Annotated in this window: 51 protein-coding genes, 1 tRNA gene and 1 pseudogene; 30 read left to right on the forward strand and 23 right to left on the reverse strand. The window is 56.1% G+C overall.

The features are described 5' to 3' along the window. Nucleotides 1–565: 565 nt before the first annotated feature. From tssB (C0U40_RS13970) to tssA, 12 genes and pseudogenes are all read right to left on the reverse strand, one after another. Nucleotides 566–995, reverse strand: a pseudogene (tssB, locus tag C0U40_RS13970) (type VI secretion system contractile sheath small subunit); the annotation flags it as partial. Then, nucleotides 985–1788, reverse strand: a complete 804-nt coding sequence (locus C0U40_RS13975; RefSeq protein WP_353616042.1) for an ion transporter — start codon at nucleotides 1786–1788, stop codon at nucleotides 985–987. The pseudogene tssB (C0U40_RS13970) and the gene C0U40_RS13975, both read right to left, overlap by 11 nt. 133 nt (nucleotides 1789–1921) lie before the next feature. Next, a complete protein-coding gene (locus C0U40_RS13980; protein WP_101656435.1) occupies nucleotides 1922–3157 on the reverse strand; it encodes a hypothetical protein in 1236 nt (411 codons plus the stop codon). A gap of 29 nt (nucleotides 3158–3186) precedes the next feature. Continuing rightward, nucleotides 3187–5898 carry a type VI secretion system ATPase TssH gene (gene tssH, locus C0U40_RS13985; protein ID WP_101656436.1) on the reverse strand — a complete coding sequence of 904 codons (2712 nt, stop codon included), beginning with the start codon at nucleotides 5896–5898 and terminating at the stop codon, nucleotides 3187–3189. A 46-nt stretch (nucleotides 5899–5944) separates the two neighbouring features. Then, the gene (gene tssG, locus C0U40_RS13990) at nucleotides 5945–6973 is read right to left on the reverse strand and encodes a type VI secretion system baseplate subunit TssG (protein ID WP_101656437.1); all 1029 of its coding nucleotides are present in this window, start codon (nucleotides 6971–6973) and stop codon (nucleotides 5945–5947) included. Beyond that, the gene (gene tssF / locus C0U40_RS13995; RefSeq protein ID WP_101656438.1) at nucleotides 6937–8811 is read right to left on the reverse strand and encodes a type VI secretion system baseplate subunit TssF; all 1875 of its coding nucleotides are present in this window, start codon (nucleotides 8809–8811) and stop codon (nucleotides 6937–6939) included. Before tssF ends, tssG begins: the two co-directional genes overlap by 37 nt. Nucleotides 8812–8815: 4 nt before the next feature. After that, nucleotides 8816–9322: a type VI secretion system baseplate subunit TssE gene (gene tssE, locus C0U40_RS14000; protein WP_101656439.1), complete on the reverse strand. Its 507-nt coding sequence runs from the start codon at nucleotides 9320–9322 to the stop codon at nucleotides 8816–8818. Next, nucleotides 9309–10124 carry a type VI secretion system accessory protein TagJ gene (locus tag C0U40_RS14005; RefSeq protein WP_101656440.1) on the reverse strand — a complete coding sequence of 272 codons (816 nt, stop codon included), beginning with the start codon at nucleotides 10122–10124 and terminating at the stop codon, nucleotides 9309–9311. Before C0U40_RS14005 ends, tssE begins: the two co-directional genes overlap by 14 nt. A gap of 105 nt (nucleotides 10125–10229) precedes the next feature. Further along, nucleotides 10230–10763, reverse strand: a complete 534-nt coding sequence (locus tag C0U40_RS14010; protein ID WP_101656441.1) for a type VI secretion system tube protein Hcp — start codon at nucleotides 10761–10763, stop codon at nucleotides 10230–10232. Between the two features lie 96 nt (nucleotides 10764–10859). Further along, complete coding sequence (gene tssC / locus C0U40_RS14015; protein WP_101656442.1) at nucleotides 10860–12353, reverse strand: type VI secretion system contractile sheath large subunit; 1494 nt, start codon at nucleotides 12351–12353, stop codon at nucleotides 10860–10862. A gap of 2 nt (nucleotides 12354–12355) precedes the next feature. Continuing rightward, on the reverse strand, nucleotides 12356–12865 hold the full coding sequence (gene tssB / locus C0U40_RS14020; protein ID WP_101656443.1) for a type VI secretion system contractile sheath small subunit: 510 nt from the start codon (nucleotides 12863–12865) through the stop codon (nucleotides 12356–12358). Nucleotides 12866–12954: 89 nt separating this feature from the next. Beyond that, on the reverse strand, nucleotides 12955–13998 hold the full coding sequence (tssA, locus tag C0U40_RS14025) for a type VI secretion system protein TssA (protein WP_180957709.1): 1044 nt from the start codon (nucleotides 13996–13998) through the stop codon (nucleotides 12955–12957). A gap of 313 nt (nucleotides 13999–14311) precedes the next feature. Here tssA and C0U40_RS14030 point away from each other — a divergent pair, with 313 nt between their 5' ends. The 8 genes from C0U40_RS14030 (at nucleotide 14312) to aroQ (ending at nucleotide 23139) form a co-directional block, all read left to right on the forward strand. Next, nucleotides 14312–15142 carry a M15 family metallopeptidase gene (locus C0U40_RS14030; RefSeq protein ID WP_101656445.1) on the forward strand — a complete coding sequence of 277 codons (831 nt, stop codon included), beginning with the start codon at nucleotides 14312–14314 and terminating at the stop codon, nucleotides 15140–15142. Nucleotides 15143–15250: 108 nt separating this feature from the next. Further along, nucleotides 15251–16462, forward strand: coding sequence for a hypothetical protein (locus C0U40_RS14035; protein ID WP_101656446.1), 1212 nt, complete (start codon nucleotides 15251–15253; stop codon nucleotides 16460–16462). Between the two features lie 9 nt (nucleotides 16463–16471). Beyond that, a complete protein-coding gene (locus C0U40_RS14040) occupies nucleotides 16472–18082 on the forward strand; it encodes a caspase family protein (protein WP_180957710.1) in 1611 nt (536 codons plus the stop codon). Beyond that, on the forward strand, nucleotides 18052–18762 hold the full coding sequence (locus tag C0U40_RS14045; protein ID WP_101656448.1) for a hypothetical protein: 711 nt from the start codon (nucleotides 18052–18054) through the stop codon (nucleotides 18760–18762). Before C0U40_RS14040 ends, C0U40_RS14045 begins: the two co-directional genes overlap by 31 nt. 1 nt (nucleotide 18763) lies before the next feature. Next, on the forward strand, nucleotides 18764–19243 hold the full coding sequence (locus C0U40_RS14050; RefSeq protein ID WP_101656449.1) for a hypothetical protein: 480 nt from the start codon (nucleotides 18764–18766) through the stop codon (nucleotides 19241–19243). A gap of 72 nt (nucleotides 19244–19315) precedes the next feature. After that, entirely contained in the window at nucleotides 19316–21643 is a 2328-nt protein-coding gene (locus C0U40_RS14055) for a serine/threonine-protein kinase (protein ID WP_101656450.1), read from the forward strand. A gap of 128 nt (nucleotides 21644–21771) precedes the next feature. Continuing rightward, nucleotides 21772–22518, forward strand: a complete 747-nt coding sequence (locus tag C0U40_RS14060) for an OmpA family protein (protein ID WP_101656451.1) — start codon at nucleotides 21772–21774, stop codon at nucleotides 22516–22518. 180 nt (nucleotides 22519–22698) lie between these two features. Next, the gene (aroQ, locus tag C0U40_RS14065) at nucleotides 22699–23139 is read left to right on the forward strand and encodes a type II 3-dehydroquinate dehydratase (protein ID WP_101656452.1); all 441 of its coding nucleotides are present in this window, start codon (nucleotides 22699–22701) and stop codon (nucleotides 23137–23139) included. Nucleotides 23140–23228: 89 nt separating this feature from the next. On the opposite strand, the gene C0U40_RS14070 is transcribed toward aroQ, so the two are convergent. Together C0U40_RS14070 and C0U40_RS14075 are read right to left on the reverse strand one after the other, a co-directional pair. Beyond that, nucleotides 23229–23315, reverse strand: a tRNA-Leu gene (locus C0U40_RS14070). 67 nt (nucleotides 23316–23382) lie between these two features. Then, nucleotides 23383–23871, reverse strand: coding sequence for a DUF2306 domain-containing protein (locus C0U40_RS14075; RefSeq protein ID WP_101656652.1), 489 nt, complete (start codon nucleotides 23869–23871; stop codon nucleotides 23383–23385). A 162-nt stretch (nucleotides 23872–24033) separates the two neighbouring features. Between C0U40_RS14075 and C0U40_RS14080 the strand changes: the two genes are divergently transcribed. The 5 genes from C0U40_RS14080 to C0U40_RS14100 all read left to right on the forward strand — a co-directional run bounded on the left by C0U40_RS14080 (nucleotide 24034) and on the right by C0U40_RS14100 (nucleotide 29011). Beyond that, a complete protein-coding gene (locus C0U40_RS14080; protein WP_180957711.1) occupies nucleotides 24034–24798 on the forward strand; it encodes a LytTR family DNA-binding domain-containing protein in 765 nt (254 codons plus the stop codon). 32 nt (nucleotides 24799–24830) lie between these two features. Further along, complete coding sequence (gene lipB / locus C0U40_RS14085; protein ID WP_101656454.1) at nucleotides 24831–25481, forward strand: lipoyl(octanoyl) transferase LipB; 651 nt, start codon at nucleotides 24831–24833, stop codon at nucleotides 25479–25481. A 224-nt stretch (nucleotides 25482–25705) separates the two neighbouring features. After that, a complete protein-coding gene (locus tag C0U40_RS14090; RefSeq protein WP_101656455.1) occupies nucleotides 25706–27376 on the forward strand; it encodes a cytochrome c oxidase subunit I in 1671 nt (556 codons plus the stop codon). A 138-nt stretch (nucleotides 27377–27514) separates the two neighbouring features. Beyond that, nucleotides 27515–28420 carry a bestrophin family protein gene (locus C0U40_RS14095; protein ID WP_101656456.1) on the forward strand — a complete coding sequence of 302 codons (906 nt, stop codon included), beginning with the start codon at nucleotides 27515–27517 and terminating at the stop codon, nucleotides 28418–28420. An 81-nt stretch (nucleotides 28421–28501) separates the two neighbouring features. Beyond that, nucleotides 28502–29011 carry a DUF2244 domain-containing protein gene (locus C0U40_RS14100; RefSeq protein ID WP_101656457.1) on the forward strand — a complete coding sequence of 170 codons (510 nt, stop codon included), beginning with the start codon at nucleotides 28502–28504 and terminating at the stop codon, nucleotides 29009–29011. A 134-nt stretch (nucleotides 29012–29145) separates the two neighbouring features. Here the strand turns inward: C0U40_RS14100 and C0U40_RS14105 are convergent, their stop codons facing one another. Further along, nucleotides 29146–29601, reverse strand: coding sequence for a GatB/YqeY domain-containing protein (locus tag C0U40_RS14105; protein ID WP_435673797.1), 456 nt, complete (start codon nucleotides 29599–29601; stop codon nucleotides 29146–29148). Nucleotides 29602–29784: 183 nt separating this feature from the next. Here C0U40_RS14105 and carA point away from each other — a divergent pair, with 183 nt between their 5' ends. Continuing rightward, entirely contained in the window at nucleotides 29785–30954 is a 1170-nt protein-coding gene (carA, locus tag C0U40_RS14110) for a glutamine-hydrolyzing carbamoyl-phosphate synthase small subunit (protein ID WP_435673798.1), read from the forward strand. Nucleotides 30955–31090: 136 nt separating this feature from the next. Beyond that, complete coding sequence (locus C0U40_RS14115) at nucleotides 31091–33061, forward strand: glycosyltransferase family 2 protein (protein WP_101656459.1); 1971 nt, start codon at nucleotides 31091–31093, stop codon at nucleotides 33059–33061. Here C0U40_RS14115 and C0U40_RS14120 read toward each other — a convergent pair. Next, nucleotides 32992–33645: a GntR family transcriptional regulator gene (locus tag C0U40_RS14120; RefSeq protein WP_101656460.1), complete on the reverse strand. Its 654-nt coding sequence runs from the start codon at nucleotides 33643–33645 to the stop codon at nucleotides 32992–32994. The genes C0U40_RS14115 and C0U40_RS14120 overlap by 70 nt on opposite strands. After that, nucleotides 33642–34427, reverse strand: coding sequence for an FkbM family methyltransferase (locus tag C0U40_RS14125; RefSeq protein WP_101656461.1), 786 nt, complete (start codon nucleotides 34425–34427; stop codon nucleotides 33642–33644). The genes C0U40_RS14120 and C0U40_RS14125 overlap by 4 nt, the downstream gene beginning before the upstream one ends. Before the next feature lie 153 nt (nucleotides 34428–34580). Here C0U40_RS14125 and C0U40_RS14130 point away from each other — a divergent pair, with 153 nt between their 5' ends. Together C0U40_RS14130 and C0U40_RS14135 are read left to right on the forward strand one after the other, a co-directional pair. After that, nucleotides 34581–35222, forward strand: a complete 642-nt coding sequence (locus C0U40_RS14130) for a pyrimidine 5'-nucleotidase (protein WP_101656462.1) — start codon at nucleotides 34581–34583, stop codon at nucleotides 35220–35222. A gap of 38 nt (nucleotides 35223–35260) precedes the next feature. After that, on the forward strand, nucleotides 35261–36454 hold the full coding sequence (locus C0U40_RS14135) for a UbiH/UbiF family hydroxylase (RefSeq protein ID WP_101656463.1): 1194 nt from the start codon (nucleotides 35261–35263) through the stop codon (nucleotides 36452–36454). Nucleotides 36455–36462: 8 nt separating this feature from the next. On the opposite strand, the gene C0U40_RS14140 is transcribed toward C0U40_RS14135, so the two are convergent. Further along, nucleotides 36463–39882 carry an indolepyruvate ferredoxin oxidoreductase family protein gene (locus C0U40_RS14140; protein ID WP_101656464.1) on the reverse strand — a complete coding sequence of 1140 codons (3420 nt, stop codon included), beginning with the start codon at nucleotides 39880–39882 and terminating at the stop codon, nucleotides 36463–36465. A gap of 144 nt (nucleotides 39883–40026) precedes the next feature. Here C0U40_RS14140 and C0U40_RS14145 point away from each other — a divergent pair, with 144 nt between their 5' ends. Beyond that, a complete protein-coding gene (locus tag C0U40_RS14145; protein ID WP_101656465.1) occupies nucleotides 40027–40920 on the forward strand; it encodes a LysR family transcriptional regulator in 894 nt (297 codons plus the stop codon). Between the two features lie 185 nt (nucleotides 40921–41105). Here the strand turns inward: C0U40_RS14145 and C0U40_RS20475 are convergent, their stop codons facing one another. The 3 genes from C0U40_RS20475 to C0U40_RS14160 all read right to left on the reverse strand — a co-directional run bounded on the left by C0U40_RS20475 (nucleotide 41106) and on the right by C0U40_RS14160 (nucleotide 43195). Then, nucleotides 41106–42422, reverse strand: a complete 1317-nt coding sequence (locus C0U40_RS20475; protein WP_101656466.1) for an RNA polymerase sigma factor — start codon at nucleotides 42420–42422, stop codon at nucleotides 41106–41108. Next, nucleotides 42382–42732: a YciI family protein gene (locus tag C0U40_RS14155; RefSeq protein ID WP_101656467.1), complete on the reverse strand. Its 351-nt coding sequence runs from the start codon at nucleotides 42730–42732 to the stop codon at nucleotides 42382–42384. Before C0U40_RS14155 ends, C0U40_RS20475 begins: the two co-directional genes overlap by 41 nt. A 70-nt stretch (nucleotides 42733–42802) precedes the next feature. Then, a complete protein-coding gene (locus C0U40_RS14160; protein ID WP_101656468.1) occupies nucleotides 42803–43195 on the reverse strand; it encodes an MAPEG family protein in 393 nt (130 codons plus the stop codon). A 174-nt stretch (nucleotides 43196–43369) separates the two neighbouring features. Here C0U40_RS14160 and purL point away from each other — a divergent pair, with 174 nt between their 5' ends. From purL to grxD, 3 genes are all read left to right on the forward strand, one after another. Continuing rightward, nucleotides 43370–45529 (forward strand): phosphoribosylformylglycinamidine synthase subunit PurL, encoded by a 2160-nt coding sequence (gene purL / locus C0U40_RS14165; protein ID WP_101656654.1) that lies wholly within the window; start codon nucleotides 43370–43372, stop codon nucleotides 45527–45529. Nucleotides 45530–45584: 55 nt separating this feature from the next. Then, entirely contained in the window at nucleotides 45585–45821 is a 237-nt protein-coding gene (locus tag C0U40_RS14170; protein WP_101656469.1) for a BolA/IbaG family iron-sulfur metabolism protein, read from the forward strand. Nucleotides 45822–45933: 112 nt separating this feature from the next. Then, nucleotides 45934–46296, forward strand: coding sequence for a Grx4 family monothiol glutaredoxin (gene grxD, locus C0U40_RS14175; RefSeq protein WP_101656470.1), 363 nt, complete (start codon nucleotides 45934–45936; stop codon nucleotides 46294–46296). A 104-nt stretch (nucleotides 46297–46400) separates the two neighbouring features. Here grxD and zapA read toward each other — a convergent pair whose 3' ends face one another. Together zapA and C0U40_RS14185 are read right to left on the reverse strand one after the other, a co-directional pair. Beyond that, a complete protein-coding gene (gene zapA / locus C0U40_RS20415) occupies nucleotides 46401–47024 on the reverse strand; it encodes a cell division protein ZapA (protein ID WP_101656471.1) in 624 nt (207 codons plus the stop codon). Between the two features lies 1 nt (nucleotide 47025). Beyond that, nucleotides 47026–47523, reverse strand: a complete 498-nt coding sequence (locus tag C0U40_RS14185) for a hypothetical protein (RefSeq protein ID WP_145991942.1) — start codon at nucleotides 47521–47523, stop codon at nucleotides 47026–47028. 207 nt (nucleotides 47524–47730) lie between these two features. Between C0U40_RS14185 and tkt the strand changes: the two genes are divergently transcribed. From tkt to C0U40_RS14225, 9 genes are all read left to right on the forward strand, one after another. Next, nucleotides 47731–49749 (forward strand): transketolase, encoded by a 2019-nt coding sequence (tkt, locus tag C0U40_RS14190; protein WP_101656473.1) that lies wholly within the window; start codon nucleotides 47731–47733, stop codon nucleotides 49747–49749. A gap of 144 nt (nucleotides 49750–49893) precedes the next feature. Beyond that, nucleotides 49894–50895, forward strand: coding sequence for a type I glyceraldehyde-3-phosphate dehydrogenase (gene gap, locus C0U40_RS14195; protein ID WP_101656474.1), 1002 nt, complete (start codon nucleotides 49894–49896; stop codon nucleotides 50893–50895). 40 nt (nucleotides 50896–50935) lie between these two features. Then, on the forward strand, nucleotides 50936–51079 hold the full coding sequence (locus tag C0U40_RS20215) for a hypothetical protein (protein ID WP_180957712.1): 144 nt from the start codon (nucleotides 50936–50938) through the stop codon (nucleotides 51077–51079). An 8-nt stretch (nucleotides 51080–51087) separates the two neighbouring features. Then, a complete protein-coding gene (locus C0U40_RS14200) occupies nucleotides 51088–52287 on the forward strand; it encodes a phosphoglycerate kinase (protein WP_101656475.1) in 1200 nt (399 codons plus the stop codon). 38 nt (nucleotides 52288–52325) lie between these two features. Beyond that, the gene (locus tag C0U40_RS14205) at nucleotides 52326–53219 is read left to right on the forward strand and encodes a fructose bisphosphate aldolase (RefSeq protein WP_101656476.1); all 894 of its coding nucleotides are present in this window, start codon (nucleotides 52326–52328) and stop codon (nucleotides 53217–53219) included. A gap of 202 nt (nucleotides 53220–53421) precedes the next feature. Beyond that, on the forward strand, nucleotides 53422–53685 hold the full coding sequence (locus C0U40_RS14210) for an FtsB family cell division protein (protein ID WP_069299238.1): 264 nt from the start codon (nucleotides 53422–53424) through the stop codon (nucleotides 53683–53685). A 190-nt stretch (nucleotides 53686–53875) separates the two neighbouring features. After that, nucleotides 53876–54865, forward strand: coding sequence for a pyruvate dehydrogenase (acetyl-transferring) E1 component subunit alpha (gene pdhA / locus C0U40_RS14215; protein ID WP_101656477.1), 990 nt, complete (start codon nucleotides 53876–53878; stop codon nucleotides 54863–54865). Between the two features lie 11 nt (nucleotides 54866–54876). Then, the gene (locus tag C0U40_RS14220) at nucleotides 54877–56274 is read left to right on the forward strand and encodes a pyruvate dehydrogenase complex E1 component subunit beta (protein WP_101656478.1); all 1398 of its coding nucleotides are present in this window, start codon (nucleotides 54877–54879) and stop codon (nucleotides 56272–56274) included. 12 nt (nucleotides 56275–56286) lie between these two features. Beyond that, on the forward strand, nucleotides 56287–57600 hold the full coding sequence (locus C0U40_RS14225) for a pyruvate dehydrogenase complex dihydrolipoamide acetyltransferase (RefSeq protein WP_101656479.1): 1314 nt from the start codon (nucleotides 56287–56289) through the stop codon (nucleotides 57598–57600). The last annotated feature ends 71 nt before the right edge of the window (nucleotides 57601–57671 follow it).

The following is a 57671-nucleotide window of genomic DNA, read 5'->3' on the forward strand; positions in this document are numbered from 1 at the left end:
TCCTCCTCAAGATCAGCCGCACTCTCCGCAACATCAGCGAGCAGACCGTCGACATCGTCTGCCTCTTCGTCTACAGGAGCTTCAGACGCCAGACCTGCGAGCAGAGCATCGGTGCCGTTGTCAATCCCGTTGTTCTCCGGCGCATTTGCTGCCAGATCTGACAGGAGGCTGTCCGTATCATCCGGCGCTTCTACTTCCTGCGGCGCAGCCGCGGCCAGACTGGCGAGCACGTCCGAGGTTTGATCTTCCTCCGGCACATCCTCTGGAACGGATCCTGCAAGACCGGACAGAACCTCTGCCGTATTATCCTCTTCCAGCCTATCGTCTGGCGCACCGGCGGCCATCGCCGCGAGAATGTCTGAACTGGTATCGAGCGGACCCTCATCCTGTGGGGCGGTGGCTGCCAGTCCGGCAAGAACCGCATCAGTTCGGTCTGCGCCGTCTTCCGGCAGCGGGGCTGCCGCCTTCATCGCGGACAGGATGCCATCCACTTCCGCAGAGCCGCTTTCCACGGCCTCGCCAGCCAGCAGCGCACGAAACGCGGTCGGATTTTGCAAAAGGGACAGGATCATGTCCTCGGCACCGGTCTTTCCGTCCATATAGGTCATCAGGTTGGACAACTGCGTGCGCGCATCGAGCAGCTTTTTCAGAGGCTCGATCTTGCTGGCAATGGCAGCGGGCGAGAAATCCTCCATCCGCTCGAACGTCAGATCGACCGGCAGGTTTCCTTCACCGCTCAGCGTATTCGGGACCGAAAACACTGCACGGGGTTTCATCGCTTTCATGCGGCTGTCAAAATTGTCTACGTCCACTTCAAGGAACTTACGGTCTTCAACACTCCCCTGCGAGACCTCGGAGGCACCGGAAAGATCCGCCATGACCCCCATCACAAAGGGCAACTGAACCTTTTTCTCGGCGCCGTAAACTTCCACGTCGTATTCGATCTGGACGCGGGGGGCGCGGTTCCGGGCGATGAATTTCTGACTATCCGCCATTTTTTTCCTCCGCCTGCGCCTTTAAAGCTGCGAGCTGTTGCTGGATTTCCACGAGTTGTTCCTGAACGCGGGCGTTGCCTTCGGACACCACCCCCATGATCCGCTCCAGTTCCGCATCCTGTTCCTCTTCCACGGCAGCCTGCATCGTGTTGACCAGCAAACCGATAAACAGGTTCAAAACGGCAAAGGCGGTGCAGATGATGAAAGGGACAAAGAAAGCCCACGCATAAGGGTGCGCTGCCATAACAGGGCGCACGATCCCCATGGACCAGCTTTCCAGCGTCATGATCTGGAACAGCGAATAAAGCGATGCTCCGACCGATCCGAACCACTGGGGGAAAGTCTCGCCATAAAGCATCGTCGCCATAACCGCGAAGATGTAGAACACGATCGACAGAAGGATCACCACCGCGCCCATTCCGGGCATTGCATCAAGCAAAGCCTTGATCACATCGCGCATCTGGGGCACGGCCGAAAGCACCCGCATGGCACGGATCACCCGCAAGCCGCGCAAAACCCGGAGACTGTCAGAGGCCGGCACCAGCGAGATCGTCACAATGGCCAGATCAAAAATATTCCACGCCGACAGGAAAAAACGCCAGCCATAGGCGTAGAGCTTCAACAGCATTTCAACGACGAAAATGACGATCACCACATCGTCAAACAGGGCGAGCAATCCGCCGGTCGCCGCCACAATCCGCTCTGATGTGGCGAGGCCAAGGGTAATGGCGTTTACGATGATAATAATAAGGATCGTATTACGCACCAAAGGCGTTTCGATCCACGCAATCATGCGGGCGCGATGTCCTCTTATGTGTCCCCTGGAATTAAGCTGCGAAGCGTCTGTCATTATTGGTCCGTCGATTTAACAGTCTCTTGAAAACAAATTGGCCTGCGCCCCAGTCCGGGCGCAGGCCGGTCGTAGGTTAAGCCACAGCATCCACTACGTTATCTACCATACCCTTGACCTCTTTGATCGCGTCCCAAAGGCCTTGGCCCTCGCTCAGTATGGTGGAAGGATCAAGCTGCTTGAGCTTTTGCAGGGTGGTTTTGTCGTCGATCTCCAACCCGCCGGATTTCATGATTTCCTGCATTTCGTCGAGAAACTTCTCCCGTTCCTCCAGTTTGGCTGCCATAGCCGAAACACGCCGTTTTACCGCCATCATTTTGGCCCCTATGGCGACCCCGTCCTTCAGGCCTTTAGCTGCCTTCATGGCTTTGGTCAGTTTGTCTGCACTTCCCGACAGACTGTCGGTCTTGTGACGGGTTTTGGTGTTGTGGTTTCGATAGGCCACGCGGGCTTTTTCAACATCCGCCAGCTTTGACTTGATCTTTGCTTGGGTGAATTTCACCACAGCGCCCAAAACTTCCTTTGGGCTTTTCCCCCCCAACACTTCAGCAGACGTCGCCTTCAATTTCGCAGTCAGGGTCGCCAGTGCCTTTTTCGGGTTCTTAACGTCTATGCCGTTTGTATCGGTCAAGCCGCTGCGCTGGATCGCCTGGTCAATCGCAGTGCCGCGTTCGTCGAGCATTGCCTTCACGCCAGCAAGCAAGTCCTTGCGCAGTTTGGCCTCGTTTTTGAGTTGCTGCTGCAACTCCTTGCCAAGCCCGTACAGCTCGGTCACGATGGTTTTGTAAGAACTTGCATCCGCGCCGGAAGTCGCCACCAGCTTGGCAACAGACCCTGCGATCTTCACAAAACCCATGGTCACCTTGAAGCCCGTCTTGACCCGCGCTTCTTTAAGAAGCTTGTCCCGCTGGCCTTCCTTCTTCAATGCATCTGCTATCGCCTTGTCAGCTGCACCTTGTGCGCCGGCGATGGCCTGTTTGATCATTGTATTGGTTGTCTTGGTCATCTCCTGAGCTTGCTTCAGCCCTTTGCCCGAAGGCTGCTGCATCAGAAGATCAATTTTTTTGTCGAGCTTGGCCGCTTCCGCTGTGATGATCTTTTCGTAGTCATCAAAAACAGCGCGCCCAACCTTTTCAAGCCGGTCAAAAACCGACGTTGGCGCCTCTTTCGGTTTCTTGAGCAATCCCGTCGTCGTGATTTCAATTTCCACGTCCACGCGGGATTTCGGGATTTCAATGTACTTTAAACCCGATCGATCCCTTATCAGGTCTACTACATAAAACTTTTCTTTACGCGTCGTTTTCTTGGCCATTAATTTTCTCCCGTTGAAGTTAAAATTCGCTACCCAAATTCGTATGTAAATTCGTCTCCGTCTGTGCTGACGCTCACTGTTTTGACGTCTTCTCCCGCCATCATCTTGCGCAGGAACTCTCCTGATACGGCGGGAAGCAGGCTGTTGGTCAGGATCGCATCAATCATGCGTCCGCCGCTCTCCACTTCCTGACAGCGGGACACGATCAGATCGACCACCTTGTCGTCATAGGTAAACGGCACGCCGTGAGTGTCTCTTATCCGTTTGACCACGCGGTTCAGTTGCAGTTTGGTGATCTCGCCGATCATATCGGGGCTGAGCGGGAAGTAGGGAATGGTGACAATCCGCCCGAGCAAGGCCGCCGGAAACACCTTCAACAACGGTTCGCGCAGCGCTTTGGCGATGCCTTCGGGTTCGGGCATCAGATCGGGGTCTTTGCACATATCCATAATCAGATCGCTGCCCGCATTAGAGGTCAGCAGGATCAGCGTGTTTTTGAAGTCGATCATCCGGCCCTCGCCGTCTTCCATCACGCCCTTGTCAAACACTTGAAAGAAGATCTCGTGCACGTCAGAATGGGCTTTCTCCACTTCGTCCAGCAGCACCACGGAATAGGGTTTGCGCCGCACCGCTTCTGTCAGGATACCGCCCTCGCCATAGCCCACATAACCCGGAGGCGCGCCTTTCAGGGTGCTGACCGTATGGCTCTCCTGAAACTCCGACATGTTGATGGTGATCATATTCGCCTCACCGCCATAAAGCGTTTCGGCTATGGCAATGGCGGTTTCTGTTTTGCCGACACCGCTGGTGCCTGCCAGCATGAACACCCCGATCGGCTTGCTGGGATTGTCCAGCCCGGCCCGCGCGGTTTGCACCCGTTTGGCGATCATCTCCATCGCGTGATCCTGTCCGATCACCCGTTTTTTCAGCGCATCCGCAAGGTTTAGAACGGTGTTGATCTCGTCCTTGACCATGCGCCCCACAGGAATACCCGTCCAGTCCCCGACCACGCTGGCCACTGCCTGTTCGTCAACGATGGGCAGGATCAGCGGGCTTTCGCCCTGAACCTCTTTCAATTCTGCGTCCTTGGCTTTCAGATCGGCCAGCAAGACGGCGCGTTCTTCCTCGCTCATCTCGCTGCCTTCCGGCACCTCTGCGGCCGCCTCGCCCTCTACCGCGCCGCCGTCCCCGCGCAGGGTGGCCCGCAGGTAGAGGATGTCGTCCACGATTTTCTTCTCCGCCTGCCAACGCTCTGTCAGCCCTTGGAGTCTGTCGGTTTCAGCGTTCAGTTTTTCTTGCGCCTCGGTCTCGCGATCCCCGACATCATATCCGGCGGATTTTTCCCGCCCGATGATGCCCAGTTCGGTTTCAAGGGCTGCGATCCGCTTTTGGGAATCCTCCACCTCTGCCGGCGTAGCATGTTGTGAAATCCCGACCCGCGCGCAGGCGGTGTCAATCAGGCTGACGGATTTATCCGGCAACTGGCGTGCCGGAATATAACGCGCCGAAAGCTGCACCGCCGCCTCGATCCCCTCATCGAGCACCTGAACGCGGTGGTGTTTTTCCAGCATCCCAACGATACCCCGCATCATCAGGATTGCCTTTTCCACACTGGGTTCGTCCACTTTCACCACCTGAAAGCGCCGTGTCAGGGCGGGGTCTTTTTCGATGTGTTTCTTGTATTCCGCCCAAGTCGTAGCCCCGATGGTGCGCAGCTCTCCCCGCGCAAGGGCAGGTTTCAGTAGGTTCGCCGCATCCCCTGTGCCAGCTGCCCCGCCTGCCCCAACCAAAGTGTGGGTTTCGTCGATGAACATGATGATCGGCGTGGTAGAGGACTGCACCTCTTCGATCACCTGCTTCAGACGGTTTTCAAATTCGCCTTTCATGCTGGCCCCCGCTTGCAGCGCGGCCACGTCCAGTTCCAACAGACGCGCGCCTTGCAACATTGGCGGCACGTCTCCTTTGGCAATGCGCAGGGCGAAACCTTCGACCACGGCGGTTTTGCCCACGCCCGCCTCGCCTGTCAGGATCGGGTTGTTCTGGCGACGGCGCATCAGGATGTCGATCAATTGGCGGATTTCCTCGTCCCGCCCGACGATCTGGTCGATCTCTCCGCTGGCGGCAAGTTCGGTCAGGTCCTTGCAATACTGCTGCAAGGCTTCCTCTTTGCCCATCGCCGCCGGAGCCATCGCACCCGAAGACTCGCCCGGTTGCGCCCCGGCCCCTGCCCCGATTCCGGTCCCGTCCTGCGGTGAAAGCCCGTCTTCGGGGGAACCGTCAGTAACTTCGCGGAAGTTATCGAGCAGATCATCCGGCTTTACCTTTTTGAACTCCTCGCTCATGCCGTTCAACACACTGCGCAAAGACGAGGTTTTCACCATACCAAGGATCAGATGCCCCGTGCGCACCTGCGGGCTTTTATGCGCAAGAGAGGCGTAAACCCATGCCCGCTCCACCGCGTTTTCAAGATGTTCGGAGAGGTCGGAAATCGAGGATGCCCCGCGGGGCAAGGCATCAAGCGCGGCGGTCATATCTTTTGCCACTTTAGCCGGTTCCAGATCGTAATGCTGGATGATCCTGTGCAGGTCGCTGTCCTGACCCTGTAAAATCTGGTGCATCCAGTGGACCAGTTCCACATAAGGATTGCCGCGCATCTTACAGAAAACCGAGGCGCTCTCGATTGCCTGATACCCGAGCTTGTTCAACTTGCCGAAAAGGGCAACGCGGCTGATCTCTGACATAATTCAATTCCTTCCCTGATGCGGGTCTTGTTCGCCCGCGTATGTTCTATCTTCTTGAAACAGTTACATATAAATCATCCAATGGCCGGTCCTGCGGCGGGGTTCCGGCCCATGTGGTCCAACCCAGTTCCCCCTGTTGACCCAGCTTCACTTCCGGCGCTTGTCCTGCCGCCAGCACAAGATTCACGTCCCAGTCGAGCATCTCGCCAATGTAATTGCGCACCACCGCGGCCAGCCGGTAGAGGCTGATCCCGCCGGGCAACAGGCGTTTGTATTCCTCAAGGTCGAGCGGGCCGATACGAATGCGAAACTTGGCCTGACGGGACCAAACCCGATTGCCAAGCGAAGTGCCCTGCCCCAACCCGCCCGCAGGGGTTTCGACCCCCAGTTGCCACTGGTCATCCGGTTCCAGTTCCAGCCAGCTACCAACAAAGCTTTCGATCGTGACCGGCACACGGAAAAAGATCGAGATCATGGACAGCAGGCCTTCCTCGTTCTTGGCCCCGTTGGACAGGCGCCCCGCAAAGCGCAGTTTGGCCAGATCGGGCATGGCATCGCGGTCGGCAAAAGCCTCGCCCATCATTCCCGACAGTGCGGAAATACGATTGGCGAAGGGATCGTCCTCGGGGCGGTCAAAACTCGCCGCCGGTTCCGCACTGGCCCACGCGCGGTAGAACAGGCTGATCAGGCGGTGGTGGAACATATCCGCGAAGCCCGCAAAGGTGTGATCCCGCGCATTGTGTTCCCGCTCGCGCACATATTCAGTGATATGAAGCGGCAAAGGACCGTTTGGCCCGAATACGCCGAACAGATAGCTTGACAGTTCCGCAGGCCCGCCCCCCTTGCCGGTGGTGCGGAAACTTTCCACGGTGGAGGGCGCAAAGGCCATATCCACCTTCTGCTTCAACCGCACCTTATCCTGACGGGGGCGTTTGGAATTACCCAGACGCGGCGCGCTGCGATAGCTTGCCTCTATCAGACGCAGGGCCTGAAAAAAATTGAATTTTCTGGGATCGTCGGACAGGGCCGCAAGGCGGCTCAGATCATCCGACGCCTCCCGCTCTTGGCGCTCCATCGGGCGATCTCTCCTCTTTCCGTGCCGCTGATCACCGTTTCGGTGAAACTGTTCAGCGACACATAACTTGCAAAAAACTGTTCCAGCACCGCGCCCAGCAGATAGACGCCGGTGCCTTCAAAATAACTCTCGTCAAAAGTGACTTTCACCTCTAGCCCGCGCACGGCCGTAGACAGAACTTCGTCCGCCATGCGCCGCACGATGGGACGGGATTCCATACCTGCAATCCCTTCAAGCTGTTTGGCGAGGTTACGGTCCCCTTTGGGCGTGTAAATCCCCAGAAGTTCCCGCAGACCTGCCGCAGCCGAACCACGATCCGCGTCATCCATAGAAAGGTAGTTCAGGCTCAGGTGGCTGATCAGCCGCCATGCCGCACTGCCATCCACCGCAGGTGAGGATTTCGGCGCAGAAATCGGTGACACCGCCCTGATCCCGTCCACAGGACCACCGTCTGTCATATCAAAATCCGTACTCCCGCCCCCTGTCTGCAACAACATGGGCAGATCGCGATTGGTGCACAAAGCGCGGATCGCCAGTTGTTCCAGCTTGCCGGAATACGGCGCCTCGCTGCGGTCAACGAGGCTCAGGAACACATCCGTCCCAAGGTAAGAGGTGCGCGTGCCTTTCAGCTTCTGGCTTTCTGAACGTTGCCGGAACCGTCTGCGCATGGCGTAATAGGCTTCGTGGTTCTCCCCCGCTGCGGTATAATCGTCCGCGCTGTAAAACGGTCTGAAATCAATATCATCGCTTTCGTCGCTGGTTATCCCGTCCACGTCCAGGATGGTGTGAATTTCAAAATCCATCGGTGCAGTTCGATCCACAACGACAAAGTGATCCGCATCCTTGCGCTGGACATGGACACGGTCACAACGCAGCTCCAGAAGGTTGATCGCAGGCGTGCAATAGAGCGCGAAATTCTCCGGCGTCAGCGTCTGTTGCAGCGCAGGTCGAGTGTCTTTCAGCAGGATATAAAGATCGATCTCATTCTCGTCGCAATTCGCCATGATCTCTGACAGACCGGCAAGGCGGGAAAAGAAAAAGCGTTGTGGCAGCGAGAAATATTCCTGCAACAGACGGTAGCCGTCAAAGGACTGACCGGGAAACGGCAGCAGGGACTCTTCGCGGGTGAACCCGATTGGTTCGATTTTGGCCTTACGTGGTGCAATGCTCCAATCGTCCCGCCGGTTTACCGACCGTCCCATGATCCCAAGACTGTCGCGCATCAGATGTTCGTACAATGCCCAAGGCGTGCGATCCTGACCCGGAAGATGCAGGTCAAGATGTTCTACCCCCAACTCTTTCAGCTTCGTGCCCGAAGGTGCCTTCAATCGCAGCCGGATCGCCCCCCGTGCAGAATTGCCTTCGCCGAACCCCGCCGCGACGACCTCTCCGCGGCTGGCAAAATACTGCACCTCGGTGATTTTCAGCGGCCAGAGGTCCACATCATGGGCTGTGCGAAATTCACAGGCAGTCTGGTCCCCTTCCCGCAACGGCGCACGCATCTTCGTGCCCCGTTTCATGGTGTATTTCTCACTCAGCCCCGCTTCGGGCTGGAATTGCGCGATAAACATCGCTGGTACGGGCGACAGATAGTGCGGATAGATGATCTCTAGCAGGTGCTGGGTGAACTGCGGGTAGCGCATATCCAGTTCCAACTGGATACGGGAGGTCAGAAAGGCGAAGCTTTCGATCAGACGCTCCACATAGGGATCGTTTATTTCGATCCCGTCCATTCCCAGACGCCCTGCAATTTTAGGATAGGCCTGCGCGAATTCCGCCCCCATCTCTCGCACAAAGGCCAGTTCGGTTTCATAGTGTTTGAGAAGCCGTGTATCCATGCCGCTACATCACCTTGTCGATAACAAGATCACCGTCGGCCACATCCAGACGGGTGCGCAGATAAAGTTCCAGAGGAACCGGCGTGGCCCAAAGCTCCCCGCGGATGTCCATTGTGATCTGGCTGTCCGCCGCATCCGGCGTAGCCTTGGCCGCTGTGACTTCCAGCGTGCCGGGAATAATGCGGGGTTCCAGTGCGTAGATCGCCTCCTTGATGGAGGATTCCAGCGTTTTGGCATCGGTCTGCAAAACCTTGCGCCCGGCAATATCGCTGATGCCAAAATTCAGCGTAGATCGCGCCGCATGTGGATAGAGAGCGGGGTCAATAATCTCTTCGTTATTGGCGGTGTTCAACAACCAGCCAAGATCCCGCAAGATGATTTCACGCAGGCGGCGCACGTCGATATACCGTTCGCCAGCGGTGTCTTTCGTGTCGGTCGGGGATTTGTCGGTCAACCTGTCCAGCAAGGAGGGTTGCAGCCGTTCCCTGTCGGAAAGTTCAGTCCGCGCCATCACCGCCCCCGACCGCCGAGAGGGAGATACTGCGCAGGTCCATCAGCGCCAGATCTTCGTTGTTAGTCGCAAACAGGCGCTGCCCGATGCCAAGATAGGTTTCATCCCCCGCTTCAATCCAGTCGGTTTCCCGTGCCAGCATGATCCCTGCCCGTTTTGATTGGGCAGACCCCGGATAACGGGTCGGAATAAAGCCCACCACGTCCCCCCCGTTGGCCCATGTGATTTCAACAGGGGTCCAGACCTTGTCGCGCAGATCGCTCGGATCATCAAAGGTCATACGTTTGATGTTGGAAAACGGTGCCCAGTAGTAGCGCCCGTTCATCACCAGTTCCAGCATCGGACCAAGGCGCATATCCGCGTCTGCAATCCACTCGAACGCTGTACCATCGGCCTCGCCACTCTGGCTCGGGGCTGCTTCGAAGGCTTCGTTCCGCAAGCTCGCGGCCTGCGCTGTGTCGCCTTTGGCGAGCAGTCCCAGTGACTGGATCATCAGAGCCACCCACTGCGCCGGTTCGCCAAAGATCAACGGTGCGGTTTCACCGGCAAAGACTTTCTCGCGCACCATTTCGCAGGCGATTGCCTCGCGGTAGGACTGGACCATCGGCATGGTGTCCGGCGCCATCTCGCCACAGACTTTCAGCTGGGTCAGCGCCCGATCCCATTCGCCGCGGATACACAGCATCTGGAACAGGAAAACCCGAAGTTTGCTGTCGGCTGGGTCCTTACGGATACTGGCGGTCAGGGCGTCATAGGCTGCATCCAGATTGCCCGCCTTCAAATGGTCGATCGCGTCGCTCATGAAAATTCCCGGTTCTAATAAATTCAGGGAGTGGAAAGGCCACGAAAGCCGCCTTTCCAAATGCTGTTCCGGTGCGCGAAAAATGCGCCACCGGTGGCAAAAAGCTTACTTGCCGGGTTTGCCCATGACGGCTTCGTTTGTGGTCTGGTTCCATTCCACAGCACCACCGGCTTCCAGCTTGCCTGTCATATCCTGCTTCATGTAGTCGATCTTGATGCCGGCAAAGGCCACGACAACGTTGTCCACAAAGGCCTCGTCCCCGTCGGAGCCGGACCATTTCACGCTTTCGATCACCACGTTGATCATCTGGACGTGCACAAACTCGCCCCCGGAATCCGAGGCACCGCCGCCACCGCCCTTGCGCAAGGAAAGGTGCAGTTCGGGGATGTGGTCGCCGGTACAGGCGGCCAGAACCATATCACAGGATGCTGTATCCATGTTCTTTGAAAATTCGAACCGGTCCAGTTGCACACGGCCGGAGCCGAGACCACCAGAAGACGACCCGACATTCACCTGGTTTTCGACACCGAAAGAAAAGTCGATCAGGTCAAATCCGTTCTTTGCCTTAACGGTTTTGTCGTTTGTTTCACCCTTGATGGCCTTTTTGCCGCCAACAAACCATGCATATGCGTCAATCATATTGAATTCCTCCTAGGAATTAAAAGTTAAGTTTCGTTAATATTCTGGGTGGCAGCACAGGGCCCCGTGAATGATCCCTGTGCTACCGGTGGTTAATCAGCCCTTTTCAGAGGGCAGTTTGGAAACCAGACGCAAGGACACGGAAAGACCTTCCAGCTGGTAATGGGGCCGCAGGAAAAACTTGGAGGAGTAATAGCCGGGATTGCCCTCGACCTCTTCCACCACCACTTGTGCTGCTGCCAACGGACGCTCGGCTTTGGTTGCTTCGGATGAAATTTCCGGAGTCATATCAACGTAATTGCTGATCCATTTTTGCAGCCAGGCCTCCATATCTCCACGTTCCTTGAAGGAACCGACCTTATCGCGCACGATACATTTAAGATAATGCGCAAAGCGGCAGGTGGAGAAGAGATAGGGCAAACGCGCACCAAGGTTTGCGTTGGCCGTTGCATCCGGATCGTCGTATTCCGCCGGTTTGTGCAGGGACTGGGCGCCAATAAAGGCAGCCATATCACTGTTCTTGCGGTGGATCAGGGGCATCAGACCGTTCTTGGCCAGCTCTGATTCACGACGGTCCGAAATTGCAATTTCCGTCGGGCATTTCATATCAACGCCGCCATCATCGGACGGGAAGGTATGGGTGGGCAGGTTTTCCACCGCACCGCCGGATTCAATACCACGGATACGGGTGCACCAGCCGTAATGCTTGAACGAGCGTGTGATATTGGTTGCCATACCATAGGCCGCGTTGACCCATGAATAATGGCCGCTGTCCGCGCCTTCCGTGTCTTCTTCAAAGGCGAATTCTTCGACCGGATCGGTCTTTTCCCCGTAAGGGTGCCGGCCAAGGAAACGGGGCATGGCGAGAGCAAGATACTGGCTGTCTTCGCTTTCGCGCAGGGACCGCCACGCCGCATATTCCGGTGTCGAGAAAATCTTGGTCAGATCGCGGGGGTTGGCCAGTTCGCTCCAGCTGTCCATCTGCATCAGGGAAGGTTCCGCACCGGTAATAAAGGGTGCGTGGCTGGCCGCAGCAATTTTGGCCATTTCCGAAAGCAGCTGCACATCCGGCGGGGAATGGTCAAAGTGATAATCCCCGACCAGACAACCGTAAGGCTCGCCACCGAACTGTCCGTATTCCTCTTCGTAGAGTTTCTTGAAGATGGGGGATTGGTCCCATGCCGCGCCCTTGAACTTCTTCAGCGTCTTGCCGAGATCCTTCTTGGACACGTTCAGCACGCGGATTTTCAACATCTCGTCGGTTTCGGTGTTGTTCACCAGATAATGCAGGCCGCGCCAGCTGCTTTCCAGCTTCTGGAATTCCTCGTTGTGCAGGATTTCGTTTACTTGCGCTGTCAGGGTTTTATCAAGTTCCGCGATAATCGCCTCGATCGAGCGCAGCGCATCGTCCGACACCAGCCCCGTATTGGCAAGCGCCTGTTCTGCAAGGGTTTTAACCGCTTCTTCCACCGCCGTTTTGGCCGTGTCGGATTTGGGTCGGAACTCTTTTTGCAGCAGGGATGCAAATTCGTCATTGGCAAAGACCGTACTGCCGGCTTGGCCTTCGACTTGTGCTTCAGCTTCAGCCATCGTTATTCCTCCCCTGCGTCATCTTTTTGTTTGGGTGCAGCACTCAGCGCTTTCATCAGCGCGGGGTCCTGTATGATTTTGGCCATAAGATCCTCGGCGCCGGTTTTTCCGTCCATATATGTCATCAGGTTGGAAAGCTGGGTGCGCGCATCGAGCAGTTTCTTCAGCGGCTCGACCTTGCTGGCAATCGCTGCCGGACTGAAATCATCCATGCTTTCGAAAGTGATATCCACTGCCATATTGCCTTCGCCGGTCAGCGTGTTGGGCACAGTAAAGGCTGCACGGGGCTTCATGGATTTCATGCGGTCGTCGAAATTGTCCACATCCACTTCAAGAAACTTGCGGTCGGCCACAGCGGGCAGTGGCTCTTCCGATTTACCGGACAGATCGGCCATGACACCCATCACGAACGGCAGTTGCACCTTCTTTTCAGCGCCGTAGACTTCGACATCATATTCGATCTGAACGCGGGGGGCCCGGTTGCGGGCGATAAATTTCTGGCTGTCAGCCATAAGAGCCGTCTCCTCTGTTATTAACTTTCCGGTGCCGTTTGAACCGGCATCTGATTTCACTTGGGGTCTTAAAAAATTTAGTCGTATTCTTATTCGTATTCTTCAGAAGAGAGGCCACCAATGGTTGCCACCTCTGCTATACCGCTCGACGCCATATCTTTCATAATCGTGATAAAATCCGCCGAAACCAATCGCTTGGCCCGTCTAAGGAAGATCGGAACCGGACTGGATGGTTCGTTACGCGCGTAATATTCAAGCATCAGATCAATCGCGCGCAGAACATCATTTGTTGAATTGATACCGCTGACACCGGCTGCAGCCGGTGCACCACCTGCTTGCGATGCCTGATCGTCTTCGATCCCGTCAGCCACGCCTTCGACAGCTTGCGGTGCAGCCTCACCGAGACATTCGGCAATGACCGCCTGCCCTGTTTTCAGCAACACCTGCAAGGGCGCGAAATCCGGCCCCTGTCCGGGCACATGTTCCGCAAGGATCGCATCGATGGCTGCCGTATGCGCCAGCGCAGCAGCGATACCCTCGCGGATTGCCGTCATTTCCTCTTCCGGCGTGTCCTTTAATGCCGCGCCGACCGCTGCCATGTCGGGCGGGTTGTCCATATCCGCCGGCGCGACGATCTCTCCCTTGGCGACAGAAACATGGCGCAAGGAAAACCGCCCCATCATCTTGCTCTCGCTCAACGGAGCGCGACGCAACTGGCGCAACACTGTGGCATCGTCCACCAGTCCGACCAGTGCGTTCACCCGTTCCGTGGGGTCGTTGTCGTCATCTGCGTCAAGCTGCGGATGAACCGTGTCCCAATACTCCTCTAATGCACGTCGTATGTAATCAAGAACCTGCGCGAAATAGGGGTAACCCTTGCGGGCCAAACCGGCTTCGGCCAGATAAACCGCAATCCGCAAGTCCATCGTCTGTTCCAGCAGAGACTCGCCCAGCTTCAGGACTTCGGCGTAATCTGCTTCTTCAGCATCAATGACCTTGTCACCGACCTGCTGTTCGCCTTTTGCAGTGGCAGCGATCGCAAGATCCGAGAAGGCAGCGTCGTATTCCAGATCAGGGCCCGAGGGCTCTTCCCCGTCAAATCCCGCCAACAGTGTGTCCAAATTCAAACTCACGTTATCAACCTTCAAAAATAGAGAAAGCCACGTTTAGAGAGCCGCATTAAATGGCTAATATTAAAGAAAACTTGGCTTATTAGGTACTTATTGGATACTTAGTAAATTAACAAAAACCGTAGTTGCCTTTGGGGAACCACGCAAGAATTAATCGCCAAAACAGTGATTTTCGCGACTCTTTCTTTTACTTTTCAATTGAAAGGCAGTTTATCAACTTGACAACTTGGCAAGTAAATTATGCCGCCTTATAAATGAATCAGATGGGGATTACCCTGACAGGGATTAAGCCGGATTCCGGCGCTAGGATCATTAGATGAAATGGGCGATATTAATTACGCTGCTGGTTCTTGCCGTGCTGACTGCACCGGTGGGCTGGTACTTTGCCCAAACACATTCGCGCACGGATGACGCGCTCAAGATTGCCGCGCTTGAAGAACAACTTGCCGTGCAGGCGCAGAAGGCCAAAGATCTTACTATAGACCTGAACGCGCTTGTCTCTCGCGTCACACTGCTGGAAGAAACCGGTGTATCGGAACCCGTCATCCAGTCCTTTGCAGATCCCGCAGAAGAACGAACTGACTCCCTTGCCGACAGTTTCGCGCAAGTGGTGCTGATTGCCGACCGGCGCGAGGTGAATAAGGGGCTCTCGAATTCCGGGTCTTCCTACCTGAAAAACCTTTTCGGCCTGCCCCGCCCCGACCTGAGCGAGGCCTGCCAGTCGATGACCAATCCACTGCTGAAGGATCTGGTCAAAACCGAGAGCGTTGGACCGATCCGTGTCACAATGATTGAACCGGCAATCCTGTCCCTACGACAGGTGTTTCGCAACGTGAAGATATTCGAACCGGAACTTTACGAACGAATTAACACTGCCGGCTCTCTTTGCGTGCGGCACATCCGTGGACGTCCGGGTTCAGTGTCAACACACGCTTACGGGTTGTCGGTAGATCTGAACATAGACGGCAAGCTTGATACGCTTGGCGATGGCAAAACCCAGCTTGGCCTTATCCTGCTGGCAGATTTCTTCAACAAGGAAGGCTGGTATTGGGGGGCGAGCTTTGGACGAGAGGACTCCATGCATTTTCAAGTGTCCAAAGAGAAAATCAATCAATGGCTCCGTCAGGGGTTGATCCGTACCAAATAGTCGTGAAAGGTTAAGAGGTTCGTCGGCATTCATTGCCTTCATTTATTACTGAACGCATCGTTGCTGACAGACTTTGTAGAATAAATTTTATTTAGTGGAAGTTGCCAGATGTTTCTGTGTCGGAAATCTATAGCTGTCCTGTGTCTGCTGATTGCCAGCGGATCCGGTGCTGTTGCGCAAGGAACATCCGCGCCCGGACCGGGCCTCAGTTCCACCGAGTTCAATACAATCGAAGAGGCTATCAGTGCGCTTGGCACAGACACCTACAAGACCATTCGCTCCAGCTACACTGAAACTGCTGGCGCGACCTTTACTTTTACGGCTCCAAGCGAAACGCTGACACTGCGCTATCTGAAAGATAGAACCGGCGTGGCACTGCGCGATGATACAGGTGCGCTGATCTCACGGTTTAACGGGGGCACCCGAAGCGAAAGCGAGGCGCTTCTGGCCGCTTTCCTCAGAGAACGATATGCCACTGATCCCGATGCCCTGAAACTGACTGTAGCCAATACGCCCGAAGATCCGGTTGCAGGTAATCCGGCCTCGCTGATGGCAAGAATGGCGGATGCGAGCTTTACCTCTGGTACCGATGTCGGCCCTTCTCCGCTGACAGGGGGCAGTCGTGCAAGGGGTACGGCAAGTTACAACCACTTGGGAATCTCCCTGCAAACCGGACGGTATTCCGGTCCGGGATTCTCGGCCAATGTCACGTCCCTGCCGCTCAGTTTTGCAATGCCGCTTGATGATCCGCGCTGGGCCATCAAGATCCACGCGCCGCTCGGCTTTTCTACAATCAACGGACAGGACTATGTCTCCGGATCGGTTGGTGTCGGTTTGCGGATGCCTGTAACGGACAACTGGACCCTGACACCTGAACTGCGCGTCGGGGCACTGCGCGACAGCAGCCGCGGATTGACCACCCGACTGGCCAATGCCTCGATCATCTCCAATTACCGTATGGATCTGCGCAACGGCTATGGGTTGGTGTTTGGCAATGCATTGACCTATTCCAAATCGCTTGGCTCCGGCAACAGCGGCTATGATCTGGCCAATACGATCAACAAGAACGGTGTAGAATTCTCCGGCCCCTTCCAGCGCAGCCTTTATGGTCTGCCCACCAACTGGCAGCTCTCTCTGGTTCACACTAAAGTTGCAGGCAGCCCGACCTATATCGACGAATGGACCGATGTGTCCCTGTCCCTTGGAACGATTGGTTCCAAGAACGGGGTAACATGGGACAGTGTGCGGATCGGCTTGACCTATACCCACGCCAATCGGGGTGTGCGCGGGCTCAACATCAACTTCGGCTACGAGTTTTAGGAGATGGTCATGACCCTTCGCACAGTCAGAAATTCCGCTCCGGCCTTCCCGGTTGTTGCGCTGGTCCTGACTTTGCTGTTGCTTCTCGCCGGTCCGGTGCTCGCCAAAGAACGTGTCGCCCTTCTGATTGGCAACAGTCGGTACGACAATTCAGCCCTGTCCCTGAAGAATCCGGCCAACGATGTCGCTGCCATGGCGCAAAAGCTTGCCGCGCTCGGCTTTGTCGTGATCTCGGCGCAGGATGCGTCCCGTACCGATATGGACCGCGCCTTGGGCGCCTTTGAACGGCAGTTGAAGGGCGCAGAGCTCGGGCTGTTCTTTTATGCCGGTCACGGCAGTCAGGCGGGGGGTGAAAACTTCTTACTGGCAACTGATTTTCAGGGGACAACCTCCGCCGCCGTCAAACAATATTCCCTGACACTTGGTCGGGTGCGCGACGCCTTTGCCAAGGCCAAACCCGATGCGGGAATTGTGATCCTTGACGCCTGTCGCGACAATCCGCTGGCCATCACTCTGGAGCAAACGGGCAAGCCGGTTGGGCTGGCACGGGCGAAATCCGCGACCGGACTACTGGTGGCCTATGCGACAGATCCGGGTAATGTGGCGTTTGAGGGGACAGGCAATAACTCCATCTTCACCACGGCCTTGCTGAAACACATCAACGAGCCCGGACTGGACGTGCGACTGATGTTCGGGCGGGTGCGTCAGGATGTTGTGCTGCGCACACGCGGGGCACAGGTTCCATGGGTCGAGGAAAGCCTGATTGGTGAGTATTCCATGAACCCGTCGATGGCGTCGGGCGGGCGTGAAGCGATGATCGCGCGGGACATCGAAATGTGGCGTAGCGTCAGCGGCGAGACCACACCACAAGCCTATCAAGCCTATCTTGACGCTTTCCCAAGCGGCATGTTCCGGGACTTTGCGGCCCAACGGATTGCAAGGCTCAGCTATTCGGCCAATCTGACGCAAGAAGATAAACCTTTGAAGGTGGCAGAACTAGATGTGACCAGCGACACCAGCAAAATTGCCGCCGCACTCGGCATTCTCGGGTTCGCCCCGCAAAGCCGAAGTGCACCGGATATCGAGGAACTGGAACTGGCTGCTGCCGCCTATCGTGCCTCGCTCGGAAAAGATGCAGCACTGACACAGGACAATCTCTTTGCCGATGCCTCGCGGCTGCTGCTTTATCTTGGCGGCAATGTAGGCAAGCAGATACAGGTGGATATCGCCGCCTTGTCCAGCATCGACCAGACGCTGATCGTAGCGCGGGATGCCTATGAAGAACTGGAACAGGTTGCCGCCGGAGACGAAAGCGCAAAGCCCATACTTGAACAGGCCCGCGCAGATATCGCCGCAATAGAGCGCGCCCAGACCGAAGTGCTGGCCCAACTGGATCAGGAACGGGCCTATTACGAAGAACTGATGGAACAGGCCAATGCGAATTTCCCCGATTATATGGTGGAACGTACAATCGGGATCGCGGTGACGCGCTCTGCCCCTGTGGACGACGAAAAACTCGCCAGTCGCGCCAAACTGTTCCTCAAACATGTCAATCAGGCAGCCGATGCCGAAACCCAAGGATCCTATCAATGGCTTTCCGATTTCCTGCCTCAAAGCTGATCGCAGGCGCCCTGACACCACTTTTGCTGGTAGGCCTCTCCGCCTGTGCGGTCTCGCCGAACGACCCGATGGGCGGGCAGCGGGCCTTTAGCTGGCAACCGGAAACCGCCGAGGAAAAGGCCCTGCGCCATAAGGCCGAGGCACTGCAAGCCACGGTCGGCGAAGGCGGTATGGCAGGGTTTGCCGTGGGTGCCTTGCTTGGCGGGTTGACCGGCGGGATGCAGGGTGCCTTTGCCGGTGCGCGTCTGGGCCGGTTTATCGGCGCGGCCTCCGGTGTTTATGTACGCGGCCTGCAAGAGGATTTTGCAAATCGCGAGGCACAGCTTAACCAGCTGGCCGCCGATCTGGAAGCCAACAACCGCGATCTGGAAAGCGCAATCGCCACCATGCGCGCCGTACTTGTCCAGCAGCGGGCAAGACTGGCGGCAGCGCGGGCTACAGGCAACGGCATAGCCATACGTCAGGCACAAGAACAGGCTTCCGGCAATCTGGCCGTGATGAACAAAGCGATTGAAGCAGCCGTCCAGCGACAGGATGTTTTTGGCGAGGCCCGCTCCCTTCTCGCAGTGGACAGTGCGCCAAGCGCCGCCACAGCCCCCGCCGCAGAACGCTATTCCGCGCTGGCGGACCGCATTTCAGCCATGCGCTCCATCGCAACAACGCTGGTTTCGGAGATCTGATATGCCCCATCACGCCCAACGCCAACGTTCTTTATTTTCGCGCAGCCTGACCCTTTGCGCAGCCCTGCTGCTGACCAGCGCCTGCACCCAGAGGGGCAATCTCGATGATCCGGCCTACGGCGGCTTTTTTAACGGGATCGAGAATATCTCGGACGGCACCTATGACGCGCGGATCGCAACCCGCGAAGAACGGGTTTCAGCCCTGCAACAGCGACAGCAACGCCTGCTGGTAGAGCGCAACTCCCTGTCCCGTCAGGTCTCTGCCCACCAGAACGCACTGGCGCGCTTGCAGCAGGACATTATCGTGTCAAAAATCCGGATCGGAGAGCAGAACATCACGCCGCAAACGCAAGCCCGCATTTCAAAAGCACTCAGCCCGCCCCCCTCGGGGCAGACTGATGCAGAGCGGCTGGCAAACCTGCAAAAGACCATCGCGGACACCCGCAAATTGGCAGAAACACTGGCAAAACTTGCAGGATGACGAAAAGCTGCGCTACTCTCTTGCTGAAGGACACGGTATTCACCGTGTCGCCCCCATGAAAAGGACCACCCATTGAGCGATCCTTCTGAAACCGGCATCCTGTCCACGGGCGATGTGCTGAACAATACATATGTGATCGCGGAACTTGTGGCCTCGGGCGGCACAGGAGAAGTCTACCGCGCCACCAACCGGGTTTCCGGGCGCGAGATTGCTGTCAAAATCCTGAAAGCGGAATATGCGCAGGATGAACAGTTCATCAACCTGATGAAGCGGGAAGCCTCGGTCTTGCATGAAGTCATCGACCCTTCTGTGGTGCGTTACTACGACCTGCTGGAAAGCGACAGCCACGGCGGATTTCTGTTCATCGTCATGGAGTTTATCGAGGGTCGTTCGCTTGCAGACGAGATGAAGGACAAAGGCCCGCTTGACGAAACCACGCTCCTTGAAGTGGCAGAAAGGGTGCTTTGCGGGTTGAAGGCAGCCCACGAAAAGAACGCGTTTCACCGCGATCTTTCGCCGGACAACATCCTGCTGCGCGGCGGCGAACCCAAACAGGCCACGCTGATCGATTTCGGCATTGCCAAGGATGTGAATGAAGGGGCAAAAACCGTTGTAGGCGGGGGGTTTGCGGGAAAATATCAATACGCCTCCCCCGAACAGATGGAAGGGCGCAGTGATGCGCGCTCCGACTTGTATTCCCTTGGCATGACCCTGATGGGGGCCTATCGCGGGCAATCGCCCAATGCGGGGTCTTCCCTGATGCAGATCATCAGTGCCAAAGCGGTTAAACCGGATATTTCGGATATGACCGGCCCCTTGGCTGCACTGGTTTCGCGACTGGTTGAACCTGATCCCGCCGACCGTTTGCAAACGGCACAAGACGCACTGGAATTTCTGCATCTTCTGGGTGAAGACGACGAGAAAACGGTAATCCTTCCAGCCGGCGGCCCACCGCCACGGACAACGCCACCGGAAGCGTCACCGCAAACCGCCGCTACGGGCACCCACGGCGGCCCTGCCGCTGGTGTTGAAACATCACCCCAAAAAAAATCCTCCCGCACCGGACTATACGCCGGTACCGCTGTTGCCGTAATTCTCGCGCTGGGAGCTGCTGGCTGGTTCAGCGGACAGTTCGGCCCTGCCCCGACCGAACCTGTACCTGCCCCTGTGTCTGCCAGTGTAGCTTCGGAAACGGGCGACAGCACGCCAACAACCACCTCCGCCACGGTCACACCGGAGCCGGAGACCGAAAATCTCGCCCAGACCACGCCCGAACCGGAGCCGCTTCCCCTTGCCGACCCGTTTGTGCTGACCATCGAGCGCAGCTCACCTGATGATCCCTTGCGCCTGATCGGCAACCTACCGTCAGAAGATGCCGTGCCCGCAGTAACAACACAGCTTGAACAGAAGCTGAACGCTTTTGCGGTTCTTTCGGATGTAACACCCGCACGAGGCGAACCCTTCGCGGGATGGAGCGAACGGGTTATCAAAATCGCACTTTTGTTTGAGACAATCGAAAGCTGGACGGTCTCTGCCAACGATATGGACGTGATCCTGATCGCAAAAGCACAGAACGAGCTGGAGAAAACCGCGCTCCTTAACGGGGCGAAAGCGGCGATCGAGGGTACCAAACTGGCGCTGGTGGACAGGATCGAAGTTGAGATACCGCCCGTTGCGCTCGACGATCTGGAGTTCGGCCTGCAGGACATGGCCAGTTGCGGACCACTGAGCCTGACGGGAGGCCGGGATGGTGCGCTCGGGCCGGACGATGCTCTGGACGTTTCAGGCAACATAGCAGTGGCAGCGGATATGTCCCGCGTTCAGGCTTACCTGTCCCAGATGGCACCGGGACGAGACATCTCGTCCGATCTGAATATCCTCAACCCAAGTGTTTGTTCCTTGCTGCGTCTGCTGCCCGAAGAACTGTCAGACGCTTTGGAGATCGACTACAGCTATGGCACTAAATCCGAAACGGTAGAGGGGGACATCTTTCGTATCGGGGAAAATCCGGTAATTGACATTCGCCTTCCCAAAGATCGCAGCGGCTTTCTCAATGTGGTGTTTGTGGATCTGGCGGAACAGGTGTTCCACCTTCTGCCCCATCAGGCGCGCACACAAAACACGCTTCAGGACATCGGAACTGTTGCCGGAGAAACCCGCACGGTACGTGTCGCTTATCCGGTTGCCGAAGCTTCAATCGAAAAGCTGGGGTTTAAAGTTGTCGAACCTGTGGGCGCAAATATCCTGCTGGCGATTGTCAGCGACACGCCCCTGTTTGATGAAATCCGCCCCCGTGCCGAAAGCAGCGGCGCTTTCATCGAAGCGCTGAACGACAGGCTGGAAGATTTGCCCGACGAAGGTGCCCTTGTGAACTACCGCTTCATGATGACATTGGAATAACCGCAGGGCATTCCGCCAAAGAGTGACTTTTTCAACATTGTGTTTTCCCAAAAGCTGTTAGATCAACTAAAATAGTGGAAACACCCCCTAAATTTATTTTCCATTCACCCCTTTGCAGGAGCCGTGTAATGACTTTTCTTAGAATAACCGCCACCGGATTGACCCTTTTTGCACTTCTAACCCCATCTGTGCAGGCTGAAGAAATGACCGCGGAGGATATCCTTCAGAGATTGCAGGCCCAACGCAGCCGTACGCTGGGATTTGTCGAAGCCTCCAAGCCGGAAGGAGGCTCTGCCGAGGAAACAGCAGTGACAATGGCACCGGTTGATGCAGGGGAAGGCAGTTCGGCACCATCAGTAAATTCGACTGGTCTGACCCTGCAGGCAAGTGATCAGGGCAGCGGCACATCAGGCCTGCAACTTAGCGCGACGCAAGATCAAACCGGCACACAAGCGGCCCCTTCTGTTGTTTCGGGCAATGGCGCTGAAGCCATGCCAACACTGGCAACCGCGTCAGCAACGCCACCTGAAAAAGAGGCGATGACGATTGATCTGACGATCTATTTCGACTTTGACAGTGCCCTGTTGCAGCCGAAGTCCAAAACACAACTGACCGCGCTATGTGCCGCGATCAAGGCTGACACGGGTGAAGGCACCTACCAGATTATCGGCCATACGGATGCCAAGGGTAAAGCCAGCTATAACAAGCGACTGTCACAAGCCCGTGCCGATGAGGTGGTCCGCTATATGACCACAAGTTGCGGCATCGAAAAGTCCCGCTTGCAAGCGGTTGGCGCAGGTGAGGAACGTCTCAAGACACCCGAAGATCCGCGCGCACCGGAAAACCGCCGTGTCGAGGTGCAGGTTCTCAGCTAGCAGAACTTTAAAGCGAAGCCTTCGGCAGCCGCACTATCGTGATGCGGCTGTCTTTGCATCCGGAACACACACTGCCAATTTAATAAACCCGCGCCCGAAGCGCACTTTGCCTTGCCGGCAAGAGCGGTTATGACTGCGAGAGCCCCGTTGACGGGCAGATAACAGACGGACCAGATCGAAATGAGCAAGCTAGTCACCGTGTTGAACGGCCCTAACCTGAACCTTCTGGGGCAGCGCCAGCCGGAAATCTACGGTTCTGACACGCTTGCCGATGTGGAAAAAGGCTGCGCAGAAGTGGCGGCGCAATACGGTCTGCGCTCTGAACTGCTGCAATCCAACCACGAAGGCGTTCTGGTGGATATGATCCAAACCTGCCGCGAGACATCCGCAGGGATCATTATCAATCCGGCTGCCTATTCCCACACCTCCGTGGCGATTCTCGACGCGCTGAACACTTTTGACGGTCCGGTACTGGAGGTGCATATCTCCAACATCCACCACCGCGAATCCTTCCGGCATCATTCCTACGTGACCCAAAGGGCCGATTCCGCGATTATCGGTATGGGGGTTGAGGGCTATTACCTGTGCATGCACCGGATGGGGAGTTTGCTCGGCGGGTGAGATCCTGCCAGCACTTTTTCACGCCACAAACACAGCGGCAGGACCGCACTAGCAGTCTGTTAAACCTGTCTTTATCGGTGAAAACCCTTTGGTGCGGCCGAGAAGACTCGAACTTCCACTCCGGTTAAGGAACAGCGACCTCAACGCTGCGCGTCTACCAATTCCGCCACGGCCGCACGCGAGGTAGGCAGCGTATAGCCAAGGCAAAACCTGATGTGAAGTGCAAAATGTTCTCTGGTGCAATTAATTCCGCAGATCGCGGTGAAACCTCTGTGATATGAACATTCCCACAATCAGAAATACTGCGGTGGCGAGGGAAAAAACGACCCATGGCTCTGTCGGTTGGAACAAATTGTTCATCACGCGGTTTGGCAGGAAGGAAAACAGACCGGCGATTCCGATAGCCATGGCATAGAGTCGCCACATGATGCGCTTATGTGCTGCGATATTACGCTTCCGGATCTGCCAGATTGCCCCCGCCAAACCAATAAGCGTGACCACTGACAGTATATGGATCGGAGAGAACCGCCCGACGACCTGCAACTCCCGGATAAAGAAAGAGCTGAGCGCCGCCGCCGCCATTGCCAGCACCCAGATGTAGCCGGAAACCTTGTGCAGCCGGTCCCTGCGCCGCCGCAGCAACGCCAGGGGCCCCAGCAGCGCTGCCAGAACCGCTGTCGCCACATGGACCTGAATAACCGGACCTGCTTCTGCCAATGCTGTGAATTCCATCTTTCAACTCCTGTTGCTGATATTGAAGGTTGGTTTATACTTCCGGTGTGGCCTTCGCTTCGGCCAGCAGATCTTCGCAAGCTACGGGATAAACGCTTGAAAACAGGGCATTCGTCACTCACGCTGCGTAGGATACGAAGCGATTTAACTTCTCGGGGGACGTTGCTCGGGCTGATCGGGGCTTCAATCGTGCTGGGGCTGTCCGGACCATTCGGTACTTTTGAAAGCCTGACCTCCCTACCCCGTTTTGCCTATTGGGCCATGGTGGTTCTGTGCACTTATACCGGTGCGATTTTCGTGATCTCCACAGCCAAACAGTATTTGCCGCAGCATTGGCCTGTCTATCTGCTGAACGGCGCAGCCGGTGCGCTGGCGGGGCCGGTGGTGACGCTGATTGTAACGCTGATCAATTTCGCAACATTTCCCGATGCTGCCGGAGGGCTGAATTCCCTGTCTTCCTTGCCGGTGTTGATGCTCTATTGTTCGCTGATCACCATTGCAGTTGCCGTTCTTGTGGGACAGGCGGACGGCAATCCCAGCGAACCATCCGAAGAGGCAAAACCGGCGCAGCCCCCGCCCTTGCTGGCGCGATTGCCTTACGACTTGCGCGGGTCTCTGGTCTCTCTTCAGGCGCAGGATCATTATGTGCAGGTTACAACAACAAAGGGCAGCACGATGGTGTTGATGCGGATTGCGGATGCCATTGCCGAAACCGGATCTGTTGACGGATTGAAAACCCATCGTTCCTATTGGGTGGCGATCGCGCAAGTGTCCAGCGCAGAGCAGATCGGAGAGCGGGGACGCCTGATCCTGCAAAACGGAAGCGCAGTACCGGTGAGCCGCAAATATATGCCGGCGCTGAAAGAAGCCGGTCTGTTTCCCCGTCAGGGGATTACGCAGTCGGCAACACCGACAATAGGGGTTTGACAGCTTCGCAAAGTTCCGGCACTTCCCCTTTTATGGTAGACTGGATCACATCACAGGGGTTTGTCCCCTACCCCGATGCCGTTGCGCAGATGGAAACCCATGTGGAGTCCATGATCCGCAGAGGCGCGGACGAGCGTATCTGGCTGCTGGAGCACCCTCCCCTTTATACGGCTGGCACTTCGGCAGATATTAACGATCTGACCGATCCGGACAGATTTCCGGTCTACACTTCCAAACGGGGTGGACAATATACCTATCACGGACCGGGGCAGCGGGTGGCCTATGCCATGCTTGACCTGAACAGACGGGGCCGCGATGTGCGCAAGTTTGTCTGGAACCTTGAAGAATGGGTTATCCGCACACTGGCGGAGTTCAACGTCAAAGGAGAGCGGCGCGAAGGCCGTGTCGGGGTTTGGGTGGTGCGCCAAGACAAACCGCTGACAGCGCTCGGCACGCCGCCTGAAGACAAGATTGCTGCAATCGGGGTGCGATTGCGCAAATGGACCAGTTTTCACGGAATCTGCATCAACGTAGAGCCGGACCTGTCCCATTACGACGGCATTGTACCCTGCGGTATAGCCGAACACGGTGTTACATCCCTTGTAGATCTGGGCCTGCCGGTCACGCTTGAAGATCTGGATATGGCCCTGCAAATGTGTTTTTCACAAGTATTTACGGATTAATCCCGTCTCTTTTTAGAGAAAATGCCTGTTATTTGTGCTAGAACACGACTGGATTACCAAATATCGCCGCACCCGCCTGTCCTGCGACAGATGCTCCCGCCTGTGACATGCGACTTTTAATCGGCTTGAGACACCCTATGGGCTGGGGTATGTAGGCGGCGGGTATCTGCGGACCCCGGAAACGGGGATTCGCGGCAACAAAAGACGTGTCAGGAGAAACAAGCATGGCAGACGCAGCCACCCATGGTCACGACGACCACGCAAGACCCGGGTTCTTTACCCGTTGGTTTATGTCAACCAACCACAAAGATATCGGTGTGCTGTACCTGTTTACAGCCGGCCTACTGGGGTTCATCTCCGTATGTTTTACCGTTTTCATGCGGTTGGAACTTATGGAACCAGGTGTTCAGCACATGTGCATGGAGGGTGCGTCCCTCATGGCTGCTGCTGTTGAAAACTGTACGCCGAACGGCCACCTCTGGAACGTATTGATCACGGGCCACGGCATCCTGATGATGTTCTTTGTGGTTATTCCCGCCCTGTTCGGCGGTTTTGGTAACTACTTCATGCCACTGATGATCGGTGCGCCGGATATGGCGTTCCCGCGGATGAACAACCTGTCTTACTGGATGTATGTTGCCGGTTCGTCTCTGGCGGTACTGTCCCTGCTGTCTCCGGGCGGTAACGGCCAGCTTGGTTCCGGTGTGGGTTGGGTGCTGTATGCGCCGCTGTCCACCAAAGAGGCAGGTTATTCGATGGACTTCGCAATCTTTGCGGTTCACGTTTCCGGTGCATCTTCGATCCTCGGTGCGATCAACATGATCACCACCTTCCTGAACATGCGTGCGCCGGGCATGACCCTGCACAAAACACCGCTGTTCGCGTGGTCGATCTTTGTCACAGCCTTCCTGATCCTTCTGTCCCTGCCTGTTCTGGCCGGCGCGATCACCATGCTGCTGACCGACCGTAACTTCGGCACAACCTTCTTCGATCCGTCAGGCGGCGGCGACCCGATCCTGTACCAGCACCTGCTGTGGTTCTTCGGCCACCCTGAAGTGTACATGATCATCGTTCCGGGCTTTGGGATCATTTCCCACGTCATCGCAACCTTCTCGCGCAAGCCGATCTTCGGCTACCTGCCGATGGTTTACGCGATGGTTGGCATTGGCGCGCTCGGCTTTGTTGTCTGGGCACACCACATGTACACCGTGGGCATGTCCCTGACACAGCAGTCCTACTTCATGCTGGCGACTATGGTGATCGCGGTGCCGACAGGCATCAAGATCTTCTCGTGGATCGCAACCATGTGGGGCGGCTCTATCGAGATGAAAACACCGATGTACTGGGCCTTCGGCTTCCTGTTCCTCTTCACCGTTGGTGGGGTTACAGGGATCGTACTATCTCAGGCTGGTGTGGACCGCGCCTATCACGACACATACTATGTGGTTGCTCACTTCCACTACGTTATGTCTCTGGGTGCTGTGTTCTGTATCTTTGCAGGCATCTACTACTGGATCGGCAAAATGTCCGGTCGCCAGTATCCTGAATGGGCCGGCAAGCTGCACTTCTGGATGATGTTCATCGGTGCCAACATCACCTTCTTCCCACAACACTTCCTGGGTCGCCAAGGTATGCCACGCCGCTACATCGACTACCCCGAGCAGTTCTCGCTCTGGAACGAAGTCTCTACATACGGTGCCTTCCTGTCCTTCGCATCCTTCGTGTTCTTCATCGGCATTATTTTCTACACCCTGATGTGGGGTAAGAAAGTCACCGAGGACAACTACTGGGGTGAAGGCGCGGATACACTGGAATGGACCATTCCGACACCTCCGCCGGAGCACACATTCGAGACACTGCCTACACCTGATATGTGGGACCACCAGAAACACTAGATGTTTCGACAGACAGACAGAAAAGGCCGGAGCGTTTGCTCCGGCCTTTTTCTTTGAGCCCCCTGCCAAGCCAAATTCGCTGTTGGCATTCCTGTTGATTTATCCCACCAATAGAACAAGCAACTTTCAGGCCCAGCTATGATCCTGCGTGAACCGCCCTCTTCGTTCAAACTGTTCTTCGTAATTCAAGGATCGGTGGTGCCTGCGATCATCGGCAAGATCACAACAATCACCCTGATCGCGCTGTTGGTGGTTGTCCTTGATCATTTCTTCGTCCCCCTGCCACATATTTCCATCGCGGCGATGGGCATCTTTGGCGTCGCGCTTTCGCTGTTTCTGGGGTTTCGAAACAATGCCGCCTATGACCGCTGGTGGGAAGCGCGCAAGCTCTGGGGAACGCTGATATCTGATGTACGTAACCTGTCCCGCCAGTGCAGCCTGTTCATCAGGGACGATGCAGCGCGGGAGGATATTCTCAACCTCGCAGTGGCCTTTGCCCACCTGCACCGCGGGTTCCTGCGCGAAACCGACGTCAGCGCGCAGATCACCCCATTGACCGGAGCCGAGCGGGCCAGCCGCCTGCTTGGTTTCCGCAACCCTGCCGATGCCGCCCTTCGGGAAATTACCGACCGGCTTGTTACTCTGTCCGATCAAAACCAGTTGGACGGTTTCGCAAGGATGACCCTGTCAAACACGCTTTCCTCTCTTGCGACAGCGCAAGCGAGTTGCGAGCGCATCCAGACAACGCCCCTGCCTTACGTTTATTCCCTGCTGGTCCGGCGCACGACCTATCTTTATTGTGGCCTGCTGCCCTTTGCGCTGCTGGAGGCAACGGGGTGGTTCGCTCCGCTCTTCGCTGCAGTAGTGGCCTATGTTTTCTTTGGTCTGCAAACTGTCACAAACGAACTGGAGCGCCCGTTCCATAACCTGCAAAACGGTTTGCCGCTGGACGCCATGTGCCGGGTTATCGAAACCTCGGTGGCGGAGGCTTTGGGAAAACCCGCCCCCGAGCCTGTGGCCGTTGTAAACCACGTCCTAAGCTGAAACCGCCGCGGCAAACATGCCGCAGGCCCTACCCCTTTGTGTCGCTTGAACCTTCCCGCGTTCTGGGACAAGTTTTCCTATATGCAGAACCCGCCCCAAGACTACCTGACCGCCACAAACCGGAGCGATCCTCCCCTGTTCGAGCGCCACCTGAAGGCGCACAGGTCGCTAACCAATCGGGGTTTTGTCATCACCATCGGTTTCACTGCCGTCGCGTTGCTGCTGCCTCTTCTGGCATTTTTGGGGACGTTCGCGCTCTGGACCCTACTGCCCTATCTCGGCGCGGCGCTCGCCGCGCTCTGGTATTTTATCCGGCGCAACGACCATGACGGCACGCTTGGCGAACATATTCGCATCTGGCCGGACCTGATTGCAGTGCATCGGCAAAATCCTCGCGCTGAGGATCAATACTGGGTGGCGAACCCCTATTGGGTAACAACAAAGCGGCGCAATACCAAAGCAGTCGAGAACTACCTCACCCTAAAGGGGCAAGGGCGTGAGATCGAGCTCGGTGCTTTTCTGTCCAGCGCGGAACGGATCGAACTGGAAGAGGCAATCACGGCACAGCTCAACGCCTGCCGCCAACCCTGAGGGGGAATCGCCTCCCCGCGCAAACAAAAGGCACGGACCAAGCCGTGCCTTTTGTTTCGAATCATTTTCTAACCTGTGATTGCACGACCCGAGCGACATTCACCCGCGACAGCCCTGCAAACGGGACCACAGTCTCAGCAGCCGAGCATCTCTTTCACAGTGCCGCCTGCTTTCCCGAAATCCATCTGTCCGGTGTAGTTGGTCTTGAGAACCCCCATCACGCGGCCCATGTCACGGATGCTTTCCGCGCCAGTCTCTGAAATTGCTTTTTTCACGGCATCCTTCAATTCCTGATCCGAAAGCTGTTTCGGAAGGAATTGTTCTATAACGCTGATTTCGCTGATTTCTTTTTCAGCCAGTTCCAGCCGCCCACCTTCTTCGTAGGCTTTCGCACTCTCGCGGCGCTGCTTGATCATACGGGCCAGAACCTTGAGGATTTCCTCGTCTGAAACCCCGTCGTGATTGCCTTCGGCACGCGCAGCGATGTCACGGTCCTTGATCGCAGCATTGATCAGGCGCAAGGTTCCCAGCTGTTCGCTGTCCTTATCGCGCATGGCCTGCTTGACCTTGGCATTAATTCGTTCTCTCATTGCATCCAACTCCCGGCAGTTGCAAAAATCCAAGCCCCGTGTTTACCCCGAAACCGGTTTGGAAACAACTGGGATCACATTTTTTAAAACGCTGATCTTAATGGATATTTCATTTTAGTACGGCTCTTGACCTTACAGAACCTTGGGCGTAGTTTCGCGCAAATTTGGCCAAAGGAAGCTGTCATGTCCATGCCCAAAACCGCATCAGACCAACCCGATTTTCCAACCGCCTGCATTGTGCTTGCAGATGGAACCACGTTCTATGGGAACGGCTTCGGCGCCCCGGGCCGTATCCAGGCAGAGCTGTGTTTCAACACCGCGATGACCGGCTATCAGGAGATCATGACCGATCCTTCCTATGCCGGACAGGCGATCACATTCACCTTTCCCCATATCGGCAACACCGGTGTGAATTTGGAAGATGATGAAACCGCCGATCCTGTCGCCCGCGCCATGATCGTGAAATGGGACCCGACCGAACCGTCCAACTGGCGTTCAGAGCAAACCTTGTCCGAGTGGCTGTCCAAAAGGGGCCGTATCGGCGTTGGTGGTATCGACACCCGCCGCCTGACCCGTGCGATCCGTCAGCAAGGGGCACCCCATGTGGCGATCGAATACCGTCCCGACGGAAAGTTCGACATGCCCGCCCTGCTGGAATATGCCCGCGCTTTTGAAGGGCTCGAAGGGCTTGATCTGGCCAAGGACGTGACCTGTGGTCAGTCCTACAAATGGGACGAGCAACGTTGGGCATGGCCGGATGGCTACAGCCGCCGTGAAGGTGCAGGCAAACGGGTCGTCGCGATTGATTACGGCGCCAAGCGCAACATCCTGCGCTGTCTGGCCTCGGCCGGTTGCGAAGTTACCGTTCTGCCAGCGACCGCCACCGCTGAAGAAGTTTTGGCCCATGACCCGCAAGGCGTATTCCTGTCCAACGGTCCGGGCGATCCTGCAGCAACAGGCGAATACGCTGTGCCAATGATCCAGACACTGCTGGAAAAGAAAGACCTGCCAATCTTTGGTATTTGCCTTGGCCACCAAATGCTTGCGCTCGCGCTTGGCGCAAAAACCATGAAGATGAGCCACGGTCATCACGGCGCCAACCATCCGGTAAAGGATTACACCACCGGCAAGGTTGAGATTACCTCGATGAACCACGGTTTCGCAGTGGACGGTCAAAGCCTGCCTGATGGCGTAGAGGAAACCCACGTCTCTCTGTTTGACGGGTCAAACTGCGGTATCCGCATCACTGACCGTCCGGTGTTTTCGGTACAGCACCACCCCGAGGCCAGCCCCGGCCCGCAGGACAGCTACTATCTGTTCGAGCGGTTTGCGGAGTCGATGGCTCCGGCCTGATAATTCCGTCTGGATAAATACAAAAACCCGCCCGCAGTGATGCGCCGGCGGGTTTTTTGCTTCTGTTAAACCATCGTTAAGAGCCCCTTAACCTTAAGGACGCATTCTGGAGACCTGTTATTAAAAGGTCGTGAATATGTCTGTGTCACTCCCCAAGAAAATGATTAACGGACAGGCTTCTTTCCAGGGCCCAGACCGGCAGAACCTTCAGTTTCAAGACTTTCCCCTGCACGACGATACGGCTGCACCCGTTGATATGTTCAAAGCTCTGGCATTGCAGAGCCATCACGGACGGCCGTTGTCAGATTTTCTCAAGATACGGACTGTTGATGAAGCAACCCTTCTCAACACCGTCGCGGAAGAATCTGCGCTGCCGGTAATATGCCTGCACAGTAATCCCCCCTCGCCCTTGCTGCGGGGAATTGTCGATCCGGTGGTCGGAATAAAACACCGTTTTGTGTGCTGGAAATTTGCAGGGAAAACACTCATCATTGCACTGAGCGATCCGGCCCAGATCGACGCAGTCCAAAACCTGCTTGGCGACACTGCTCCGAATTACCGTTTCGTTCTAGCACAGAACACCGCCATTCTCGGGCATTACGCCACCCATCACCGGCATGATCTGTCCAGAGCAGCAAACCGCCGCGTCCCCGCAGGGATGAGCGCTCGCAGTTGGTCCGGCCTTCGCCCGCGCTTTATCGGAGCAGCATTGCTCAGCAGTTTCGCAGCCCTTGCGACGATTGCACCACAGACGTTGCTCCTTGTTCTCGCCCTATGGATATTCGGTGCCCTGATCGCCAATGGCCTGCTGAAAGGCGTGATGATGATGACGAGAATGCCACTTCAGCCGTCCCCAACAGTACCGATCCGGAACAGACTGCCGAAAATCTCGATACTGCTGCCCCTCTTACGGGAGGAAGACATCGTGGACCGGTTGATCGAACGTATGTCCGCCTTGGTTTATCCCAAAGATCGGCTGGAAATCTGTCTAGTCTTTGAAGAAAACGACACCGCAACGAAAAACCACCTCGCCGCCTGCCGCCTGCCTTACTGGATGCGCAAGATCGAGGTACCGATTGACACGCTTCAAACCAAACCGCGGGCGATGAATTATGCGCTGGATTTTTGCAACGGCGACGTGATCGGCATATACGATGCCGAGGACGCACCGGAACCCGATCAGTTGCACAAGGTCGCCCGCCTGCTGGATCAGGCGGATGAAACGGTCGCCTGTGTGCAGTGCCAGCTTGATTATTACAATTGCACAACAAACTGGATTTCCCGTTGTTTTACATTAGAATATGCCATTCTGTTCCGTGTCATGCTGCCCGGTTTGCAACGCTGGAATCTGCCTGTGCCGCTTGGCGGAACTTCGGTGTTTTTCAAGCGGGACATTCTGGAAAAGCTAGGGCGCTGGGATGCGCATAATGTAACCGAGGATGCCGATCTTGGCATCCGGCTGTACCGTTCAGGATATCGCTGTCTCTGGTCCGACGCTACCACCTATGAAGAAGCCAACTTCCGCATCCTGCCTTGGGTGCGGCAACGGTCGCGCTGGCTCAAGGGTTTTTTGCAAACATGGATCACCCATATGCGCCACCCGATAGAACTGTTGCGCCAGACAGGTCTGGCCGGATTTCTGGTGTTCCAGATCCAGATGATCGGCACATTTACATCCTTCGTCGCTGTGCCGCTGGTGCTGCCGATGTGGCTGTACACTTTTGGTGTGCCTCTGCCAGTATATGATGCTGTTCCCAAGGGGCTGTTCCTGTCCCTTGTGGCAGCCTTCATAGCAACCGAGCTACTGTTGCTATGCCTTGGCGCACTCGCAGTCAGACGGCGTAACAGCCCGTCCCTTTATCTGCGGTTGCCCACCATGCTGCTTTACTGGCCGCTTGGTGCATTCGCTGCTTATAAAGCCTTGTGGGAACTGTTTGTGCACCCGAATTATTGGGACAAAACCAGCCACGGTATCAACGACATCGAATATCAGGAAGAAATTAACAGGTTAACCGCGCAACCGGGTAGTGCCATACTTCAGGATTCACCTGCTCCGATCTCTCCAGCGTCGGCCTTCAGCCGCGTTTCGAATGCGAAAGACAGGTGATCCTTCAATCGTTTTTCGGCCGAGGCCGCATCGCCCTTTTCAATTGCCTGCACAATGGCCAGATGTTCGGCCAGAGCCATTTCCCCGCGCCCGTCTGCCGCAAGCGAGGTCTCTGCCAGAAGCGCCATGGATCTGTGAACCATTTCAAGCTGTTGCACCAGATACCTGTTGCGGCTGGCCAGATGTATCTGCCGGTGGAACCTGCGGTTGGCGATGGACAATTCGCGGGGCTGGTTCAGGTATTTCCTGTCCTCTTCGATCATGCTGTGCAGCACCTTGATTTCTTCTACAGAAGCATGTTTGGCTGCCAGCCGCGCCGCCAAACCTTCCAGTTCGGCGCGCACCTCGTAGAGTTCGGCCATCTGGTTATGATCCAGCGATGAAACAATCAGGGAACGCCCGTCCCGTGTCAGCATGGTCTGGGTTTCCAGCCGCTGCAAGGCTTCGCGCACGGGGGTGCGGGACACGCCAAACCGTTCGGCCAGTTCGCTTTCGACCAGACGATCACCCGGACGATAAATCCCGATGTCTATGGCATTCAGGATCAGTTCATAGGCGTCTTTTGGTTCATTCGGGCGTGTCATTCTGCTGGTCCTGCCGCTGGTTTACGTTTGCGAAACAGATCATCTACCCCGACAAATTCGATTAAATCATACCCGTGATCCCGCATCAGTTCAGGGATCAGGGAATCCTGCGTGTTGTTTTCGATAGTCCAGAGCTCCACATCAAAGGAGTCAAAATCGAAGTTGCGCAGAATATCCAGTTCTCCGCCTTCTACATCGAGCGAAATAAAGTCGATTTTCTGCAGATCCTGCTCGCGCAGGATGTCGTTCAGCGGTCGGGCCTCCAGCTTGTGCACAACTTCGCTATGGCGTGCATCGCCACGGACCCGCGCCAGCAGGTCACGGTCATAACTGTCGAGAAACCCGCTCATCTGGGTGTAGCCGCCGGTCACTTCCATAAAGTCGAGCGTTCCGGCCTGCCCTGCCACCGCATAGCCAAGGCAGGGACAGCGCCGCACGGTCTGGGCCTTGCGCAACTGTGTCGGAGCAGGTTCAACCAGAATTCCCGTCCAGTCGCGGAAAACTTCAAAAAACAGTGTGTTGGAGCCGGTCACACCGTCATAACCGCCAACATCGACAAAGACGCCGCCGGTTTTCTGATTGAGAATATTATCCACAATCCGATCCTGTCCGGCCTGCGAAAAATAATGGTCGCTCTCGCCGGTCATCCGCCCGAGCATATGCAACTCTCTCAGCATCCCACCCCGCGCCCGACTGCGGTTCTTTTGCAAGAGTTCGGTCAGTTCCTGTCCCGCTTCATGCAGCAACTTGCGTGCCTGAACTATCTTTTCGCTCGGTGTCATGATCCGCTCGCTCCCCGTCCGGTCCCCTGTAACAGGACTGTGTTGGCAAGTGATAACCCCTTTGTCCCTCAAGGGAAAGTTTTTCGCAGTTCCATCGCCAATTTGCCGGCCTGACGGTTTCCCTCCTCGGCATTCCGCCCTATTCATGGCGCTATGAAACAGCATTTCTCTCACGTTAACTGTTGGGTTTTCGACCTCGACAACACGCTTTACCCGCCTGAATGCCGCCTGTTCGACCAGATCGAGGTGCGCATGACAAGTTATGTAATGAATGCGCTGGGGGTAGACCAACCCGAAGCAGACCATCTGCGCAACCACTACTGGAAAACCTATGGCACCACGCTGGCCGGACTGATGCAGGAACATGCGCTGGATCCCCTGCCCTATCTGGCGGATGTGCATGAAATCTCGCTGGATCATGTGCCGCAGGATGCCGCCCTTTGCGCCCATATCTCTGACCTGCCGGGACGCAAGATCGTTTATACCAACGGTTCGGAAAACCACGCCATTCGCGTGCTTGCCGCGCGCGGGTTGACCGGCGTATTCGATGCGATTTACGGGATTGAACATTCGGATTTCCTACCCAAACCGGGCGCCGAAGCCTATGCCGCGATCCAGAAACGCGACGGGTTTGATCCCGCCCGCGCGAGCATGTTTGAGGACGACCCCCGCAATCTGGAAATTCCCCACGCATTGGGAATGCGCACGGTTCTTGTCGGGCCGAAGGTTGAACGTCCCTACATCCACCACCAGACAGAGGATTTAACGGGTTTTCTGTCGCAGATTGTCGCCTGACGCTTTCCTTTGGAGTCGGCCCGTTCTAATTCATTGGCATGGAACGGGAGAACTTTGATATTTTTGTCAGTGGCGGCGGCCTTTCGGGGTTGATAGCGGCCTGTGCCTTCGGGCGTCTGGGCCTATCGGTGCTGTGCGTTGATCCCCAGCCCCCCGTTACCACACAGGGTGATCCCAAGGCCGACAGACGCAGCACGGCGTTTCTGCAACCTGCCAAAGCCACATTGGAACATGCAGGGCTGTGGCCAAGGTTTGCGCCCTATGCGGCACCGCTACAGATGATGCGGCTTGCGGACGCTGGCGGGGAACCCGGCGAAATCCGGTATCTGGCGGATTTTGACGCGGGTGAGCTGTCCGACCAGCCCTTTGGCTGGAACCTTCCCAACTGGTTACTGCGGCGCGAACTTCTGGCGCAGATTAATCAGACCGACAATATCACGCTGCGCATGGGGGTTAAGACCAATCGCATCACTGCACGTGCCGCACATGCGCTGGTGTCCCTTTCTGACGGCACGCAAATGGAAACTCCGCTTGTCGTCGCAGCAGACGGCCGAAACTCCCCGATCCGCGAGATGCTGGATATCGGCGTCAAAACATGGCGCTACGGGCAAAAAGCAATCGTCTTTACCGTATCCCACCCGCGACCGCATAACAATATTTCAACAGAAATCCACCGCAGCGGTGGTCCCTTTACACTGGTGCCGCTGCCCGATCTGTACGGTGTGCCACAGTCTGCCGTTGTCTGGATGGAAACCGGTCCGAAGGCTGCTGCGCTGATGGAATTGGATGAAGTCGCGTTTACCGCCAAAGCCAACCTGCGGGCCTGTGATATTCTTGGCCCCCTCACTGTGAACAGCCCGCGCAACATCTGGCCGATAATCTCGCAAAAAGCCGAGCGGCTGACCGGACCCCATACGGCGTTGATTGCAGAAGCGGCCCATGTGGTGCCCCCCATCGGGGCCCAGGGCCTGAATATGAGCCTTGGGGATGTGCAGGTGCTGGTGGATTTGTTGGAAAGCGGCCACGCTGCTGGCAGTAGCGATATGCTAGCCGCATATGAGCGCAAACGCATGCCCGACATCACCGCCCGTGTGTCTGGCGTCGATATGCTGAACCGTGCTGCACTGGCGCAAAGCCCAGATTTGCGGGCCCTGCGCCTGAAAGGGTTGCAGCTGTTGAACGAAACCACCCCGCTGCGCCGCGCGGCAATGCGCGCGGGGCTTGGGGCGTAACTTCTCGCTTATTCCGCTGCGGCAGAGTGCGTAGTGCCGCCTGCGCGGATCATTGCAAGCAACTCCTCGCGCCGCTTGCCAACCGTCGTCACATTCTGCTGTTTCACCGGACCAAAGCCACGGATCTGCATCGGCAGTTCGGCCAGTGCCTTGATCAAATCACGGGTGGCCGGAGCATCCAGAGGTAGCACTTCCTTCATGTCCCGCTCATACTCGGCAATCAGCGCCCGTTCCATCTTGCGTTCGGCAGAGTATCCGAAAGGATCAAACGGTGTCCCGCGCAGAACCTTGCCTTTTTTCAACAGGTTAAAGACTGGCAGGATCCAGGCTCCGAACTTGCGCTTCTTCGGGCGTCCGTCCGCTGTCTTACCCGGCAGGATTGGCGGCGCGAGGTGAAATTCCAGCGATTTGACGTTGTCAAAACTCTCGGCAACCATGGACTCCACATGGTCCGCATGCAGTCGCGCCACTTCGTATTCATCCTTATAGGCCAGTAGCTTGTAGTAGGATTTGGCCACAGCTTCCCGCAGGTCGGCATTGTCTACTGTGGCTACGAAATCGCGGTATTTTTGTGCCAACGCCGCGTTCTGGTAGGCTTTCAACAGATCGGCGCGATAGCTGATCCGCTCATCAAAGGATTTTGGCAGTTCGACGACGATGCTCACCAGCGATTTAGCCGCTTCCGCCGGATGACTGACCGCCCAGCGACCCACAGCAAAGGCCCGTTTATTCCCTTCAACGCCCGCGCCGTTCAACTCTATCGCTTTCATAATGGAGTCTTCGGACAGCGGGATCAGACCGTTTTGCCATGCAGCACCCACCATCAGCATATTGGCATAGATGCTGTCGCCCAGATGCACGCGTGCCAGTTCCGTGGCATCAAAAAAGCTAACCGCCTCTTCCCCCAGACGTCCTGTCAGGGACAGTTGCAGACGATCACTTGGCAGGGAAAATTCCGCGTTACGGGTGAAATCCCCCGTGACGATTTCATGGCTGTTGCAAACAACCTTGGTGCGGCCGCGCCCCATCAGACCCAGTGTTTTCGCACCTGCGGTGACCACCAGATCTCCGCCGATTACGCCGTGGGCTTCGCCAATTGCAACACGCACTGCGCTGATATCAGACGGTTTTTCGGCCAGACGACAGTGAATATGCACCGCACCGCCTTTTTGCGCCAGTCCGGCCATTTCCATCATGCCAGCGCCCTTGCCTTCAACATGGGCGGCCATTGCCAGAACGGCACCGACAGTTACAACGCCGGTCCCGCCAACACCTGTAATCACGAGGTTATGGGTGCCGTTGATGGTTGGCAGCACCGGATCGGTTAGCGCGGGCAGTTCCATACCACTGGCCGCCTGTTTCTTCGGCGTGCCCCCTTTGACGGTCACAAAGCTGGGGCAGAAGCCGTTGACGCAGGAAAAGTCCTTGTTGCAGCTAGACTGGTCAATCGCCCGTTTCCGGCCCAGTTCCGTTTCCAGCGGCACAACCGAAACACAGTTGGACTGCACACCGCAATCGCCGCAGCCTTCACAGACCGCTGGGTTGATGAACACCCGCTGGTCCGGATCAGGAAACAACCCGCGCTTGCGGCGGCGGCGTTTTTCGGCGGCACAGGTTTGCACATAAACAATGGCCGATACACCCTTAATCTTAGTGCATTTTTCCTGAACCAATGGCAGATCTGCGCGTTCGAACTTTTCAATGCCGGAGGGGAATTCGGAAAAGTCGATTTCTTCCTTTTCATCATAAACAAGGAAGATGTTTTTCAACCCCATCGACTGGATTTCAGCGCAAATGCGCGCTGCCGAGAGTTCCCCTTCGTTATGCTGGCCACCAGTCATGGCAACTGCATCGTTGAAAAGGATTTTGTAGGTAATGTTTGTATTGGCCGCCAAAGCCGCACGGATCGCCTGAACACCGGAATGGTTGTAGGTGCCATCGCCAAGGTTCTGGAACACATGGTCCCGTGTGGAAAACAGCGACTCGCCAATCCAGTTAGCGCCTTCTGCCCCCATATGGGTGAACCCCATCGTATCGCGGTCCATCCATTTGGCCATGTAGTGACAGCCGATGCCAGCATAGGCGCGCGACCCGTCCGGAACTTTGGTGGAAGAGTTATGCGGACAGCCCGAACAAAACCACGGGGTACGTGCAGCGATTTCTTCGGCGTTATCGCCTGCAGTGGCTTCGTCCAGACGCATCAGTGCCTCTTTTATCCCGTCGGTAGACCGCCCTTCCTCGCCCAACAGCATCCCGATCTTGCGGGCCACGGTGATGGGTTCCAGCGCACCTTTGACAGTGAAGATGACTTCATCCTTGCGAATGTCGTGCTTCCAGCCGATTACGCGGCGGGCGTTGCGATCATCAAAGATGGCTTCCTTGATCTGAACTTCGATCAGCTTGCGCTTTTCTTCGACCACGATGATCATGTCGAGCCCTTCGGCCCATTCATGAAAGCTGGTCATATCCAGCGGCCAGACCATCGCAACCTTGTAAGTCGTGATGCCCAGACGCTCCAGCTCCGCATCGTCCAGCCCCAGCAGGTCCAGCGCGTGTTGTGTATCCAGCCAGTTCTTGCCGCTTGAAACGATCCCGATCTTCGCGCCCGGCTTGCCTGCCATCCGCTTGTCGAGGTTATTGGCACGGGCAAAGGCCTCGGCTGCGAACCGTTTGTAATCGTGCAGGCGGGCTTCCTGTGCGACAGGGCTGTCATCGGCGCGGATGTTAATTCCATCCGCAGGCATGGCAAAATCGGTCGGGATATTAACGGACACACGGGACGGGTCGCCATCCACAACGGCGGTTGCCTCGATCGTGTCCTTCACGCATTTCAACCCGACCCAGCAGCCCGAATAGCGGCTGAGCGCATAGCCGTAGGCGCCGTAATCCAGCACCTCCTGCACCCCTGCCGGAGACAGGATCGGCATCATTGCATCCACAAGCGCGAATTCGGACTGGTGCAGAACAGTAGAACTTTCGCCGGTATGGTCATCCCCCATACAGACCAAGACACCACCGTTTTCAGAGGTGCCGGCCATGTTGGCATGACGGAACACATCGCCCGAACGGTCCACGCCCGGCCCCTTGCCGTACCACAGCCCGTAAACCCCGTCGAATTTGCCTTCACCGAACATTTCGGCCTGCTGCACACCCCATAGCGCGGTTGCGGCGAGGTCTTCGTTCAAACCGGCTTGAAATACCACATCGCTGGCAGCAAGATGTTTGGACGCACGCTCCATCTGCAAATCAACAGCACCAAGCGGAGATCCGCGATAGCCGGTAACATATCCGGCGGTGTTCAGCCCTGCCGCGCGGTCCCGTTCCTTTTGGGCAAGCACCAGACGCACCAACGCCTGCGTGCCGTTCAATAGAACAGTCTCTTTTGATAGATCAAAACGATCGGTAAGTGAAATTTCCTGTTTAGTCATCGGGCATCCTCCACAGTGCTTGCGGTGATAATAGGTCATAAAATATGACCTATCAAGGTATATTCACCCGACGTCTTTTCATTGCTTTTGAGCCACCGGACACCTACATACTTGCCAACGAAAAAAACTTGGGAGGAGCGGTCTATGGATTGGGATAAACTGCGCATTTTTCATGCCGTTGCAGATGCAGGTAGCCTGACACACGCCGGGGATGCGCTTCATTTGTCGCAATCGGCAGTTAGCCGCCAGATCCGCGCTTTGGAAGAAACGCTTGGCGTGACCCTGTTCCACCGCCACGCCCGAGGCCTGATTCTGACCGAACAGGGCGAACTGATGTTCGACGCCACTTCTGCCATGAGCAAGAAGCTCGAATCCACCGAGGCCCGCCTGCGGGATTCCGAGGATGAAGTTTTCGGCGAACTGAAAGTCACCACTTCAGTCGGTTTCGGTTCCCTGTGGCTGTCCCCGCGCATGGGCCGACTCTACGATCGCTATCCTGATCTGAAGATTGACCTGATGCTGGAAGAACGGGTTCTCGACCTGCCCATGCGGGAAGCCGATGTAGCGATCCGCATGAAAGAGCCGAGTCAGGCCGATCTGGTCCGCCGCCGCCTGATGGATGTGAACATGCGGTTTTACGCAACCCAGCCGTATCTCGACAAATTCGGTACACCCGAAACTTTTGAGGAATTGCGCAGTCACCGGATCGTCAGCCAGAACCTGACATCGCAGCAGGTGACAGCCAGTCTGAACTGGATTCGTCCAATCCTTGCGGGCGAACATCTATCCCACCTGACGGTCAACAATTACTTCGGCGTCTTGCAGGCTGTGCTCTATGGAGTGGGGATCGGCCTGCTGCCCAGCTATGTCACAGTAGACTTCCCACAACTTATCCGGATTCTACCCGAGGACCAAAGTCATCAGGTTCCGGTCTATCTGGCCTATCCGGAAGAGCTCAGACATTCAAAAAAGGTAGCAATCTTCAGGGATTTTGTTCTGGAAGAGATAAAGGCTGACAAGAAATTGTCACAAATTTAGGTCGCGCATTCAATAAGCTAGGGAGAAAACGCCTTGTTTCCGGACCAGCCATGCGCAAAACGCATGACGGATATGCAACGTATGTGACCTTTTTACACTTGTCGTTAACACCTTCAATTTATATCTTACTCATGAAGGCGGACGGTTGAGCAACTGCTCTCGTTCTTCTTCACCTCCCTGTTGGACTAAAGGCCGAGCATTTGCTCGGCCTCTTTTTTTGCGCCACGCCTTTTTTCATCCAGAAACGCCACTGCACTGCGATTGTCGCAAAGTTCTATTGCACGATCATAAGAGTGTACCGCCTCGGGATAGTGTTTTGCGCGATGATAGAATGCGGCCTGCGCCGCATGATAGGGCTGATACTCTGCCAGTTCCCCACTTAATTCCCGACTGGCCCGCAGTGCGGCCTCTGGCCCGTCCACATAGGACAGCGCCACACAGCGGTTTAGCTTTACGATGGCTGTTCCGTCAAACTGTACCAACAGATCGTAAAGCCCCAGTATTTCATCCCAGCGGGTCGCATCAAAATTCTGCGCTTCGGAATGAACGGCCTGAATCGCCGCCTGAAGCTGATATGGCCCGAGCGGTGCCCGTTGCAGTGCCGTTTCAATCAGCTTGATCCCCTGCATAATCATCGGCCGGTCCCAGACTTCCCGGTCCTGCATCTCTATCGGCACCATCGCGCCACTTGCCGTGCTGCGGGCACGCCTTCGGGCATGGATCATTAACATGAGAGCGAGTAGCCCCTCCACTTCGGGTTGCTCCGGTCGCAACCGGTTCATCAGACGCGCCAGAAAAATCGCTTCTTCACAAAGATCTACACGGATCTGGCGGTCCCCTCGCGTCGCTGCGTAACCTTCGTTGAATATCAGGTAAATTACACTCAAAACCGAATTCAGCCGCTCGTCCCAATCGTCCGCATCCGGTACGCGGAACGGTACGCCAGATTTCACAATCTTGTGGCGCGCCCGCACGAGCCGCTGCGCCATAGCGGCTTCGCGATCCAGAAAAGCGCGCGCGATTTCTGCGGTGGTTAACCCGCCGAGTGTGCGCAGGGTCAAAGCGATACGTGTTTTGGGATCAAGCGCAGGGTGACAGCACGTGAAGATCAACCGCAAGCGTTCGTCCGGTATTTCCTGCCGGGACTCATCTTCTGCATCCGCTTGATCCAGCTTCAACATCAAAGAATACTGTACTGATTTTGAATTGAAATTTTGCGACCTGCGCAATCGGTCGATTGCCTTGCGCCGCGCAGTTTTCAACAACCATCCGGAGGGATTGGCCGGTATACCGGAGCGCCGCCAATGCACCAAAGCAGAGGCCAGCGCATCCTGCATACTGTCCTCCGCCAGTTGGAAATCACGCAAATTGGCGATCAGCGCGGCGAGCAATCGGCCACGGCTGCCCTGAACAACCTCGTTCAGGGCAGCCGCAACCGGATCAGCAACCGCTGTCAGTGGACTATCCCAGTTCCATGATCGGGCGCACCTCGACCGTGCCATAGCGCGCCGCAGGAATCATGGCGGCGTATTTGATCGCCTCGTCCAGATCGGCACAATCCAGCAGGTAATACCCGCCCAACTGTTCTTTGGTTTCGGCAAACGGGCCGTCCATTGTTTCCTGTTTTCCATCACGGATACGGATTGAAGTGGCGGTAGCCACATCCTGCAAGGCATCGCCAGCCACCATTACCCCTGCGTCGATGTAGGTCTGGTTCACCTTGATCCATTCTTCCATAGAGGCTGCAAATTCCGGTGTGCCAAATTCGGGGTTCGAACCGGGGGCGGAATAGATAAGAGCTAGGTATTTCATAATATTTCCTTTCGGGTTGGCTGAGTTTGGTCAAACTCTGTGTGAAAAATCAATCAAATGCTGCGCCGGCTTACCCGGCGAAGCGCGCTATCAGGATCAGGACAACAGAAATCAGGATCGCAAGATGCGTCCCCGCCCCGCCAATGATCCGCAGCGGCTTGGTGGCAATTTCAGGATGCATCCCGAAAGGCTGGGCAATACGCGCAACGACCAGCAGGATTCCGGCGATATTAAGGGCCGTGCTGTTCGCTCCGTTTAATTCGGCGAGCGCCATAACAATCAGCGCCATCGGAACGAATTCGATGAAATTGCCGTGCTGCCTGATCCGCGTGGCCAGCGCCATATCCTCTCCGTGCAGGATGGAAATGCCGGAACGGGCGCGCCCCAAGATTACGTAGTAGGTCAGCGCGATCAGCATCAGCGCCAGAATTGCAGCATAAAGAGAAGTAATGGGTAAGGGCATAAGAGCCTCCGTTATTTGGGATTAATACTGAAATGACGAACGGCCCCGGCCGGAATCGACATGGAGGCGAAAATAAATCCCAAAATATTCAATCTGCGGCAGTTTCGGCTCTTTCACCAAAGGCTGGCTTCCAGTAATACACCCGCAAATCCACGCGCATTGGGACAGCACATCATGACCGATCCGGCAATCACCGAAAAACTTATCAAAGATCACGGCCTCAATGCGGAAGAATACCAGCGTATTCTCGACCTGATCGGTCGGGAGCCGACCTTCACCGAACTGGGCATTTTTTCGGCCATGTGGAACGAGCATTGTTCCTACAAGTCCTCCAAAAAATGGCTGCGCACCCTGCCTACCGAAGGCCCTCAGGTGATCTGTGGTCCGGGCGAAAACGCAGGTATCGTCGATATTGGCGACGGGCAATGTGTGGTGTTCAAAATGGAAAGCCACAACCACCCGTCTTACATCGAGCCCTATCAGGGGGCAGCCACAGGCGTCGGCGGCATTTTGCGCGATGTGTTCACAATGGGCGCCCGCCCGATTGCGGCGATGAATTCCCTGTCCTTCGGAGAGATCACCCACCCGAAAACCAGATCGCTGGTGTCCGGCGTGGTCGAAGGTGTGGGCGGATATGGCAACTGTTTCGGCGTCCCAACCGTTGGCGGCGAGTTGCGCTTTCACAAAGCCTATAACGGTAACTGTCTGGTAAATGCCTTTGCTGCCGGTCTGGCTGAAACGGACGGGATTTTCTACTCGGCAGCTTCCGGTGTCGGGATGCCTGTTGTGTATCTCGGCGCAAAGACCGGTCGTGACGGTGTCGGCGGCGCAACAATGGCCAGTGCGGAATTTGACGACACAATCGAAGAAAAACGCCCGACCGTTCAGGTTGGTGACCCGTTCACCGAAAAACGCCTGATGGAAGCAACGCTGGAGCTGATGCAAACCGGTGCTGTGATCTCAATTCAGGATATGGGCGCTGCGGGCCTGACCTGTTCTGCCGTTGAAATGGGTGACAAAGGCAATCTGGGCGTGCGTCTGAACCTTGAAGACGTACCGATCCGCGAAGACAACATGACCGCCTATGAAATGATGCTGTCAGAGTCTCAGGAACGGATGCTGATGGTTCTGAAACCGGAACTGGAAGCCGAAGCCAAAGCCGTTTTCGACAAATGGGATCTGGATTTTGCCATCGTGGGCGAAACCATCGCGGAAGACCGCTTCCTGATTATGCACAACGGTGAAGTCAAAGCCGACCTGCCGCTGAAGGCCCTGTCCGGCACAGCGCCGGAATATGACCGCCCTTGGGTGGAAACACCGGCGGCGGCCGCTGTTGGCGATGTGCCTGCGATCAACCCGGTCGAGGCGCTTATGACGCTGGTGTCCTCGCCCAACTACGCCTCGCGGGCATGGGTTTACGAACAGTATGATACGATGGTGATGGCCGACACAGTGAAACGCCCCGGTTCTGACGCCGGTGTTATTCGTGTACACGGCACACCTAAGGCGCTGGCCTTCACCTCCGATGTGACCCCGCGCTATTGCAAGGCCAACCCCCTTGAGGGTGGCAAGCAGGCCGTGGCCGAAGCCTATCGCAATCTCTGCGCAACAGGCGCCAAACCTCTGGCAACAACCGATAACATGAACTTCGGCAACCCTGAAAAGCCCGAGATCATGGGCCAGTTTGTCGGCTGCATCAAAGGCATCGGAGAAGCCTGTACCGCGCTTGATATGCCCATCGTTTCGGGCAACGTCAGCCTGTACAACGAAACCGATGGTGTTGGCATCCTGCCGACTCCAACCATCGGCGCTGTCGGGCTGCTCTCCTCGCTGGAAGAGCTGATCGGCACGCAGGCGCAGGATGGAGATGCGCTGGTTCTGATCGGAGAGACCACAGGCCATCTTGGCCAGTCGGCCCTTCTCAAAGAACTATTCGATCGCGAAGACGGCGATGCCCCCTATGTAGATCTGGAAAAGGAACGCGCCGCAGGTGAATTTATCCGCGCGCTTCAGTCCAAAGGTCTGATCACAGCGGCACATGATTTGTCCGACGGTGGTCTGGCGCTGGCCGTGGCGGATATGGCCTTTGCTTCCAACTGCGGTGTCACGGTTAAAGACGGCGATGCAGGCTGGTTCTTCGGCGAAGATCAGGCCCGCTATCTGGTGGCAACCGGCAATGCGGATGCTGTTCTTGAAGCAGCCCGTGACGCTGGTGTACCTGCCGAAACCATCGGTAGCTTCGGGGGCAATGACATTACCCTCGGATCAGAGTCCCTGCCCCTTTCCACAGCACGGGCCGGATTTGCCGAGTGCTTGCCAAAGGTGTTCGGCTGATCCACAAAGACGCCGAGCGCCGTTTAACGGTACAACGACACAAGAGGAATACGCTATGCCTATGTCCGCCCCAGAAATCGAAAGCCTGCTTCGCGAAGCCTTTCCGACCGCCGACATTACTGTTCAAGGCGATGACGGTGTGCACATGGCCGCCCATGTGGTGGCCGAAGAATTTGCCGGTAAGAACCGCGTCGCACAACAGCGGATGGTTTATGCCGCACTAAAGGGCAAGATGGACGGTCCCTCCGGTGAATTGCACGCGCTGGCCCTGACCACCAAAGCCAAAGAATAAGCGCAAATGCGCCGCAACGTGGCGCAGATGTGAACCGCCCGTGCCATTGTAATTCGCCAATCCACTGATATATGATCTGGCAAACGCGGCACTCCGCAGCAAGGATACCAATATGACCGACACAAACGCACAAATTCAGGAAACCGTGGACAACAACGATGTTGTTTTGTTCATGAAAGGCACGGCCTCTATGCCACAATGCGGGTTTTCCTCGCGCGTGGCAGGGGTTTTGAACTACATGGGTGTGAATTTCACCGATGTAAACGTGCTGGCCGATGACGCAATCCGTCAGGGCATCAAGGATTTTTCCGACTGGCCAACAATTCCGCAGCTTTACGTCAAGGGCGAGTTCGTGGGCGGTTGTGACATCATCACGGAAATGACCCTCTCCGGGGAGTTGGACACGCTGTTCGACGAAAACGGTGTGGCCTACGACAAAGATGCAGCGGCCAAGATCCGCGAAGCAAACGGCTGATCCGGTCGGCCGTTGCGCCGGTTTCAGGAACGCCAATACAGAAAAACGCCGGAAGAGAACATCTTCCGGCGTTTTTTATTTAAATCTTAAGCTTGTAGAGAGCGTCAGTCTTGTTTTTGCAAACGCTGCGCGGCTTCTTCCATCCGCTCTACCATTGATCGCATTACCGCTACGGCTGAATCTTTGGCAGCGCGGGCTTCTTCAATTTTGGCTTCGGCTTCATCCGCTCTGGACTGGGCCTCTTCCAGTTTCGCCTCAGCCGCTTTCGCCCGATCCTCTGCCGCATCACGGGCAGCCTTGAGATCTGCAAGTACCGCTTCTGCGGCTTCCCGCTCGGCCTTGGCGTTTTCGGCTTCAGAGCCTGCGCTGTGGGTCTTGGATTGCATTTCTGCCAATTCGGCACGCAGTTCCGCCAGTTCGGCCTGCGCCGCGCCCAACTGGGCCTCGGTCTTGCGGGCACGCTTTATCACGGCCTCGTCTTCGGCGGACAGCGCGATCTGGGGGGACGGTGCCTGTTTCAACTGGTCTTCCAGACTTGCGGTTTTATCCGCAAGCATCAGGCCCGACATCAGCAGCATCCGCGTTTCCGGCATCCGGCCAAGCGCTTCGTTCAAGGCGCTGGCTTCATTGTCAAGAAGCAGGGCAGCGGATTGCAGGAAGTGCTCCTCCCCGTCACGGCAGGCAACTTCAAATTCCCGTCCGCCGATGGATACTCTTACTTCAGCCATATTAATTGCCCTCCACGAGAGGCGTCATTCTGGCAAGGATGCCATTTACTTCTTCAAGATCCACATCGCGCTGTTCCTTGATCTGGTTCAGCTCGGCCTCAAGCGAGGCATTGATAAGGTCGGCATCGCCTACATGTTCTTCATTCTGCTTGCGCAGACCGCTGTTCAGCTTTTTGAGGTGTTTGTTGTACTGGCGCGCCTTGGCGAGGTTTTTCTCGTTGGTCTCGCGCGCTTTGTCGAGCGTATCGATCTGTTTGACCAATGACATGCGCTGGCTTTCAGCCTTCTCTTCGGCGGCCTTGCGCTCTGCTTCCACTTCGTCGATCCGCGCCTTCGCTTCGTCGAGCGCGTCTTGCGCCGTGCTCAATTCTTCTTGAAGCCGTTCGATTTTGGCAGCCTGTTCTTCAAGCTTTCCTGCATCTGCACTGTTGTCTGCGGCATCTTCGAAAACCGCCAGCGCCGCATCAAAACGCGCTTGAATCTTAGGAAATTGTGTCATCATTTCACCTACTGCTCGTGTCTGACAGCCTGTCAACTGCTCGCGAATCATTTTTATGAGGCCATTATGACCATTTTCCTAGTGGAAAAACAATTCGCTGCGAAAGAAAGCTGATGTAAACCCATTTCAATCGCTTGACCAACCTTGCTGAGTTGCTATCACAGGGCAACCATTCCCAAGCGCATCCCCCCGAAGAAAGGGCCTTTCGTGGACATTTCAGAGCTTAAGATCAACCATCCCGACCATTGGAAAAAAGCCGCAGCCTTGCGCATTCTGGCAGCAGACGCCGTCCATGCCGCAGCGTCCGGACACCAGGGCATGCCAATCGGTATGGCCGATGCAGCGACTGTGCTTTTTGAGAAACACCTGAAGTTTGATGCGGCCAATCCAGACTGGCCGGATCGGGACCGTTTTGTGCTTTCTGCCGGACACGGCTCCATGCTGCTTTACGGTCTGCTGCACCTGACGGGCTATGAAGACATGACCATGGAGGAAATTCGCAATTTCCGCCAGTGGGGCGCGAAAACTGCCGGCCATCCGGAATACGGCCACGCCAAAGGGATCGAAACGACGACCGGCCCACTCGGTCAGGGCATCGCAACAGCTGTTGGTATGGCAATGGCCGAACAGTCGATGGCCGCACGGTTCAACAAATCCGTAGTGGACCACTACACCTATGTTATCGCAGGTGACGGCTGCCTGATGGAAGGCGTCAGCCACGAAGCTATTGGCCTTGCAGGGAAACAGAAGCTGGGCAAGCTGATTGTACTGTGGGATGACAACAACATCTCTATCGACGGCAAGATCGAACTTTCCGACATCACCGACCAGAAAAAACGGTTCAAGGCAGCAGGCTGGTCCGTATTTGAATGCGACGGCCACAACCCCGATGAAATCGACGCCGCCCTGACCGCTGCGAAGAAATCCAACACGCCTTCGATGATCGCCTGCAAAACCACCATCGCTGTCGGTGTTGAAGGCGTGCAGGACACGAACAAAGGCCACGGCTACGCCATTAAGGATGCGCAACTGGAACAGATGCGCGAATTTTATGACTGGCCCTACCCCGCCTTTGAAATCCCTGCCGCCATTAAATCCGCATGGGAAGCCATCGGTTCCCGTGGGAATGAAGAATTCAACGCCTGGAACGAGCGTCTGGCACAGCTTTCAGATAACCGTCAGTCCGAATTCAACCGCGTGATCAGCGGCACACCGCACAAACGTCTGTCTGCGGTGATCAAGCAGCTCAAGCGCAAGGTTTCCGAAGAGCAGCCGAAAAAGGCGACACGGGCCTCCAGCCAGATGGCTCTGGAAGTGATCAACCCGATCATGAAAGAAACCATCGGTGGCTCTGCCGACCTGACAGGATCCAACAATACCCTGACCGACGGGCTTGGCTGGTTCGAGCCGGGCAACCGCAAGGGCCGCCACGTGGCCTACGGCATTCGCGAACACGGCATGGCCGCTGCGATGAACGGTATGGCGCTGCACGGTGGTGTCCGCCCTTACGGCGGGACATTCATGTGCTTCACCGACTATGCCCGTCCAGCCATGCGTCTGGCAGCGCTTATGGGTGTGCCTTCGGTATTTGTGATGACCCACGACAGCATCGGTCTTGGCGAAGACGGTCCGACCCACCAGCCGATCGAACATCTGGCGATTTCCCGCGCAACACCGAATACTTGGGTGTTCCGTCCGGCCGACACAGTGGAAACCGCAGAAGCCTGGGAACTGGCGATGTCTTCCAAGTCCACGCCTTCTGTCCTCTCCCTGACCCGTCAGGGTGTGCGCACGGTACGCACCAAACACACCAACAAGAACATGACCGCACAAGGCGCCTATGTTCTGGCTGAAGCCGAGGGCAAACGTCAGGCGATCCTGCTTGCCACCGGCTCCGAGGTGGAAATCGCACTGGATGCGCGCGACAAGCTGCAAGCGCTTGGGATCGGCACACGGGTTGTATCCATGCCATGCTGGGAACTGTTTGAAGCACAGGACGAAGCCTACCGCCGCAAGGTCCTGCCAGCCGGTCCGGTACGTGTCGGGATCGAGGCTGCCGCCCGCTTTGGTTGGGACAAATGGCTGACCGGTGAACGGGGCAAAGCCAATAAAGCGGACTTTGTAGGTATGGAAGGCTTTGGCGCTTCTGCACCCGCAGAAGAGCTTTACTCCAACTTCGGCATCACTGCCGATGCACTGGCCGAGAAAGTAAAGAACCTGCTTTAACGTTAACATCCGACTTTAACGTTAACATAGCCACTAAACGAGACGCCCGAAGGTTCCCTTTCGGGCGTCTTGCGTTTACGCGGTTCGTAACGAGTGGTGAGCTATCCCGCCCACCACATCTCTTTCGGACTTTAGGAGAATACCATGGCTGTCAAAGTCGCCATTAACGGATTTGGCCGGATCGGTCGCTGCACATTGGCCCACATCATTGAGAGCGGACGGGACGACATCGAAGTTGTCGCTGTTAACGCAACAGGTCCGTTGGAAACCACAGCCCATCTTCTGAAATATGACAGCATTCACGGACGCTTTCCCGGCGAGATTACAATCGGCGAAGGCACCATGAATGTGGGCCGGAACGACATGCGGATGTTCTCTACATACAACCCTGAAGAGCTCGACTGGTCCGGTGTCGATGTGGTTCTGGAGTGCACCGGAAAATTCAACGACAAAGGTGCCTCCGAAGTCCACCTGAAACAGGGTGCGAAACGTGTCCTGAACTCTGCCCCTGCAAAAATGGCCGATAAGACAATCGTTTACGGTGTGAACCACAACGATCTGACAGCCGAGGATCTGATTGTATCAAACGCATCCTGCACAACCAACTGTCTGGCTCCGATTGCGAAGGTTCTGAACGATGCAATCGGCATCGACAAAGGCTTTATGACCACAATCCACAGTTACACAGGCGACCAGCCAACTCTGGACCGTCGCCACAAGGATCTCTACCGTGCCCGCGCTGCCGCCATGTCGCTGATCCCGACCACAACAGGTGCAGCCAAAGCGGTAGGTCTGGTGCTGCCCGAACTGGAAGGCAAGCTGGACGGTTCTGCCATCCGTGTGCCTACTCCGAATGTTTCGGCGGTAGACCTGAAGTTTATCCCCGTACGCGATACGTCTGTTGAAGAAGTTAACGCAGCAATGAAGGCTGCTGCCGAAGGTCCGATGAAGGGCATTCTGGAATATGGCGACGAACCGACTGTTTCTATTGACTATAACCACAACACCCATTCCTCTAACTTTGCTTCGCTGCAAACTACGGTGATGGGCGGGAACCTTGTGCGCGTGCTCTCCTGGTACGATAACGAGTGGGGTTTCTCTTGCCGTATGGCCGACACGGCTGTAGCAATGGGCAAACTTATTTGACGGGCCGCGCTGCCCGTTTTCCCAACGGGCGGCCGCGACCATGAATAATACTGTAGCGATGATTTTGGGCCTGTGCCTTGTGGCACTGGTGGTGATAGATATCCAGTTCAACGAAGCCGAGTATCTCATCCTTTGGGGGCGGGAACTGCTGCGGCTGATCGACTGGATAGCTTTTTGGCGATAGGAAACCTGATGACCTGGAAAACGCTCGACGCATTTGACCTTGCCGGAAAACGGGTGCTGACCCGTGTAGACATCAACGTACCAATGGCAGACGGAAAAGTGACCGATGCCACGCGGATTGAACGGATCGTCCCCACGGTTAAGGAAATCGTGGATAAAGGCGGACGCGTGGTTCTGCTGGCACATTTTGGACGTCCCAAAGGAAAGACCGTGCCGGAGATGTCTCTGGTCCATCTGCTCCCTGCCCTGTCAGAGCATTTCGGCCAGCCGGTACAGTTCACCCATGACGACACTTACGAAACCGTCGTGGCCCAGACCGAAGCCCTGCAAAACGGTGAGATCCTGCTGGTGGAGAACACTCGTTTCTATCCGGGTGAAACCGCCAATGACCCCGAATTTTCGGAAAAAATGGCAGCGTTCGGAGACATCTACTGTAACGATGCCTTCTCTGCCGCCCACCGCGCGCACGCCTCTACCGCAGGCGTCGTGGCCCATCTGCCCGCTTGCGCCGGTCGCCTGATGCAGGCAGAACTGGAAGCGCTGGAAAAAGCGCTGTCCACCCCGACCCATCCGGTTGTAGCCGTGGTCGGCGGTGCCAAGGTTTCGACCAAGCTGGACCTTCTGGGCAATCTGATTCCGAAAGTAGACCAGATCATCATCGGCGGCGGCATGGCGAACACGTTTCTTGCAGCCCAAGGCGTGAACGTGGGCAAATCCCTTTGCGAGCATGATCTGCTCGACACCGCGCGCAAGATTATGGCCAAGGCCGAAGAGGGCAACTGTGAACTGGTTCTGCCCGTTGACGTTGTTACCGCTTCCGAATTCAAAGCCGGTGCCGAGGCCCACACTTGTGACGTGAATGCCTGCCCCGCGGATCAGATGATCCTTGATGCCGGTCCGAAATCCATTGCGCGGGTCAAATCCGTGCTGGACGCTGCGAAAACGCTGGTCTGGAACGGACCGCTTGGTGCCTTTGAAATCCCGCCTTTCAACACGGGAACAGACGCCGCTGCCTTGCACGCTGCAAGCCTGTCCAAAGCCGGACGCCTTGTCTCTGTTGCAGGGGGCGGCGATACGGTCGCCGCGCTGAACACCAGTGGTGCTGCGGATGATTTCAGCTATATTTCCACCGCCGGTGGCGCTTTTCTGGAGTGGCTGGAAGGTAAAACCCTGCCCGGCGTTGCCGCTCTCGAAAAAGCAAATAATTGATATAAAACAACAAAACGACCAACAGAACGGACCCAGATATGCCAAACTCTGCAATGACCGAAAAAATGCAATCCGGCGCAGGCTTTATCGCTGCCCTCGATCAAAGCGGCGGCTCCACCCCCAAGGCGCTGGGGCTTTATGGTGTGAAAGAGGATGCCTATTCCAACGACGAGGAAATGTTCGACCTGATCCATGGTATGCGCGCCCGCATCGCACAAGCCCCCGCCTTTACCGGTGACAAGGTTATCGGCGCGATCCTCTTTGAAATGACTATGGACCGTGAGATCGCAGGCAAGCCCACTGCCACTTATCTGTGGGAAGAGCGGGGCGTTGTGCCGTTCTTGAAAATCGACAAAGGTCTGGAAGACGAAGCAGACGGCGTGAAACTGATGAAACCGATTGGCGGACTGGATGCCACATTGTCCCGCGCCGCGGATGCAGGGATTTTCGGCACAAAAATGCGTTCGGTTATTGATGCAGCCTCCGATAGCGGCATTGAAGCTATCGTTGCCCAACAGTTCGAGGTTGCAGCGCAGGTCTACGGCCACGGCCTGATGCCGATCATCGAACCTGAAGTGACCATTTCCATCAACGACAAAGCCGAAGCCGAGGAACTGCTGCTGTCTTCTATTATCCGCCATCTGGAAAAACTGCCTGAAGGCCAGCAGGTTATGTTGAAACTGACGCTGCCGGAAACAGCGAACCACTATCAACCGCTGGTAGACCACCCTGCTGTCATGCGCGTTGTTGCTTTGTCGGGCGGTTATTCACGGGATGAGGCGAACGCCCGCCTGTCCAAAAACAACGGCATGATCGCCAGTTTTTCCCGTGCTTTGACCGAAGGTCTCTCTGCGGATCAATCCGACGAAGAGTTTAACAAAACCATTGCTGCTACGATCGACAGCATCTGCGAGGCTTCTAACGCCTGCTAGCCGGATTGACAGGGCTGCGACCGAAGGTCAGCAGCCCTTCCCCCCGATGATCTTAAAAAAACTTTGCCAAGTGATTCGTTTTGGGATTCACATCTCGATTCGCTTGGCCTATAGTCATCGTACAACCCGTCATAAGAACGGGTCACGAGGTGAGCCAGTTTTGATACAGCAAGGTAAAACAGGGGCGGCGATTGGCACGGTGATGCTTTTCATCACGGCATTCCTTTTGTCTGCTTATTTCGTCTTTGCTGCTGTGCAAGGTGATTACGGCCACTTCCGCCGGGTGCAGATTGAAGCGGATGAGGCCGCTTTGAAACAGCAGTTGGCACAACTCCATGCAGAACGCGAGATCCTACAGAACAAGACCCGGCGTCTTTCAGACAGTTACCTCGATTTGGATCTGTTGGACGAACGGGCCCGCAAGGTTCTCGGCATGGCAAGAGGGGATGAAATTATCATCCAGTAACACCCGACATTTCCCCAAGGTGCAAAATGAATTGACCGCTGTTCCCAAGACGGCGGTCTTTTTTTGTGCTGTAGGACAATAGCCGGAAGCATAATTCCGCACCCTGTCTGTCAGGCGAAAATAACAGGTGTAATTCCGCAGGAGTTCCATTATAATATAGTTTAATATTAAACCATCTCGGAGACACCTCATGGCCGCAGCCAAGAAATCATCCAAATCCAATGTCTCGGCAGAAGAGCTCATGAGCCACTACCGCGAAATGTTGATGATACGAAGATTTGAGGAAAAGGCAGGACAACTCTACGGCATGGGCCTTATTGGCGGGTTCTGCCACCTTTATATCGGTCAGGAAGCGGTTGTTGTCGGTCTGGAAGCTGCGGCCAAAGAAGGCGATCAGCGGGTCACATCCTACCGCGATCACGGGCACATGCTTGCCTGCGGGATGGACCCGAAAGGCGTTATGGCCGAACTTACGGGGCGCGAAGGCGGCTATTCCAAAGGTAAGGGCGGCTCCATGCATATGTTCTCGGCCGAAAAACGGTTTTATGGCGGGCATGGTATCGTTGCGGCACAGGTTCCTATCGGGGCTGGTCTGGCTTTTGCCAACAAGTACATGGGTACAGATGATGTGTCCTTTGCCTATTTCGGCGATGGCGCGGCAAACCAGGGTCAGGTTTACGAAACCTTCAACATGGCGAGCCTCTGGAAACTGCCCTGTATCTTTGTGATCGAAAACAACCAGTATGCGATGGGCACCTCCTTGCAGCGGGGTTCCTCGACACCCGAACTTTACACCCGTGGCGAAGCCTTCGGCATTCCCGGTGAAGCCGTGGACGGAATGGATGTGCTGGCCGTGAAAGAGGCAGGCGACCGCGCACTTGCGCATTGCCGCGCTGGCAACGGTCCATACATCCTTGAAATGAAAACCTATCGCTATCGCGGACACTCCATGTCCGATCCTGCGAAGTACCGCACGCGCGAGGAAGTCCAGAAGGTCAAATCGGAAAAAGACCCGATTGATCACGTACGCGACCTTCTGGTGACAGGCAAACACGCCACCGAAGACGAACTGAAGGCCATAGACAAAGAGGTCAAAAAGATCGTGTCGGAAGCCGCCGATTTCGCCACCGAGAGCCCTGAACCCGCGCTCGACGAACTCTTTACCGACATCTACGCTTAAGGAACTCAATCATGGCAACAAAAATACTCATGCCCGCCCTTTCGCCAACGATGGAAGAAGGTACTCTGGCCAAATGGCTGGTTAAGGAAGGCGATACCGTCGCCTCCGGCGATATCATGGCAGAAATCGAAACAGACAAGGCCACGATGGAATTCGAAGCTGTGGACGAAGGTGTTATCGGCAAAATCCTGATCGAAGAAGGCACTGAAGGCGTAAAGGTAAACACGCCGATTGCCGTGCTTCTGGAAGACGGTGAAGATGCTTCCGCCGCAGAGGATGCCGCGAGCGGTTCACAGGATACGCAGGCAGACGACAGCGAAAGCAGCGACGCAGAGGACGACTCCGCGGATGTCAGCACTAAACCTGCCGCACAAGCCGCAGGCGACATGCCTGAAATACCGATGGAGAACATTCCCGAAGGCACCAAGTTCAAAAAACAGACCGTACGTGAAGCCATCCGTGACGCAATGGCCGAAGAGATGCGCAGCACCGACGAAGTCTTCCTGATGGGCGAGGAAGTGGGCGAGTATCAGGGCGCTTACAAGATCAGTCAGGGCCTGCTGGAAGAATTCGGCGCGCGCCGTGTCATCGACACACCTATCACCGAACACGGGTTTGCCGGTATCGCAGTTGGCGCAGCCTTTGCCGGTCTACGCCCGATTGTAGAATTCATGACATTCAACTTTGCCATGCAGGCGATTGACCAGATCATCAACTCTGCCGCCAAAACGCTCTATATGTCCGGCGGACAGATGGGGGCACCGATGGTGTTCCGTGGCCCGAACGGCGCTGCGGCTCGTGTTGGGGCGCAGCACAGTCAGGATTACGCTGCATGGTATGCGCAAATTCCCGGTCTGAAGGTTGTGATGCCCTACACTGCTGCGGATTATAAAGGTCTGATGAAATCCGCGATCCGCGATCCCAATCCGGTGATTTTCCTTGAGAATGAAATCCTCTATGGTCAGTCCTTCGACGTACCGGAACTGGATGACTTCACCGTCCCCATCGGCAAGGCGAAAATTGCCCGTGAAGGGGATGACGTAACCATAGTGTCCTTTGGCATCGGCATGAAATACGCGTTGGAAGCAGCCGATGCACTGGCCGAGGAAGGCATCAATGCCGAAGTGCTCGACCTGCGATCCCTGCGGCCGATGGATACCGACGCAATTGTCAAATCCGTTAAGAAAACCAACCGCTGCGTTACAGTAGAAGAAGGTTTTCCTGTAGCCTCTATCGGCAACTACATCAGCTCGGTTCTGATGCAGCAGGCCTTTGACTATCTTGATGCGCCTGTCATTAACTGTACCGGTAAAGATGTACCCATGCCCTACGCCGCCAATCTGGAAAAACACGCGCTGATCACCACACCCGAGGTGATCGAGGCTGTCAAATCCGTAACCTACCGCTAAGGAGACAAACACATGGCTATAGAAATCCTCATGCCCGCTTTGTCCCCCACGATGGAGGAAGGCACACTGGCCAAATGGCTGGTTAAAGAAGGTGACACCGTTAAAAGCGGTGATCTGCTGGCGGAGATCGAAACCGATAAGGCCACCATGGAATTTGAAGCGGTGGACGAAGGTGTCATCGGCAAAATCCTGATCGAGGAAGGCACAGAGGGTGTGAAAGTAAACACCCCCATCGCAACCCTGCTTGAAGACGGAGAGGACGCAGATGCAGCCCCTGCCCCGAAAGCAGAGGCAAAACCTGACGCGGCGGACAAAACCGAAAAGGCGGAAGCAGCAAAGCCTGACGACGCGCCGAAGGAAACAACGGCCACCGCTTCGGCCCCACCCGCTCCGAAGAAAGACGGAGAACGCATCTTTGCCTCGCCTCTGGCGCGGCGCATTGCGGAAAGCAAGGGGCTCGACCTGACGACGATCAAAGGGTCCGGCCCGCGCGGGCGTATTGTGAAGGCAGATGTAGAAACCGCCAAAGCCTCGGATGCGCCCGCCGCATCTAAAGCCGCAGAAAAGGCAGCGCCTGCCCCTGCGCCAGCCTCTTCGGTGGACAGCGAAACCGTCAAAAAGATGTATTCGGAGCGGGAGTATGAGGAAGTCACCCTCAACGGGATGCGGAAAACAATTGCTGCGCGTCTGACTGAAGCCAAGCAGACCATTCCCCACTTCTACCTGCGCCGGTCCATTAATCTGGACGCGCTGCTGAAAACCCGCAGCGAGATCAACGCAGGGCTGGCCGACAGCGGTGTGAAACTGTCGGTTAATGACTTCATCATCAAGGCCAGTGCCAAGGCATTGCAAGACGTACCGGACTGTAACGCAGTCTGGGCCGGTGATCGCATCCTCAAGATGAAAGCCAGCGACGTTGCCGTGGCGGTGGCAATTGAAGGCGGTCTCTTTACCCCTGTCATTCAGGATGCAGAGGCAAAGGCGCTCGGCGTGATTTCAGAGCAAATGAAAGACCTTGCGACCCGTGCCAAGGACCGCAAACTCGCTCCCCATGAATATCAGGGCGGCAGCTTTGCTATTTCCAATCTGGGCATGTTCGGGATCGAAAACTTCGATGCGGTGATCAACCCGCCACACGGCTCGATTCTTGCGGTTGGCGCGGGCCAGAAAATGCCGATCGTAGGTGCGGACGGCGAACTGACTGCGGCGACAATGATGTCGGTGACATTGTCTGTGGATCACCGGGTCATCGACGGAGCCCTTGGCGCGCAGTTCCTTGCAGCCTTTGCCGGATATATCGAAAAGCCGATGTCGATGCTGGTCTGACGGCAACGCGGCACAAAAAGTCACACAAAAAAGGGCGCCGGTGTTTCCGGCGCCCTTTTTCTTTAACTGCG

It is taken from the genome of Neptunicoccus cionae (assembly GCF_002860325.1).
Classification (GTDB): domain Bacteria; phylum Pseudomonadota; class Alphaproteobacteria; order Rhodobacterales; family Rhodobacteraceae; genus Amylibacter; species Amylibacter lutimaris.

What these genes read in the sequence shown, in the direction of transcription:
- C0U40_RS13975 (WP_353616042.1), bottom strand. Translation starts at nt 1,788, where the DNA reads ATGATTGCGTGGATCGAAACGCCTTTGGTGCGTAATACGATCCTTATT.
- C0U40_RS13980 (WP_101656435.1), bottom strand. Translation starts at nt 3,157, where the DNA reads ATGGCCAAGAAAACGACGCGTAAAGAAAAGTTTTATGTAGTAGACCTG.
- tssH (WP_101656436.1), bottom strand. Translation starts at nt 5,898, where the DNA reads ATGTCAGAGATCAGCCGCGTTGCCCTTTTCGGCAAGTTGAACAAGCTC.
- tssG (WP_101656437.1), bottom strand. Translation starts at nt 6,973, where the DNA reads ATGGAGCGCCAAGAGCGGGAGGCGTCGGATGATCTGAGCCGCCTTGCG.
- tssF (WP_101656438.1), bottom strand. Translation starts at nt 8,811, where the DNA reads ATGGATACACGGCTTCTCAAACACTATGAAACCGAACTGGCCTTTGTG.
- tssE (WP_101656439.1), bottom strand. Translation starts at nt 9,322, where the DNA reads ATGGCGCGGACTGAACTTTCCGACAGGGAACGGCTGCAACCCTCCTTG.
- C0U40_RS14005 (WP_101656440.1), bottom strand. Translation starts at nt 10,124, where the DNA reads ATGAGCGACGCGATCGACCATTTGAAGGCGGGCAATCTGGATGCAGCC.
- C0U40_RS14010 (WP_101656441.1), bottom strand. Translation starts at nt 10,763, where the DNA reads ATGATTGACGCATATGCATGGTTTGTTGGCGGCAAAAAGGCCATCAAG.
- tssC (WP_101656442.1), bottom strand. Translation starts at nt 12,353, where the DNA reads ATGGCTGAAGCTGAAGCACAAGTCGAAGGCCAAGCCGGCAGTACGGTC.
- tssB (WP_101656443.1), bottom strand. Translation starts at nt 12,865, where the DNA reads ATGGCTGACAGCCAGAAATTTATCGCCCGCAACCGGGCCCCCCGCGTT.
- C0U40_RS14030 (WP_101656445.1), top strand. Translation starts at nt 14,312, where the DNA reads ATGAAATGGGCGATATTAATTACGCTGCTGGTTCTTGCCGTGCTGACT.
- C0U40_RS14035 (WP_101656446.1), top strand. Translation starts at nt 15,251, where the DNA reads ATGTTTCTGTGTCGGAAATCTATAGCTGTCCTGTGTCTGCTGATTGCC.
- C0U40_RS14040 (WP_180957710.1), top strand. Translation starts at nt 16,472, where the DNA reads ATGACCCTTCGCACAGTCAGAAATTCCGCTCCGGCCTTCCCGGTTGTT.
- C0U40_RS14045 (WP_101656448.1), top strand. Translation starts at nt 18,052, where the DNA reads ATGGCTTTCCGATTTCCTGCCTCAAAGCTGATCGCAGGCGCCCTGACA.
- C0U40_RS14050 (WP_101656449.1), top strand. Translation starts at nt 18,764, where the DNA reads ATGCCCCATCACGCCCAACGCCAACGTTCTTTATTTTCGCGCAGCCTG.
- C0U40_RS14060 (WP_101656451.1), top strand. Translation starts at nt 21,772, where the DNA reads ATGACTTTTCTTAGAATAACCGCCACCGGATTGACCCTTTTTGCACTT.
- aroQ (WP_101656452.1), top strand. Translation starts at nt 22,699, where the DNA reads ATGAGCAAGCTAGTCACCGTGTTGAACGGCCCTAACCTGAACCTTCTG.
- C0U40_RS14075 (WP_101656652.1), bottom strand. Translation starts at nt 23,871, where the DNA reads ATGGAATTCACAGCATTGGCAGAAGCAGGTCCGGTTATTCAGGTCCAT.
- lipB (WP_101656454.1), top strand. Translation starts at nt 24,831, where the DNA reads ATGGTAGACTGGATCACATCACAGGGGTTTGTCCCCTACCCCGATGCC.
- C0U40_RS14090 (WP_101656455.1), top strand. Translation starts at nt 25,706, where the DNA reads ATGGCAGACGCAGCCACCCATGGTCACGACGACCACGCAAGACCCGGG.
- C0U40_RS14095 (WP_101656456.1), top strand. Translation starts at nt 27,515, where the DNA reads ATGATCCTGCGTGAACCGCCCTCTTCGTTCAAACTGTTCTTCGTAATT.
- C0U40_RS14100 (WP_101656457.1), top strand. Translation starts at nt 28,502, where the DNA reads ATGCAGAACCCGCCCCAAGACTACCTGACCGCCACAAACCGGAGCGAT.
- C0U40_RS14105 (WP_435673797.1), bottom strand. Translation starts at nt 29,601, where the DNA reads ATGAGAGAACGAATTAATGCCAAGGTCAAGCAGGCCATGCGCGATAAG.
- carA (WP_435673798.1), top strand. Translation starts at nt 29,785, where the DNA reads ATGTCCATGCCCAAAACCGCATCAGACCAACCCGATTTTCCAACCGCC.
- C0U40_RS14115 (WP_101656459.1), top strand. Translation starts at nt 31,091, where the DNA reads ATGTCTGTGTCACTCCCCAAGAAAATGATTAACGGACAGGCTTCTTTC.
- C0U40_RS14120 (WP_101656460.1), bottom strand. Translation starts at nt 33,645, where the DNA reads ATGACACGCCCGAATGAACCAAAAGACGCCTATGAACTGATCCTGAAT.
- C0U40_RS14125 (WP_101656461.1), bottom strand. Translation starts at nt 34,427, where the DNA reads ATGACACCGAGCGAAAAGATAGTTCAGGCACGCAAGTTGCTGCATGAA.
- C0U40_RS14130 (WP_101656462.1), top strand. Translation starts at nt 34,581, where the DNA reads ATGAAACAGCATTTCTCTCACGTTAACTGTTGGGTTTTCGACCTCGAC.
- C0U40_RS14135 (WP_101656463.1), top strand. Translation starts at nt 35,261, where the DNA reads ATGGAACGGGAGAACTTTGATATTTTTGTCAGTGGCGGCGGCCTTTCG.
- C0U40_RS14140 (WP_101656464.1), bottom strand. Translation starts at nt 39,882, where the DNA reads ATGACTAAACAGGAAATTTCACTTACCGATCGTTTTGATCTATCAAAA.
- C0U40_RS14145 (WP_101656465.1), top strand. Translation starts at nt 40,027, where the DNA reads ATGGATTGGGATAAACTGCGCATTTTTCATGCCGTTGCAGATGCAGGT.
- C0U40_RS20475 (WP_101656466.1), bottom strand. Translation starts at nt 42,422, where the DNA reads ATGGCACGGTCGAGGTGCGCCCGATCATGGAACTGGGATAGTCCACTG.
- C0U40_RS14155 (WP_101656467.1), bottom strand. Translation starts at nt 42,732, where the DNA reads ATGAAATACCTAGCTCTTATCTATTCCGCCCCCGGTTCGAACCCCGAA.
- C0U40_RS14160 (WP_101656468.1), bottom strand. Translation starts at nt 43,195, where the DNA reads ATGCCCTTACCCATTACTTCTCTTTATGCTGCAATTCTGGCGCTGATG.
- purL (WP_101656654.1), top strand. Translation starts at nt 43,370, where the DNA reads ATGACCGATCCGGCAATCACCGAAAAACTTATCAAAGATCACGGCCTC.
- C0U40_RS14170 (WP_101656469.1), top strand. Translation starts at nt 45,585, where the DNA reads ATGCCTATGTCCGCCCCAGAAATCGAAAGCCTGCTTCGCGAAGCCTTT.
- grxD (WP_101656470.1), top strand. Translation starts at nt 45,934, where the DNA reads ATGACCGACACAAACGCACAAATTCAGGAAACCGTGGACAACAACGAT.
- zapA (WP_101656471.1), bottom strand. Translation starts at nt 47,024, where the DNA reads ATGGCTGAAGTAAGAGTATCCATCGGCGGACGGGAATTTGAAGTTGCC.
- C0U40_RS14185 (WP_145991942.1), bottom strand. Translation starts at nt 47,523, where the DNA reads ATGACACAATTTCCTAAGATTCAAGCGCGTTTTGATGCGGCGCTGGCG.
- gap (WP_101656474.1), top strand. Translation starts at nt 49,894, where the DNA reads ATGGCTGTCAAAGTCGCCATTAACGGATTTGGCCGGATCGGTCGCTGC.
- C0U40_RS20215 (WP_180957712.1), top strand. Translation starts at nt 50,936, where the DNA reads ATGAATAATACTGTAGCGATGATTTTGGGCCTGTGCCTTGTGGCACTG.
- C0U40_RS14200 (WP_101656475.1), top strand. Translation starts at nt 51,088, where the DNA reads ATGACCTGGAAAACGCTCGACGCATTTGACCTTGCCGGAAAACGGGTG.
- C0U40_RS14205 (WP_101656476.1), top strand. Translation starts at nt 52,326, where the DNA reads ATGCCAAACTCTGCAATGACCGAAAAAATGCAATCCGGCGCAGGCTTT.
- C0U40_RS14210 (WP_069299238.1), top strand. Translation starts at nt 53,422, where the DNA reads ATGCTTTTCATCACGGCATTCCTTTTGTCTGCTTATTTCGTCTTTGCT.
- pdhA (WP_101656477.1), top strand. Translation starts at nt 53,876, where the DNA reads ATGGCCGCAGCCAAGAAATCATCCAAATCCAATGTCTCGGCAGAAGAG.
- C0U40_RS14220 (WP_101656478.1), top strand. Translation starts at nt 54,877, where the DNA reads ATGGCAACAAAAATACTCATGCCCGCCCTTTCGCCAACGATGGAAGAA.
- C0U40_RS14225 (WP_101656479.1), top strand. Translation starts at nt 56,287, where the DNA reads ATGGCTATAGAAATCCTCATGCCCGCTTTGTCCCCCACGATGGAGGAA.